At 56.6% G+C, this 57,671-nt stretch carries 50 protein-coding genes and 3 tRNA genes (2 of these 53 only partly in view); 26 read left to right on the top strand and 27 right to left on the bottom strand.

The annotated features are described in order from the left end of the window. Window positions 1-151, top strand: partial view of an alpha-amylase gene (amyA, locus tag WFN61_RS11980; protein ID WP_144817326.1) — the 3' end only. It extends 1,337 nt beyond the left edge of the window; only the last 151 of its 1,488 coding nucleotides appear in the window; its start codon lies beyond the left edge, outside the window; it ends in the stop codon at window positions 149-151. Window positions 152-192: 41 nt separating this feature from the next. On the opposite strand, the gene yedD is transcribed toward amyA, so the two are convergent. Next, window positions 193-606 (bottom strand): lipoprotein YedD, encoded by a 414-nt coding sequence (yedD, locus tag WFN61_RS11975; protein ID WP_144817325.1) that lies wholly within the window; start codon window positions 604-606, stop codon window positions 193-195. Between the two features lie 189 nt (window positions 607-795). Between yedD and yedE the strand changes: the two genes are divergently transcribed. Both yedE and yedF read left to right on the top strand, forming a co-directional pair. Next, window positions 796-2,001, top strand: coding sequence for a selenium metabolism membrane protein YedE/FdhT (gene yedE, locus WFN61_RS11970; RefSeq protein ID WP_337038714.1), 1,206 nt, complete (start codon window positions 796-798; stop codon window positions 1,999-2,001). Then, window positions 1,998-2,240 carry a sulfurtransferase-like selenium metabolism protein YedF gene (yedF, locus tag WFN61_RS11965; protein WP_144817323.1) on the top strand — a complete coding sequence of 81 codons (243 nt, stop codon included), beginning with the start codon at window positions 1,998-2,000 and terminating at the stop codon, window positions 2,238-2,240. Before yedE ends, yedF begins: the two co-directional genes overlap by 4 nt. 40 nt (window positions 2,241-2,280) lie before the next feature. On the opposite strand, the gene lysM is transcribed toward yedF, so the two are convergent. Next, a complete protein-coding gene (gene lysM, locus WFN61_RS11960; protein WP_222888220.1) occupies window positions 2,281-2,739 on the bottom strand; it encodes a peptidoglycan-binding protein LysM in 459 nt (152 codons plus the stop codon). Between the two features lie 91 nt (window positions 2,740-2,830). Further along, complete coding sequence (gene fliE, locus WFN61_RS11955) at window positions 2,831-3,145, bottom strand: flagellar hook-basal body complex protein FliE (RefSeq protein ID WP_106403916.1); 315 nt, start codon at window positions 3,143-3,145, stop codon at window positions 2,831-2,833. Between the two features lie 225 nt (window positions 3,146-3,370). On the opposite strand from fliE, the gene fliF reads away from it, so the two are divergent. The 14 genes from fliF to rcsA all read left to right on the top strand — a co-directional run bounded on the left by fliF (window position 3,371) and on the right by rcsA (window position 14,999). Further along, window positions 3,371-5,059, top strand: coding sequence for a flagellar basal-body MS-ring/collar protein FliF (gene fliF, locus WFN61_RS11950; RefSeq protein WP_337038713.1), 1,689 nt, complete (start codon window positions 3,371-3,373; stop codon window positions 5,057-5,059). Next, window positions 5,052-6,047, top strand: a complete 996-nt coding sequence (fliG, locus tag WFN61_RS11945) for a flagellar motor switch protein FliG (RefSeq protein ID WP_042391432.1) — start codon at window positions 5,052-5,054, stop codon at window positions 6,045-6,047. The genes fliF and fliG overlap by 8 nt, the downstream gene beginning before the upstream one ends. Further along, window positions 6,040-6,756, top strand: a complete 717-nt coding sequence (gene fliH, locus WFN61_RS11940; RefSeq protein WP_312174969.1) for a flagellar assembly protein FliH — start codon at window positions 6,040-6,042, stop codon at window positions 6,754-6,756. The genes fliG and fliH overlap by 8 nt, the downstream gene beginning before the upstream one ends. Then, a complete protein-coding gene (gene fliI / locus WFN61_RS11935) occupies window positions 6,756-8,126 on the top strand; it encodes a flagellar protein export ATPase FliI (protein WP_144817318.1) in 1,371 nt (456 codons plus the stop codon). Before fliH ends, fliI begins: the two co-directional genes overlap by 1 nt. A gap of 24 nt (window positions 8,127-8,150) precedes the next feature. After that, window positions 8,151-8,594: a flagellar export protein FliJ gene (fliJ, locus tag WFN61_RS11930; protein ID WP_144817317.1), complete on the top strand. Its 444-nt coding sequence runs from the start codon at window positions 8,151-8,153 to the stop codon at window positions 8,592-8,594. After that, complete coding sequence (gene fliK, locus WFN61_RS11925) at window positions 8,591-9,898, top strand: flagellar hook length control protein FliK (RefSeq protein ID WP_312174965.1); 1,308 nt, start codon at window positions 8,591-8,593, stop codon at window positions 9,896-9,898. The genes fliJ and fliK overlap by 4 nt, the downstream gene beginning before the upstream one ends. Window positions 9,899-10,003: 105 nt before the next feature. Next, window positions 10,004-10,471 (top strand): flagellar basal body-associated protein FliL, encoded by a 468-nt coding sequence (gene fliL, locus WFN61_RS11920; protein ID WP_144817315.1) that lies wholly within the window; start codon window positions 10,004-10,006, stop codon window positions 10,469-10,471. A gap of 4 nt (window positions 10,472-10,475) precedes the next feature. Continuing rightward, window positions 10,476-11,480, top strand: coding sequence for a flagellar motor switch protein FliM (fliM, locus tag WFN61_RS11915; RefSeq protein WP_103819218.1), 1,005 nt, complete (start codon window positions 10,476-10,478; stop codon window positions 11,478-11,480). Then, window positions 11,477-11,893 carry a flagellar motor switch protein FliN gene (fliN, locus tag WFN61_RS11910; protein WP_144817314.1) on the top strand — a complete coding sequence of 139 codons (417 nt, stop codon included), beginning with the start codon at window positions 11,477-11,479 and terminating at the stop codon, window positions 11,891-11,893. The genes fliM and fliN overlap by 4 nt, the downstream gene beginning before the upstream one ends. A 2-nt stretch (window positions 11,894-11,895) precedes the next feature. Continuing rightward, window positions 11,896-12,270: a flagellar biosynthetic protein FliO gene (fliO, locus tag WFN61_RS11905; protein WP_222888228.1), complete on the top strand. Its 375-nt coding sequence runs from the start codon at window positions 11,896-11,898 to the stop codon at window positions 12,268-12,270. Beyond that, window positions 12,270-13,007 carry a flagellar type III secretion system pore protein FliP gene (fliP, locus tag WFN61_RS11900; protein WP_103819216.1) on the top strand — a complete coding sequence of 246 codons (738 nt, stop codon included), beginning with the start codon at window positions 12,270-12,272 and terminating at the stop codon, window positions 13,005-13,007. Before fliO ends, fliP begins: the two co-directional genes overlap by 1 nt. Before the next feature lie 11 nt (window positions 13,008-13,018). After that, window positions 13,019-13,288 (top strand): flagellar biosynthesis protein FliQ, encoded by a 270-nt coding sequence (gene fliQ, locus WFN61_RS11895; RefSeq protein WP_042391441.1) that lies wholly within the window; start codon window positions 13,019-13,021, stop codon window positions 13,286-13,288. A 9-nt stretch (window positions 13,289-13,297) separates the two neighbouring features. Further along, complete coding sequence (fliR, locus tag WFN61_RS11890) at window positions 13,298-14,092, top strand: flagellar biosynthetic protein FliR (RefSeq protein ID WP_144817312.1); 795 nt, start codon at window positions 13,298-13,300, stop codon at window positions 14,090-14,092. Window positions 14,093-14,375: 283 nt separating this feature from the next. Continuing rightward, on the top strand, window positions 14,376-14,999 hold the full coding sequence (gene rcsA, locus WFN61_RS11885; protein ID WP_042391443.1) for a transcriptional regulator RcsA: 624 nt from the start codon (window positions 14,376-14,378) through the stop codon (window positions 14,997-14,999). 48 nt (window positions 15,000-15,047) lie between these two features. Here rcsA and dsrB read toward each other — a convergent pair whose 3' ends face one another. Further along, complete coding sequence (gene dsrB, locus WFN61_RS11880) at window positions 15,048-15,236, bottom strand: protein DsrB (RefSeq protein WP_186370557.1); 189 nt, start codon at window positions 15,234-15,236, stop codon at window positions 15,048-15,050. 121 nt (window positions 15,237-15,357) lie between these two features. Between dsrB and WFN61_RS11875 the strand changes: the two genes are divergently transcribed. Together WFN61_RS11875 and WFN61_RS11870 are read left to right on the top strand one after the other, a co-directional pair. After that, window positions 15,358-15,543, top strand: a complete 186-nt coding sequence (locus tag WFN61_RS11875; protein ID WP_257758004.1) for a hypothetical protein — start codon at window positions 15,358-15,360, stop codon at window positions 15,541-15,543. A 294-nt stretch (window positions 15,544-15,837) separates the two neighbouring features. After that, window positions 15,838-16,653, top strand: a complete 816-nt coding sequence (locus WFN61_RS11870) for a mannosyl-3-phosphoglycerate phosphatase-related protein (protein ID WP_337038712.1) — start codon at window positions 15,838-15,840, stop codon at window positions 16,651-16,653. Here WFN61_RS11870 and dgcQ read toward each other — a convergent pair. Then, complete coding sequence (dgcQ, locus tag WFN61_RS11865) at window positions 16,632-18,341, bottom strand: cellulose biosynthesis regulator diguanylate cyclase DgcQ (RefSeq protein WP_337038711.1); 1,710 nt, start codon at window positions 18,339-18,341, stop codon at window positions 16,632-16,634. The two genes, WFN61_RS11870 and dgcQ, sit on opposite strands and share 22 nt — an antisense overlap. A gap of 94 nt (window positions 18,342-18,435) precedes the next feature. Beyond that, window positions 18,436-19,356 carry a DUF808 domain-containing protein gene (locus tag WFN61_RS11860; protein ID WP_353655490.1) on the bottom strand — a complete coding sequence of 307 codons (921 nt, stop codon included), beginning with the start codon at window positions 19,354-19,356 and terminating at the stop codon, window positions 18,436-18,438. A 169-nt stretch (window positions 19,357-19,525) separates the two neighbouring features. Between WFN61_RS11860 and yedA the strand changes: the two genes are divergently transcribed. Beyond that, entirely contained in the window at window positions 19,526-20,437 is a 912-nt protein-coding gene (gene yedA, locus WFN61_RS11855; RefSeq protein ID WP_337038710.1) for a drug/metabolite exporter YedA, read from the top strand. Here the strand turns inward: yedA and WFN61_RS11850 are convergent. Beyond that, complete coding sequence (locus WFN61_RS11850; RefSeq protein WP_337038709.1) at window positions 20,412-20,909, bottom strand: very short patch repair endonuclease; 498 nt, start codon at window positions 20,907-20,909, stop codon at window positions 20,412-20,414. The two genes, yedA and WFN61_RS11850, sit on opposite strands and share 26 nt — an antisense overlap. Window positions 20,910-21,363: 454 nt before the next feature. Here WFN61_RS11850 and ompC point away from each other — a divergent pair, with 454 nt between their 5' ends. Continuing rightward, window positions 21,364-22,518 (top strand): porin OmpC, encoded by a 1,155-nt coding sequence (ompC, locus tag WFN61_RS11845; RefSeq protein ID WP_257758008.1) that lies wholly within the window; start codon window positions 21,364-21,366, stop codon window positions 22,516-22,518. 41 nt (window positions 22,519-22,559) lie between these two features. Here ompC and WFN61_RS11840 read toward each other — a convergent pair whose 3' ends face one another. Continuing rightward, window positions 22,560-23,186, bottom strand: coding sequence for a hypothetical protein (locus tag WFN61_RS11840; protein WP_337038708.1), 627 nt, complete (start codon window positions 23,184-23,186; stop codon window positions 22,560-22,562). 204 nt (window positions 23,187-23,390) lie between these two features. Further along, window positions 23,391-23,480: transfer RNA gene (locus WFN61_RS11835), tRNA-Ser, on the bottom strand. 93 nt (window positions 23,481-23,573) lie between these two features. On the opposite strand from WFN61_RS11835, the gene mtfA reads away from it, so the two are divergent. Then, window positions 23,574-24,371 (top strand): DgsA anti-repressor MtfA, encoded by a 798-nt coding sequence (gene mtfA, locus WFN61_RS11830; protein WP_257758009.1) that lies wholly within the window; start codon window positions 23,574-23,576, stop codon window positions 24,369-24,371. Window positions 24,372-24,471: 100 nt separating this feature from the next. Further along, window positions 24,472-24,547 (top strand) — tRNA-Asn (locus WFN61_RS11825). Between the two features lie 20 nt (window positions 24,548-24,567). Here WFN61_RS11825 and WFN61_RS11820 read toward each other — a convergent pair. From WFN61_RS11820 to nac, 6 genes are all read right to left on the bottom strand, one after another. Next, window positions 24,568-24,780 carry a hypothetical protein gene (locus WFN61_RS11820; protein WP_144817301.1) on the bottom strand — a complete coding sequence of 71 codons (213 nt, stop codon included), beginning with the start codon at window positions 24,778-24,780 and terminating at the stop codon, window positions 24,568-24,570. Window positions 24,781-24,792: 12 nt separating this feature from the next. After that, window positions 24,793-25,839, bottom strand: coding sequence for a fimbrial protein (locus tag WFN61_RS11815; protein ID WP_257758010.1), 1,047 nt, complete (start codon window positions 25,837-25,839; stop codon window positions 24,793-24,795). Window positions 25,840-25,922: 83 nt separating this feature from the next. Beyond that, window positions 25,923-28,595, bottom strand: a complete 2,673-nt coding sequence (locus WFN61_RS11810) for an RCC1 domain-containing protein (RefSeq protein ID WP_337038707.1) — start codon at window positions 28,593-28,595, stop codon at window positions 25,923-25,925. A 30-nt stretch (window positions 28,596-28,625) separates the two neighbouring features. After that, complete coding sequence (locus WFN61_RS11805) at window positions 28,626-29,315, bottom strand: hypothetical protein (RefSeq protein WP_312928473.1); 690 nt, start codon at window positions 29,313-29,315, stop codon at window positions 28,626-28,628. A gap of 138 nt (window positions 29,316-29,453) precedes the next feature. Next, window positions 29,454-30,404 carry an HTH-type transcriptional regulator Cbl gene (cbl, locus tag WFN61_RS11800; protein WP_144817297.1) on the bottom strand — a complete coding sequence of 317 codons (951 nt, stop codon included), beginning with the start codon at window positions 30,402-30,404 and terminating at the stop codon, window positions 29,454-29,456. Window positions 30,405-30,504: 100 nt separating this feature from the next. Continuing rightward, on the bottom strand, window positions 30,505-31,422 hold the full coding sequence (nac, locus tag WFN61_RS11795) for a nitrogen assimilation transcriptional regulator NAC (protein ID WP_144817296.1): 918 nt from the start codon (window positions 31,420-31,422) through the stop codon (window positions 30,505-30,507). 331 nt (window positions 31,423-31,753) lie between these two features. Here nac and WFN61_RS11790 point away from each other — a divergent pair. Together WFN61_RS11790 and WFN61_RS11785 are read left to right on the top strand one after the other, a co-directional pair. Further along, window positions 31,754-31,829 (top strand) — tRNA-Asn (locus WFN61_RS11790). 771 nt (window positions 31,830-32,600) lie between these two features. Further along, window positions 32,601-37,145, top strand: coding sequence for a neuraminidase-like domain-containing protein (locus WFN61_RS11785; protein WP_337038706.1), 4,545 nt, complete (start codon window positions 32,601-32,603; stop codon window positions 37,143-37,145). Window positions 37,146-37,235: 90 nt separating this feature from the next. On the opposite strand, the gene WFN61_RS11780 is transcribed toward WFN61_RS11785, so the two are convergent. The 8 genes from WFN61_RS11780 to fusA all read right to left on the bottom strand — a co-directional run bounded on the left by WFN61_RS11780 (window position 37,236) and on the right by fusA (window position 53,657). Further along, on the bottom strand, window positions 37,236-41,621 hold the full coding sequence (locus WFN61_RS11780) for a SpvB/TcaC N-terminal domain-containing protein (protein ID WP_337038705.1): 4,386 nt from the start codon (window positions 41,619-41,621) through the stop codon (window positions 37,236-37,238). 92 nt (window positions 41,622-41,713) lie between these two features. Further along, window positions 41,714-45,925 (bottom strand): Tc toxin subunit A, encoded by a 4,212-nt coding sequence (locus WFN61_RS11775; protein WP_436880894.1) that lies wholly within the window; start codon window positions 45,923-45,925, stop codon window positions 41,714-41,716. Window positions 45,926-46,353: 428 nt separating this feature from the next. Further along, window positions 46,354-47,070, bottom strand: a complete 717-nt coding sequence (locus WFN61_RS11765; protein ID WP_257758015.1) for an ABC transporter ATP-binding protein — start codon at window positions 47,068-47,070, stop codon at window positions 46,354-46,356. Beyond that, entirely contained in the window at window positions 47,067-47,942 is an 876-nt protein-coding gene (locus WFN61_RS11760; protein WP_144817290.1) for an ABC transporter ATP-binding protein, read from the bottom strand. The genes WFN61_RS11765 and WFN61_RS11760 overlap by 4 nt, the downstream gene beginning before the upstream one ends. Next, complete coding sequence (gene livM, locus WFN61_RS11755; protein WP_312282673.1) at window positions 47,939-49,225, bottom strand: high-affinity branched-chain amino acid ABC transporter permease LivM; 1,287 nt, start codon at window positions 49,223-49,225, stop codon at window positions 47,939-47,941. The genes WFN61_RS11760 and livM overlap by 4 nt, the downstream gene beginning before the upstream one ends. 11 nt (window positions 49,226-49,236) lie before the next feature. Beyond that, the gene (locus WFN61_RS11750) at window positions 49,237-50,151 is read right to left on the bottom strand and encodes an ABC transporter permease subunit (protein ID WP_222888242.1); all 915 of its coding nucleotides are present in this window, start codon (window positions 50,149-50,151) and stop codon (window positions 49,237-49,239) included. A 29-nt stretch (window positions 50,152-50,180) separates the two neighbouring features. Then, entirely contained in the window at window positions 50,181-51,290 is a 1,110-nt protein-coding gene (locus WFN61_RS11745) for a branched-chain amino acid ABC transporter substrate-binding protein (RefSeq protein ID WP_144817287.1), read from the bottom strand. Between the two features lie 261 nt (window positions 51,291-51,551). Beyond that, on the bottom strand, window positions 51,552-53,657 hold the full coding sequence (gene fusA, locus WFN61_RS11740) for an elongation factor G (RefSeq protein WP_312282674.1): 2,106 nt from the start codon (window positions 53,655-53,657) through the stop codon (window positions 51,552-51,554). A gap of 222 nt (window positions 53,658-53,879) precedes the next feature. On the opposite strand from fusA, the gene WFN61_RS11735 reads away from it, so the two are divergent. Then, complete coding sequence (locus WFN61_RS11735) at window positions 53,880-54,188, top strand: ArsR/SmtB family transcription factor (RefSeq protein WP_042389919.1); 309 nt, start codon at window positions 53,880-53,882, stop codon at window positions 54,186-54,188. A 96-nt stretch (window positions 54,189-54,284) separates the two neighbouring features. On the opposite strand, the gene WFN61_RS11730 is transcribed toward WFN61_RS11735, so the two are convergent. From WFN61_RS11730 to dacD, 4 genes are all read right to left on the bottom strand, one after another. Then, window positions 54,285-54,626 carry a DUF496 family protein gene (locus WFN61_RS11730; protein WP_042389917.1) on the bottom strand — a complete coding sequence of 114 codons (342 nt, stop codon included), beginning with the start codon at window positions 54,624-54,626 and terminating at the stop codon, window positions 54,285-54,287. 166 nt (window positions 54,627-54,792) lie between these two features. Further along, entirely contained in the window at window positions 54,793-55,851 is a 1,059-nt protein-coding gene (locus WFN61_RS11725; protein ID WP_144817285.1) for an FUSC family protein, read from the bottom strand. A 147-nt stretch (window positions 55,852-55,998) separates the two neighbouring features. Then, window positions 55,999-56,472, bottom strand: a complete 474-nt coding sequence (gene sbmC, locus WFN61_RS11720; RefSeq protein ID WP_144817284.1) for a DNA gyrase inhibitor SbmC — start codon at window positions 56,470-56,472, stop codon at window positions 55,999-56,001. Between the two features lie 120 nt (window positions 56,473-56,592). Then, window positions 56,593-57,671, bottom strand: the 3' portion of a protein-coding gene (dacD, locus tag WFN61_RS11715) for a serine-type D-Ala-D-Ala carboxypeptidase DacD (protein ID WP_144817413.1). The gene runs 91 nt beyond the window's last position; 1,079 of the gene's 1,170 nt are visible here — the last part of the coding sequence; its start codon lies off the right edge, out of view — the gene reads right to left on this strand; its stop codon occupies window positions 56,593-56,595.

Genomic DNA, 57,671 nt, shown 5'->3' with positions numbered 1-57,671 from the left:
GCTGGAGCTAGGGGAGAATTACGGCAATAAGATATGGCGCGACTACCTTGGCAACCGCGAGGAGAGCGTGAGCACTGACGAAAACGGTACGGGTACCTTTACCTGCAACGGCGGCAGCGTCAGCGTGTGGGTTCTGGAGGAAGTGCTGTAACCGAATACGCTGAGTGAGAGGCCTCACTCAGCGTTATTACTTTACGGCAGCGGCGTAGGCAGCGGGCTTTTCGCCAATACCTCAGCACACTCGGCGGTTGGGCGATCAACCCGTTTTAACGTCATGCCCGCATACTCCAGCAGGGCACCATCTCGTTCTACCGAGTACACTTCGACCTTCTGCGTCACGTTATAGAAATCGTCCCCGCGCAGCGTCAGCTTGCCAGGCAGCGCTATCACACGCTGCCACTGGCGACAGTCCAGCGTATCTCCTGCGGGGGTCACCACCAGGCTGGCTATCACCTCCGGACTGACCAGCTTGCTCTGCGGCCCGGCGGATTGCCAGTACCCGACCAGATCCGCAGGTGCCGGATGTTTGACTACCTCGTTATAGTTATCAATCTGTGCACAGCCGGTCAACGCCAGCAATGCGCTAAAAATCACTACTTTTTTCATCTAATGTCCTGCGCGCGAAGAAAAAAATTATTCTGGCACTAAAGCGCCACGCCTGCCAGCAATTACCTTAAACACTTTACTTGATCTGCACCGTATAAATGCCATTTAGCGCTGGGAAAATGCGTCGGTCCGTGTAGGATCGCGGTTCCGCTTTACCACATAAACCTTCTGAGTTCAGAGGCTATTATCATGTCCTGGCAACACTTCAAACAGCGCTGGCTGATTACTTTTTGGGCCCCCCTGCCCGCCGTTATCGCCGCCGGCATTCTCTCAACCTACTATTTTGGTATCACCGGCACCTTCTGGGCCGTTACCGGGGAATTTACCCGCTGGGGCGGTCAGCTTTTGCAGCTGATGGGCGTCCATGCGGAAACCTGGGGTTACTACAAGCTAATCCATCTGGAAGGCACGCCGCTGACCCGCATCGACGGTATGATGATCATCGGCATGTTTGGCGGCTGTTTCGCTGCCGCGCTGTGGGCCAATAACGTTAAGCTGCGCATGCCCCGCAGCCGTATCCGTATTTTTCAAGCCATTGTCGGCGGCATCATTGCCGGATTCGGCGCACGTCTGGCGATGGGCTGTAACCTGGCCGCGTTTTTCACCGGCATTCCGCAGTTTTCGCTCCACGCCTGGTTCTTTGCGCTGGCCACGGCGGTCGGCAGCTGGTTTGGCGCGCGCGTTACCCTGCTGCCGCTTTTCCGCATCCCGGTAAAAATGCAGAAGGTCTCTGCCGCCTCGCCGCTGACGCAGCAGCCTGACCGGGCGCGCCGTCGCTTTCGCCTTGGCATGCTGGTGTTTATAGGCATGCTGGGGTGGGCGCTGCTCACGGCGATGAACCAACCCAAACTCGGCCTCGCCATGCTGTTCGGCGTCGGCTTTGGTCTGCTGATTGAGCGGGCGCAGATCTGCTTCACCTCTGCCTTCCGTGATATGTGGATCACGGGCCGCACCCATATGGCAAAGGCTATCATCCTCGGGATGGCGGTCAGTGCCATCGGGATTTTCAGCTACGTTCAGCTGGGTGTCGAAGCCAAAATTATGTGGGCTGGTCCCAACGCCGTCATTGGCGGCCTGCTGTTCGGCTTTGGCATTGTGCTGGCGGGTGGGTGCGAAACGGGCTGGATGTATCGTGCCGTAGAGGGCCAGGTGCACTACTGGTGGGTGGGACTCGGGAATGTGATCGGCTCGACGCTGCTGGCTTACTTCTGGGACGATCTGGCCCCGTCGCTGGCCACCCGCTGGGATAAGGTTAATTTGCTGACCACCTTCGGGCCTCTCGGAGGGTTACTGGTCACCTACGGCCTGCTGTTAGCCGCCCTGCTACTCGTCGTGGCCTGGGAGAAACATTTCTTTAAGCGCGCCGCCACGCTGGCGGTTAAGGAAGCGGTATGAATACGCGTAAAACGCCAGTCCCGGATTACCGTCTGGATATGGTGGGCGAGCCCTGCCCCTACCCTGCCGTCGCCACGCTGGAGGCGATGCCGCAGTTAAATAAGGGTGAGATTCTGGAGGTGGTGAGCGACTGTCCGCAATCCATTAATAACATTCCGCTGGACGCGCGCAATCACGGCTATACCGTGCTGGATATTCAGCAGGATGGGCCAACGATTCGTTACTTGATCCAGAAGTAGAGGTACACGCCGGGCAGCGATGGCCCGGCGTATCGCTTGATTACTGCGGAATACGCAGCACCTGGCCCGGATAGATTTTTTCCGGGCTTTTCAGCATCGGTTTGTTGGCTTCGAAGATTTTGTTGTACTGGTTAGCGTCGCCGTACACCTGTTTAGAGATGGCGCTCAGCGTGTCACCGGATTTCACCGTGTAGAACTGGCTCTCTTTTACAGTAGTGTCTGCAGCGGGCGCAGCCTTCACGTTGTCAGCAACGCTGGCGATGCCAGAGATGTTACCGACCGCCACCAGAATCTTCTCTTTCGCTTCCTGGCTCAGGCCTTCGCCCGTGACGGTAGCCTGACCGTCGGCGACCTGCACGTTCACCTTATCCGCATCAGGAATACCGGTTTTGCTCAGATGCTCCTGCACCTTCTTCGCCTGCTCTTCCTTATCGTCATGCCCGGAAACGGCATCCCACAGTTTCTCACCTGCTTCTTTTACAAAATTGAAAAGACCCATCTTCAGCTCCTTACCGTTAAGTTAAGACTCTGAAAGTGTAGCAGAGGCCAGCGGAAGCGGCTGACGTAAGGGTGATTTAAGGAAGTTCTGACTACACCTGCATCGCCATGACATCCTGATAGGCGGACACCAGCTTGTTACGCACCTGGATCCCCATCTGTAACGACACGGATGATTTCTGCAGATCGGTCATCACGTCGTTCAGGGCAACGCCCGGCTCACCCAGCGTAAATTTCTCAGCCTGCGTACGCGCGGCGTTCTGCGTATCGCTGATGCGATCCAGCGCGGCGTGCAGCTGGCCCGCAAAGCTAACGGTGGACTCAGCGCCAACGCTCTGGTTTTTTGCCACGCCGGCCGTGGCCTGCAGCTGGCTGATGACGCCTTCAATCCCCTGGATAGACATGATTTAACCCCTACATGATTTGACTGGCGACGAGGTTACCAGTTTGTCAATAAGATGAAGGCGGTAAATAGCGACAAAAAACCAGGTTATTTGACCCATAGAAAATCGCGAATCATCAAATAATGGCAGGGCCATCAACATGGAACTTTTGTCGTGTTTGCCGACCCGGGAGTCCGTTTTGCTTCATTACACGAATAATGCCGTCCACCCTGAGTTACGAGGTGTGCAATGAGTGCGACAGCAACCGCATCACAGAATAAATCTCTCGAATGGATGAACCGCCTGCGCGCGAACCCCAGAATTCCACTGCTTGTCGCCGGTGCAGCTGCCATCGCCATCATCGTTGCTATGGTGCTGTGGGCGAAACAGCCGGACTACCGCGTCCTTTATAGCAACGTCTCCGATCAGGACGGCGGCGCGATAGTGACCCAGCTGACGCAGATGAACATCCCCTATCGCTTCACCGAAACCGGTGGCGCGATTGAAGTGCCTGCGGACAAAGTGCACGAGCTGCGCCTGCGCCTGGCCCAGCTGGGGCTGCCGAAAGGCGGCGCGGTGGGCTTTGAGCTGCTGGATCAGGAGAAGTTTGGTATCAGCCAGTTCAGCGAGCAGGTCAACTACCAGCGTGCGCTGGAGGGCGAACTGGCCCGTACCATCGAAACCCTCGGGCCGGTGAAATCAGCTCGTGTCCACCTGGCGATGCCTAAACCGTCGCTGTTCGTGCGCGAACAAAAATCTCCCTCGGCCTCCGTCACCGTGAACCTTGCACCGGGTCGCGCCATGGACGAAGGCCAGATCAGCGCCGTGGTCCATCTGGTCTCCAGCGCCGTCGCTGGCCTGCCGCCGGGGAATGTTACCCTGGTCGACCAGAGCGGTCGCCTGCTGACCCAGTCCAACACCAGCGGCCGCGATCTTAACGACGCCCAGCTGAAGTATGCCGCTGACGTTGAAGGCCGCGTGCAGCGCCGCATCGAGGCGATCCTCTCCCCTATCGTCGGCAATGGCAACGTCCATGCCCAGGTTAACGCCCAGATCGACTTTGATAATAAAGAGCAGACCGAAGAGCAGTATCACCCGAACGGCAACCCGTCCGAAGCAGTGATGCGCTCCCGTCAGCTGAACGAAAGTGAGCAGGTGGGCGGCCCCTATCCGGGCGGCGTACCGGGTGCACTCTCTAACCAGCCTGCGCCAGCGAATAACGCGCCGATTACCGCGAATGCGCCGCAGAACGGCCAGCAGAACCAGAATGCGCAGCAGACCTCGACCAGCACAACGGCAAACAGCGCCGGTCCGCGTAATACGCAGCGCAACGAAACCACCAACTACGAAGTCGACCGCACCATTCGCCACACCAAAATGAACGTCGGCGACGTGCAGCGCCTCTCCGTTGCCGTGGTGGTGAACTATCGCACCCTCACCGAGGGTAAACCGCTGCCGTTGACCGCCGACCAGCTGAAGCAGATTGAAGACCTGACCCGCGAAGCAATGGGCTTCTCCCAGCAGCGCGGCGATACCCTCAACGTGGTGAACTCCCAGTTCAATGCCACCGATGAGAGCGTAGGCGAGCTGCCGTTCTGGCAACAGCAGGCCTTTATCGATCAGCTGATGACCGCCGGTCGCTGGCTGCTGGTGCTGATTGTTGCCTGGCTCCTGTGGCGCAAAGCCGTTCGTCCGCAGCTGGTACGCCGCGAAGAGGAGCGCAAAGCGCTGCTTGAGAATGCGCACACTCGCCAGATGCCGGAAGAGGAAGCCGTGGAGGTTCGCCTCAGCAAAGATGAGCAGACCCAGCAGCGTCGGGCTAACCAGCGCCTGAGCGCCGAGGTGATGAGCCAGCGTATTCGCGAAATGTCAGATAACGATCCGCGCGTTGTTGCGCTGGTCATCCGCCAGTGGATGAGTGGTGAAGAGCATGAGTAACCTTACCGGAACCGAAAAGAGCGTCATCCTGCTGATGACCATTGGCGAAGACCGCGCGGCGGAGGTGTTCAAGCACCTCTCCCAGCGTGAGGTTCAGCACCTGAGTACCGCCATGGCCGGCGTGCGCCAGATCTCCAACAAGCAGCTGACCGACGTTCTGCAAGAGTTCGAGCAGGAAGCCGAGCAGTTCGCCGCGCTCAATATCAACGCCAACGACTACCTGCGTTCGGTGCTGGTGAAAGCGCTGGGCGAAGAGCGCGCCGCCAGCCTGCTGGAAGATATTCTTGAGACGCGCGATACCTCCAGCGGTATCGAGACCCTCAACTTTATGGAGCCGCAGACCGCAGCCGATCTTATCCGCGACGAGCATCCGCAGATTATCGCCACCATCCTTGTGCACCTTAAGCGCGGCCAGGCGGCGGATATTCTCGCCCTCTTCGATGAGCGTCTGCGTCATGACGTTATGCTGCGTATCGCCACCTTCGGCGGCGTTCAGCCAGCGGCGCTGGCGGAGCTGACCGAGGTGCTGAACAGCCTGCTCGACGGCCAGAACCTCAAGCGCAGCAAAATGGGCGGCGTAAGAACGGCGGCAGAGATCATCAACCTGATGAAGACCCAGCAGGAAGAGGCGGTTATTACCGCGGTGCGCGAATTCGACGGCGAGCTGGCACAGAAAATTATCGACGAGATGTTCCTGTTCGAAAACCTCTCCGAGGTGGACGATCGCAGCATCCAGCGCCTGCTGCAGGAAGTGGATTCCGAATCCCTGCTTATCGCGCTCAAAGGCTCCGAACAGCCGCTGCGCGAGAAGTTCCTGCGCAACATGTCCCAGCGTGCGGCAGACATTCTGCGCGACGACCTTGCCAACCGCGGTCCGGTGCGTCTCTCCCAGGTGGAGAACGAGCAGAAAGCGATCCTGCTTATCGTTCGTCGTCTGGCAGAGACCGGCGAGATGGTAATTGGCAGCGGCGAGGATACCTATGTCTAACGAGCTGCCGTGGAAAATCTGGACGCCGGAAGATCTGGCGATGCCGGTAAGCGAATTCGTTCCGGCGGTGGCGTACGACAGCGACAGCGACGACGCCCCGCAGGAGAGCGAAGAGGTCGTTTTAACCGACGAGCAGAAGCAACAGCAGCAGCTGGCGCAGCTGCAGATCCAGGCCCACGAGCAGGGATACAGCGCCGGTCTCGCCGAAGGTCGGCAGGACGGGCATAGCAAAGGCTACCAGGAGGGTCTGGCCCAGGGCCTTGAGCAGGGTCTGGCCCAGGCCCAACAGCAGCAGGCGCCGATCCATGCCCGGATGCAGCAGCTGGTTAGCGAGTTCCAGTACACGCTTGATGCGCTGGACAGCGTAATCGCCTCCCGCCTGATGCAGATGGCGCTGGAGGCGGCGCGCCAGGTGATCGGCCAGACGCCGAGCGTGGATAACACCGCGCTGATCAAACAGATCCAGCAGCTGCTTCAGCAGGAGCCGCTGTTTAACGGCAAGCCGCAGCTGCGCGTCCACCCGGACGATCTGCAGCGCGTGGAAGAGATGCTGGGGGCGACGCTGAGCCTGCACGGCTGGCGTCTGCGCGGCGATCCGACCCTCCATCCGGGAGGCTGTAAAGTCTCTGCCGACGAGGGCGATCTGGATGCCAGCGTCGCCACCCGCTGGCAGGAACTGTGCCGCCTGGCGGCGCCGGGAGCGATCTGATGACTGCACGCCTGACGCGCTGGCTGACCACGCTGGACAACTTTGAAAGCAAAATGGCGCAGCTGCCAGCGGTACGCCGCTACGGGCGGCTGACCCGCGCCACCGGTCTGGTGCTGGAGGCGACCGGCCTGCAGCTGCCGCTGGGGGCCACCTGCGTTATTGAACGTCAGGAGAACGGCGACATCCGGGAAGTAGAGAGTGAAGTCGTGGGTTTTAACGGCCAGCGCCTCTTTCTGATGCCGCTGGAAGAGGTGGAGGGCATTCTGCCCGGCGCGCGCGTCTACGCCCGCAGCGCCAGCAGCGACGGCTTGCACAGTGGCAAACAGCTGCCGTTAGGCCCGGCATTGCTGGGCCGGGTGCTGGACGGCGCGGGTAAACCGCTGGACGGTCTCCCCTCGCCCGACACCACCGAAACCGGGGCGCTGATCACCCAGCCCTTCAACCCCCTGCAGCGTACCCCCATCGAGCACGTGCTGGATACCGGCGTGCGGCCGATTAACGCCCTGTTAACAGTGGGTCGCGGCCAGCGTATGGGCCTGTTCGCCGGTTCCGGCGTCGGTAAGAGCGTGCTGCTGGGCATGATGGCGCGCTACACCCAGGCTGACGTGATCGTGGTCGGACTGATTGGCGAACGTGGCCGTGAAGTAAAAGATTTTATCGAAAACATTCTTGGCGCTGAGGGTCGCGCCCGGTCGGTGGTGATCGCCGCCCCGGCGGACGTCTCGCCGCTGCTGCGTATGCAGGGTGCGGCCTACGCCACGCGCATCGCAGAAGACTTCCGCGATCGCGGCCAGCACGTGCTGCTGATTATGGACTCCCTGACCCGCTACGCGATGGCGCAGCGTGAGATCGCTCTGGCCATCGGCGAGCCTCCGGCGACGAAAGGCTACCCGCCTTCGGTGTTTGCCAAACTGCCCGCGCTGGTGGAACGCGCCGGTAACGGCATCCACGGCGGCGGCTCCGTTACCGCCTTCTATACCGTGCTGACCGAAGGGGATGACCAGCAGGATCCCATCGCCGACTCCGCCCGCGCCATTCTTGACGGCCACATCGTGCTGTCGCGGCGACTGGCCGAGGCGGGTCACTATCCGGCGATCGATATTGAAGCCTCTATCAGCCGAGCCATGACCGCGTTAATCAGCGAACAGCACTACGCAAGGGTCAGACATTTTAAACAGCTGCTCTCCAGCTTCCAGCGCAACCGCGATCTGGTGAGCGTGGGAGCCTATGCCCGGGGCAGCGATCCGATGCTGGATAAAGCCATTGCCCTGTGGCCGCAGCTGGAAGCCTATCTCCAGCAAGGTATTTTTGAACGCGCCGGATGGGAAGAGTCCATCCAGGGCTTAGAGCTTATTTTCCCGACGGTGTAACAGAAGAGTGGGAGGGCGACGATCGTGACGCAGACTAGCGCATTAACGACGCTAAAGGATCTGGCTGAAAAAGCGGTGGATGACGCAGCAATACGCCTCGGCGAGATGCGCCGGGGATGTCAGCAGGCGGAAGAGCAGCTCAAGATGCTGATGGATTATCAGAACGAGTACCGCAATAACCTCAACACGGATATGACCCAGGGCATTGGCAGCCAGCGCTGGCAGAACTACCAGCAGTTTATCTCCACGCTGGAGAAAGCTATCGAGCAGCACCGCCAGCAGCTAATGCAGTGGACCACGAAAGTCGAACAGGCGTTGAACGCCTGGCGAGAGAAGAAACAACGCTTGCAGGCGTGGCAAACCCTACAGGATCGGCAGACCAGCGCCGCCCTGCTGGCAGAGAACCGCCTCGATCAGAAAAAAATGGATGAGTTCGCCCAGCGCGCTTCAATGAGGAAACCAGAGTGATCACTTTGCCAAAACTGCTTGTTACCGATGCCGATACCGCCAGCGGCCTGCAAACAGGTAAAACGGCGACGGGCGCAGAAGACTTTCTTGCCCTGCTGTCGGGCGCGCTTTCCGGCACCCAGGCGTCCGGTGAGGACGCCCCCCTGACCCTTAACGATCTGCGCACCGCAGGCGCGACGCTACAGCAGAGCCTGCTGAAAGGCGGCGCGGATGAGACCGACACCCGATCTCCGGCGGTACAGCTGGCCGCCCTGCTCGCCCGGACGCCAGCAGGCGCTGCGGCTGCGGCTGCAACGGCAACTGCCGCGAAAGCTGATGCTCCCGAAGAGGTAGCTCAGGCCACGACGCCGCTGCAGAGCGAAGCGCAGATTATTTTAGCCACCCTGACCGGCGGCCTGAAAGGGGTAACATCGACAGCGGCTGCCTCCCAGGCGCAGCCAGCCGCGACGACCGCTGCCGCTGATGACGACACCCGCAGCGATTTGAGCGACGAGGAGCTGGCCGGGCTGAGCGCCCTGCTGGCAATGCTGCCGCATCAGCAAACGGCGACGGCTGCCGTGGCGAAAGGCGACACCGCGGCCTCTGCCACGTCCACCCCGGTGACCGCCGCCGCTGGCCGTGGTCATGATCTTGCCTCTCTCACCCGTGAGCCAGCGTTAGCCCCGGCCGCGCAGGACGCCACCGACGGCGAGCGTTTTGCCGCGGCCGTTGACACCAACGCGCAAACCAGCCAGCTGACCGCTGCCGCGCCGCTGAAAAACGCCCCGGAAACCGCCGTGCAGGCAGTCAACACCAGCGTTAGCGTCGCCCCTGCGGTGACCACCGCCGCCCCGGCGCAGGCCAGCGCCCCGGTTGCCGCGCCGGTGATCAGCGCCCCGTTGGGCAGCAGCGAATGGCAGCAGACCATTAGCCAGAATATCACCCTGTTTACCCGGCAGGGCCAGCAGAGCGCCGAGCTGCGCCTGCATCCGGAAGATTTAGGTCAGGTGCAGATTAGCCTGAAGATTGACGACAACCAGGCCCAGCTGCAGATGGTGTCCCAGCACAGCCACGTGCGCGCCGCGCTGGAAGCTGCGCTGCCGGTGCTGCGTACCCAGCTGGCGGAAAACGGCATTCAGCTTGGTCAGAGCAGCATCAGCAGCGAAAGCTCCGCTGGACAGCAGCAGTCGTCTTCCCAGCAGCAGCAGGCCTCCCGCTCAGGCCACGGCGGCACGTTTGCCGCTGACGAAGAGGATGCATTGACCGTTCCGGCGAGCCTGCAATCGCGTGCTCTCGGCAACGGCGCGGTAGACATCTTTGCCTAAACGCAAAAGGTAGCATGATTATCCCCGTCTTTTCCGCCCTTTGACGGACGCAGGACACGGGATAATCAGTCTATAAGCAGTACCGAAACAGGAAGCACGTAACAGATGACTGACGCCGCAATTAGCAAGAAGAAGAAACGCTCAATCTGGATCCCGCTGTTGGTGTTGATCACGCTCGCCGCGTGCGCCACCGCTGGCTATAGCTACTGGCGCATGCACCAGCAGCCAGGTGAAGAGGTGAAAGCCGAAGCGCCGCCACCGCCTGCACCGGTCTTTTTCGCGCTGGATACCTTTACCGTTAACCTGGGCGAAGCCGATCGCGTCTTCTACATTGGCATTACCCTGCGCCTGAAAGACGAAGGCACGCGCGCACGCCTGAGCGAGTATCTGCCGGAGGTGCGTAGCCGCCTGCTGCTGCTCTTCTCCCGTCAGGATGCCACGCAGCTGGCAACCGACGAAGGCAAGCGCCAGCTGGTCGCCGCCATTAAAGAGACGCTCTCTCCGCCGTTAGTCCCTGGCCAGCCAAAGCAGGAAGTGACTGACGTTCTCTATACAGCTTTCATTTTGCGGTAAAGACATGGGCGATAGCATTCTTTCACAGGCCGAAATTGATGCGCTGCTGAACGGCGACAGCGAACAGAGCGATGCTCCGCAGCCCGGCAAAGGCGGCGAGAGTGATATTCGTCCTTACGATCCCAATACCCAGCGCCGCGTGGTGCGTGAACGCCTGCAGGCGCTGGAGATCATTAATGAACGTTTCGCGCGCCAGTTCCGTATGGGGCTGTTTAACCTGCTGCGCCGCAGCCCGGATATTACCGTGGGGGCGATCCGCATTCAGCCCTACCATGAGTTTGCGCGTAACCTGCCGGTGCCGACCAACCTTAACCTGATCCATCTGAAGCCGCTGCGCGGCACTGGGCTGTTTGTCTTCTCGCCAAGCCTGGTGTTCATTGCCGTGGATAACCTGTTCGGCGGCGATGGCCGTTTCCCGACCAAGGTTGAGGGACGTGAGTTTACCCATACCGAGCAGCGGGTGATCAACCGCATGCTGAAGCTGGCGCTGGAAGGCTACAGCGACGCATGGAAGGCGATTCACCCCCTGGACGTTGAGTATGTTCGTTCGGAGATGCAGGTGAAGTTTACCAACATCACGACCTCGCCGAACGATATCGTCGTCAATACCCCTTTCCACGTGGAGATCGGTAACCTGACCGGCGAGTTTAATATCTGTCTGCCCTTCAGCATGATTGAGCCGCTGCGCGAGACGCTGGTTAACCCGCCGCTGGAGAACTCCCGCAACGAGGATCAGAACTGGCGTGATAACCTGGTTCGTCAGGTGCAGCACTCCGAGCTGGAGCTGATTGCCAATTTCGGCGATGTCCCGCTGCGCCTGTCGCAGATCCTGAAGCTGCAACCCGGCGATGTACTGCCGATCGAGAAACCCGATCGCATCATCGCCCACGTAGACGGTGTCCCGGTGCTTACCAGCCAGTACGGCACCATCAACGGCCAGTATGCCCTGCGCGTTGAACATTTGATCAACCCGATTTTGAATTCGCTGAATGAGGAACAGCCCAAATGAGTGATATGAACAATCCGTCCGATGAGAACAGTATGGCAATGGACGATCTGTGGGCTGACGCGTTGAACGAACAAAAAACCACTCCCAGCAGCAAAAGCACCACCGACTCGGTGTTTCAGCAGTTTGGCGGCGGTGACGTGAGCGGCACCCTGCAGGATATCGATCTGATTATGGATATCCCGGTCAAGCTGACCGTGGAGCTTGGCCGTACCCGCATGACCATTAAAGAGCTGCTGCGCCTGACCCAGGGGTCGGTGGTGGCGCTGGACGGCCTCGCCGGTGAGCCGCTGGATATCCTGATCAATGGCTATCTGATTGCCCAGGGTGAAGTGGTGGTCGTCGCCGACAAATACGGCGTGCGTATTACCGATATCATCACGCCGTCCGAGCGTATGCGTCGTCTGAGCCGCTAAGCATGAAAACCCAGGCTACCGTTGCGCAGCCCTCTGCCGTTCACGGTTCACCGCTGGTGCAGGTGAGCGGCGCGCTGCTGGGTATTATTGCCCTGATCCTCGCGGCAGCCTGGCTGGCGAAGCGGATGGGTTTTGGCGGTAAAACCGCCAGCGCTCGTGGCCTGAAGGTCAGCGCCAGTACAACCGTTGGCCCGCGTGAGCGGGTGATTATCGTTGACGTCGACGATGCCCGACTGGTGCTGGGCGTGACGCCGTCACAAATCAGCCTGCTGCACACGCTTCCTCCGGCACCGCCTGCGAGCGAAGCCCCGAAAGAGAACACCCCGGATTTTCAGGCCGTGTTAAAGAATTTGATCAAGCGTTCCGGGAGATCCTGATGCGCCGTTTGTTACCCCTTGCGCTGGCTGGCCTGGTGCTGGTTGCGCCCAGCGCCTTTGCGCAACTTCCCGGATTAGTCAGCCAACCGCTGGCCAACGGCGGCCAGAGCTGGTCCCTGCCGGTGCAGACCCTGGTGTTTATCACCTCGCTGACCTTCCTGCCCGCTATTCTACTGATGATGACCAGCTTTACCCGCATCATCATCGTTTTTGGCCTGCTGCGTAACGCCCTGGGCACGCCCTCCGCGCCGCCTAACCAGGTGCTGCTCGGCCTCGCGCTATTCCTGACCTTTTTTATTATGTCGCCGGTGATCGATAAGATTTATACCGAGGCCTATCAGCCGTTCAGTGAAAGCAAGATCTCTATCGATGTGGCGCTAGAGAAAGGCGCGCAGCCGCTGAGAGAGTTTATGATGCGCCAGACGCGGGAAGCCGATTTAGCGCTGTTTGCCCGCCTGGCCAACAGCGGCCCGCTGCCTGGCCCGGAAGCGGTGCCGATGCGCATTCTGCTCCCGGCCTATGTGACCAGCGAGCTCAAGACCGCGTTTCAGATTGGCTTTACCATTTTTATTCCGTTCCTCATCATCGACCTTGTTATCGCCAGCGTGCTGATGGCGCTGGGGATGATGATGGTTCCGCCCGCCACCATCGCCCTGCCGTTTAAGCTGATGCTGTTCGTGCTGGTAGACGGTTGGCAGCTGCTGGTCGGCTCCCTGGCGCAGAGCTTTTACAGTTAAGGAGTGCGGAAATGACGCCAGAATCGGTGATGATGATGGGCACGGACGCGATGAAAATCGCGTTGATGGTCGCCGCGCCCCTGCTGCTGGTGGCGCTGGTCACCGGCCTGGTGATCAGTATTCTTCAGGCCGCCACGCAGATTAACGAGATGACGCTGTCGTTTATCCCGAAAATTATCGCCGTTTTCGTTGCTATTATCGTTGCCGGCCCGTGGATGCTTAACCTGCTGCTGGACTATATGCGCACCCTGTTCAGCAACATTCCCTATATTATTGGATAAGTAACCCTTATGGTGTCGGTAACCAGCGATCAGTGGCTCCACTGGCTGAGTCTCTACTTTTGGCCGCTGCTGCGCGTGCTGGCACTGATCTCGACCGCGCCGATCCTCAGCGAGCGTAGCGTGCCGAAACGCGTGAAGCTGGGGCTGGGATTTGTCATTACCATCATCATTGCGCCTTCCCTGCCCGCCACCAACGTGCCAATCTTTTCCGGGGACTCGCTGTGGCTGGCGTTGCAGCAGATCCTGATTGGCATTGCGCTGGGCTTTACCATGCAGTTCGCTTTTGCCGCTATACGCACCGCTGGCGAGCTGATTGGGCTACAGATGGGGCTCTCCTTTGCTACCTTCTTCGATCCCGGCAGCAACCTGAATATGCCCGTGCTGGCGCGCTTCATGGATATGCTGGCCCTGCTGCTATTTCTGACCTTTAACGGTCACCTGTGGCTGATCTCGATGCTGGTGGATACGTTCCATACCCTGCCCATCGGTGGCGAGCCGGTGAACAGCAATGCGTTCCTCGCCTTAACCCGTGCGGGCGGACTGATTTTTATCAACGGCCTGATGCTGGCGCTGCCGGTCATTACCCTGCTGCTAACCCTGAACCTCTCCCTGGGGCTGTTGAACCGTATGGCTCCCCAGCTCTCGATCTTCTCAATAGGTTTTCCCGTCACCCTGGGCGTCGGTATTGTGCTGATGGCGGCCCTGATGCCGCTCATTGCCCCCTTCTGCGAGCATCTGTTCAGCGAAATTTTTAATCTGCTGGCGGATATCATCAGCGAATTACCGCAGGCCTCCAATCCTTAGGTTTTGAATGGTCTTTATTGAGGATATTCCTAAAAAGGAATTTCGCTAATACCCGCCAGGATATACGGGACGCGGTTTATTTGTTTTTATGATTATCACAGTTCCGAAAGTTTACTTTACTTTAAGATGTTTCCTGGCAAATTATACCTAACTTTACGGGATAGTGTGTTCGCCTGAAAGTCCTGTCCTGCTCATAGGTTTTCAGAATATTTTCATCCTTTTACTGTTATGAGTAGCTCAGGCAGGTGGTGAATTATCGTTACGCATTGAGTGAGGGTATGCCATGTCAACGATTATTATGGATTTATGCAGCTATACCCGGTTGGGATTAACCGGTTATCTGGCAAGTCGCGGAGTAAAAAAACGAGATATCAAAGACGTATCCAGCGTCAGCGAGCTCGGCTCAGCCTGCGAGGCCTGGCGGCCCGCGGTGGTGTTTATTAATGAAGACTGCTTCATCCACGATCTCGAACAGAGTCAGCATATCAAGCAAATCATTAATCAGCATCCCAAGACGTTGTTTATTGTGTTTATGGCGATAGCAAATATCCATTTTGATGAATACCTGCTGGTGCGCAAAAACTTATTAATTAGTTCTAAATCGATTAAACCCGAGTCGCTGGATGAGTTTCTCGCCGATTATCTAAATAAAGAAGCGAAGGGGCAAAAAGGGATTAATCTCCCTACACTATCGTTAAGCCGTACTGAATCCAGTATGCTGCGAATGTGGATGTCCGGTCAGGGAACGATTCAAATCTCCGACCAGATGAATATTAAAGCCAAAACGGTATCATCACATAAGGGTAATATTAAAAGAAAAATAAAAACGCATAATAAGCAGGTTATCTACCACGTGGTACGCCTGACGGATTATGTCACCAGCGGCATCTTCGTCAATATGCGTTGAGAGGGCAAGCAGGCACTTACCCTCCAGGGCATGAGGGCAGTGATAGCGTTACGCCTGCATCTCTACGAATACCCCGTCCGGATGCCCTTTTTCATTAAAGAACCAGATGCCGAGCGGGTAATCTTCAAGCGAAACCAGATACATTGTGCCTTCATTAAACTCTTCAATAGCGAGTACGACACCCGGACGTCGCGGTCCCCCGTCCGTTTTAACTGTAACCCGATCGTTTACCTTCATTATTTTCCTCCTGTCACATTTTTGCCAGTGTAGAACAAAATGCGCGGTCTGACAGCCCTACCGTCGTGATTGCTGCTTTTCTCCACCGACTATACTTAGGGAAACGGTCTGTGGAGTCACGATGATGAATACCAGCCATGAAAAAATGTTGAACGATGCTGAAGTTGATGCGCTGCTCGCCGCTATCGATCCCAGCAGTCCGGAGAAACACCCTGTTGATCGGGTGCAAAATAGCGAAGAGTATGGGGTAGCCAATGCCTGGGAGATGGACATTCACGATGGTAGCGCGGCGGAACTGGATCGCTAAAAGAAAAAATCCCGGTCTGGGGAGACCGGGATAAAGCTTGCGTTTGCAAGAAGCACTTGAAAATTCGTTACACCAGGAAATCTGATGCGGTTATGAATGTATATGCAAATTATTTGCGGTACAAGATAATATTCATCAACCTAATTATTATTTCGTACAACTGTTTTACGACTAAAGTATGAGAAGCCAGAAGGCATCGCCTTTAGCGGGTTATTTAAATCAGGTATCTATAGTGCATGTTTATTAAATTAAGATTTTTCTTACTATCCCGTTGCGCTAGCAAAGGAGCAGACCATGCCCGACCTTAACGATACGCTGCTGGTATTTACCGATATCGACGGTACGTTACTTGATAGTCATACCCACGAATGGCAGCCGGCCGAGCCCTGGTTGACGCGTCTGCGTCAGCATGAAATACCCGTTATCCTGTGTAGCAGCATGACGGCGGCGGAAATTGTGGCGATCCAGAAGATGGTCGGGTTACAAGGGCAACCGTTTATTGCTGAGAACGGCGCGGTGATCCAGATCGATGCGCACTGGGAAGGGCATATAAACGCGCCACGCCTGCTTAACGGCGCGACCCACGATCAGATTATGACCGTTCTGACGCCGCTGCGGGAAAATGAGGGGTATAAATTCACACCCTTTAGCGATCTTGAGGTCGCTGCCCTGGTTGAGCTAACCGGTTATACGCCCGCTCAGGCGAGCCTGGCCCGGCTGCATGAAGCCTCCGAGACGCTGATCTGGCGCGATAGCGATGAGCGAATGGCAAAATTTGACGCTGACCTGACCCGCTTTGGCCTGCGTCTTGTCCAGGGCGCACGCTACTGGCATGTTATCGACCAGCGCGATGGTAAGGATCAGGCCGTAAACTGGCTGACGCGCCAGTACTGCCAGCATGAGGGCAAGCAGTACACGACCCTTGGCCTTGGCGATGGCCCTAATGATGCCCCTATGTTGGACAATGTCGATTTTGCCATTGTGGTGAAAGGGTTTAACCGCGACGGCGTTATGCTCTGCGACGATGATCCCTCCCGGGTCTATCGCACCACCCAGACCGGCCCCGCAGGCTGGCATGAAGGGCTGGATCACGTGTTCGGCGCATCCTGAATGGGGTCAACAGCACAGACGCGGTTGCGCCCGCCCCATTTGGCCAGATAGAGCCGCTTGTCTGCCACCATCTGCAAATATTCAAAGACGTAGCTCTCGCTCGGCTCAGCGCTGCTGACGCCCAGCGAGGCGCTGATGCGGATGGTCTGGCTATTGTGGACCAGGATCTCTTTGCGGCTGATACGCTCACGTACCCGCTCTGCAACGCGCTGCGCCTGGAGCAGGGTGCTCCCCGGAAGAACGATGCAGAACTCCTCCCCACCGACGCGCCCGGCAAGGTCTTCTCCCTGTATACAGCCTCCAATCAGCCGTGCGGCCTGGGTCAGGACTAAATCTCCTGCCTGGTGACCATAGTGGTCGTTAACGTTTTTGAAGTGATCGAGATCGAGCTGGATCACCGAGAACGGTCTGTGCTGCTGCTGACACAGCTCCGCCAGCGCCTTTGCCCGTTCAAAAAGCGCGCCGCGGTTGAGCAGCCGCGTCAGCGGATCGTGCCACGCCTGCCACTGCAGCGAGTGTTGCATGGCGTACATATTGCTGACCATACGGCGAATGACTACCCAGGAGGATAATACCATCGCGGTAAACAGCAGCCACAGCAGCGCCAGCACAATGCTGATGGTACCAAAATCCCCCTGCAAGCCTTCCCGTAGGGTCTGGATGCGCAGCAGCATCCCGTCAAAGTGGTCAAGTTTCTGCCAGACAACGAAGTTTGGCCCAAGACGCAGGCTGCCGCTATTGCTCAGCGTTATTGCCTGGGTCAGCATCTCGCGCTGCGCCTGGGTAAAGTTACGCGGCTGCACACCAGCAGGCAAAGAGGTGACCACACGTTCAAGGTTATTATTATAAAGCTGGTACTCTCCCTGCTCTTCATCCCTGAGCGCCTCCGCCAGCAGCTGTTTTACCGACGAATAGGCGTAGTCAATCGCCAGCACACCGTACCAGTACTGGGCATAGTCCAGCGGTACGCTAACCGTGACTATTGGCTCCTGCAGACCAGCAGGGTGCTGAGAGGTAAACCAGCGAATGCCGCGAAAACGGTTGTCATGGATGGATTGCCCGGTAAACCAGGGCTGCGCCAGTAGACTTTCATAGCGCGTAATGCTCTCTGCCGACACGGCTGTCGGCCGGGAAGAGAGATAGAAACCAGCGCGTGAAACATACCAGGCGTGCTTAGGCATCGCGGGTATTGCCGTGGCGAGACGCATGATGTAACCAACCTCCAGGGCGGCGGTCATCTCATTATGCATCTGGGGATCGTCGCGGCTAAGCAGCGGATGCCGGGCAACAAAGGCGTCGGAGACGCCGGTAATCGGCAGCGTGCGTCGCTGATCGACGCTGATACGCCAGACAGGCAGCTGACGCTGCTGGGCAAACTCAGCCTGCACATTCTTCAACACATCTGAGGCCAGCGGTGTCTGCACCGCTGCCCTCATGGCATTGCGAAAGAAGAGCAGCGCGTTAACCCCGATCTCCATCTGCCGGTCCAGCGTGCTGGAGACCTTATCGAGGGTATTGCGCTGGCTGGCAACATACGCATCCTCCAGTACCGCAACCTCGCGCCAGGTCAGCAGCGTTGAGCTGACCAACACAATCAAAAAACAGAGATTAACGACGCGAGCAGGCACCAGATACGTGCGAATGCGATTTAGCCGTGACGAGCCTGTGGCAGCGGTAGAGGGTGGCACGACGTCTCCATAGTTTTTGCTGAAGTTATCCAGTCACTACAATCCCTATTATCGGCACGCCGCTGCCAGACTTCATATCGGGTCAGGCAGATCGCTAGTGGGCGGCTCCGCGTAGACGCGAGATGCCCTTTACCAGTCCGACAACAATCAGGCCAATAATAAACCCGAGCACCAGGTTTGCCAGCGTTGGCAACGTCGCGGCCAGTACCGCGCCCTGCTCTGCGGCAAAATGCTCAATGGCATGATGCAGAGGTGCAATGCCATGAACCACGATGCCGCCCCCCACCAGAAACATCGCCAGTGTGCCAACGATCGACAGCACTTTCATCAGCCAGGGCGCAACCACCAGCAATCCTTTACCCACGGTTTTTGCCAGTGCGCCTGGGCGCTCAACCAGCCAGTAGCCCATGTCGTCCAGCTTAACGATGATCCCCACCAGACCATAAACACCAAGCGTAACCAGCACGGCGATACCTGACAGCACCAGCACCTGATTAAGCAGAGGCGCATCGGCCACGATCCCCAGCGTAATCGCGACAATCTCTGCCGACAGGATAAAGTCGGTACGAATCGCCCCTTTTACCTTATCTCGCTCGTACTGCTTTGGATCCTGCTTAGCAATGGCGTTTAGCCGCTCCTGCGCCTGCTGAGGGTCCTCTTTATGCTTGCGGGCGTGCAGGCTATGCAGCACCTTCTCTACCCCCTCAAAACAGAGAAACGCCCCGCCGACCATCAGCAGCGGCGTGATGGCCCAGGGAATAAAGGCGCTGATCAGCAGCGCCAGCGGCACCAGGATCACCTTGTTTAACAGGGAGCCTTTGGCCACGCTCCAGACCACCGGCAGTTCGCGGTTGGCCCGCACGCCAGAAACCTGCTGGGCGTTGAGAGAGAGATCGTCACCCAATACCCCTGCGGTCTTTTTAGCCGCCAGCTTGCCCATCAGTGAAATGTCGTCGAGCAACGTGGCAATATCGTCCAGTAAGGTTAATAAACTACTTCCTGCCAAAATAAACATCCTTCTCTAACTACTGATAATAGGAAGATTATGGAGCATAAAAGCCCATTGCGTAAATTAATCCTTAACGTCAACAAATCTTTAACATTACAAGCACGATTAATTGCTCGCCAGTCTGATTGTTTTGGCGTTTACTCTATGCGTCATTTCAATTTTGTCGTGAGGGAGTATGCGTTTCAGGCAGCTTTTACCGCTTATTGGTGCGCTTTTTGCGCTCTACATTATTTGGGGTTCCACCTACTTTGCGATTCGTATCGGCGTCGAGAGCTGGCCGCCGTTGATGATGGCCGGGGTACGCTTTTTCTCTGCCGGTCTTCTGCTGATCGCCTTTTTGCTCATTACCGGCCACCGTTTACCCTCCCTGCGCCCGCTGCTTAACGCGGCGCTGATTGGGGTTCTGCTGCTGGCGGTGGGCAACGGCATGGTGACGCTGGCCGAACATCAAAATGTCCCATCCGGGATTGCCGCCGTAGTCGTGGCGACCGTTCCGCTCTTTACCCTCTGCTTTAGCCACTTTTTCGGCATCGCTACGCGCAAGCTAGAGTGGTTCGGCATTGCTATCGGCCTGTCGGGCATTGTTCTGCTTAACAGCGGCGGCAACCTGAGCGGTAATCCATGGGGAGCAGGCATGATCCTCATCGGATCCCTGAGCTGGGCTTTTGGCTCTGTTCTGGGTTCGCGCATCGAGCTGCCCACTGGCATGATGGCCGGCGCGATTGAGATGCTCGCCGCAGGCGTTGTACTGCTGGCCGCCTCGGGGCTAACCGGTGAACGGCTGACGGCGATGCCAACGGTGTCTGGACTGCTGGCCGTGAGCTACCTGGCGATTTTTGGTTCGATTATTGCCATCAACGCCTATATGTTCCTGATCCGCACGACTTCCCCTGCGGTAGCGACCAGCTATGCCTACGTTAATCCGGTCGTCGCTGTGCTGCTGGGGACAGGGTTTGCCGGTGAAAGCCTCTCGCCCGTCGAGTGGCTGGCGTTGGGAATTATCATTCTGGCGGTAGTGCTGGTGACGCTGGGTAAGTACCTGCTGCCTGCCCGTCCGACGGTTACGCCGTGTGGGGTGGAGAAGTAACCAGGTCGCAGGCCTGAATGCCCCGGGTGTCGATCTGCGCGGCCGCCCCGCCGCCGCAGATCCACTCTTCAAGCCGCTCGCTAAGGGCTACATCGCTCAGCTTTGCCCGCCCTCGGATCGCACACTCCCAGACAATCAGAACCCGCCACCCCTCTGCCAGCAGCTGGGCACAGTCGCGCCGGTCGCGTTCGACGTTTTTACCAATCTTCTCCAGCCAGAATTCAGTGCGCGTGGCCGGGACCTTAAACAGATAGCAGTCATGATGGTGCCAGAAGCAGCCGTGGGTAAAAATAACGCAGCGGTAGTCATCGACAACAAAATCCGGCCTGCCGGGCAGCGCCGCATCCTGAACACGAAACGCCAGCCCGCAATCGGTAAGCAGCGCGGCAAGCCGTTTCTCAATGGCCGTATCCCGCGTACCGATAGCACGCATATTTTTGCTCCGCGTGGCTTTATCATGAACGTCTGCCATGCTCTCCTCTTTATGCGGTTATTCTGACCAGTAATAGCGTAATAATCTTAGCATCAGGGGCAGATATGGACTGATTTTTTTAATGGGTTATGTAATTATTCTCGTCGTTATTAATCCCAATACCTTTAGATTTCACCCTCGCTCTTCTTGACAGTGCTTGGCTCAGCGTTATTACGCTGAGCTTTTTTTTGCGCCATATCTGGACATTTAAAAAACAAATACAACAACACAAAACGATACAGTAAAAATATGATAGTTATTTCTCAAATTAATATATAAACAACAAAACATTCACCACAAAAATAACAAACCAAAATGAAACATCCAGAAATAAATAATACTATTTACTTACACGTTTCCTTTAAAAATAAATGAACTTAATCGCTAGTATCAGAATTGCAGTTCGGGTAGTTCAATAATCATTTACATTATCAATGATTCAAGGAAATGAATAATGAAAAGAAAAGTATTGGCAATTATTGTCCCGGCACTATTAGCCGCAGGCACAGCACATGCAGCAGAAGTCTATAACCAGAACGGCAATAAGCTCGACCTCTACGGTAAAGTGGACGGCCTGCACTACTTCTCTGATAACAGCAGCGCTGATGGCGATCAGACCTATATCCGTATGGGATTCAAAGGCGAAACCCAAATCTCTGACCAGCTGGTGGGTTATGGCCAGTGGGAGTATAACGTTCAGGCCAATAATACTGAAGACAGCGGCAACCAGAGCTGGACCCGTCTGGCCTTCGCTGGCCTGAAGGCAGGCGACTACGGTTCATTTGACTATGGGCGTAACTACGGCGTGCTGTATGACGTAGAAGCCTGGACCGATATGCTACCGGAGTTCGGCGGCGACAGCTATTCTAAAGCCGATAACTTTATGACTAACCGCGCCAACGGGGTGGCAACCTACCGCAACAACAATATGTTCGGCCTGGTCGACGGCCTCAGCTTTGCCGTGCAGTATCAGGGCAACAACGAGAACACCGGTAACGGTAATGAAGGCACAGCCAGCCGTAATGGAGATGCCGACGCACGTTACGAGAACGGCGACGGCTGGGGCCTCTCCTCTACCTATGACTTTGGCAGCGGCTTTAGCGTGGGTGCGGCGTACGCCTCATCTGACCGAACCGCAGATCAGACCAATCGCGGCAATGCTGCAGACAGCACCTATGCTGGCGGCGATAAAGCGGACGCCTGGACTACCGGCCTGAAGTATGACGCGAATAATGTCTACCTGGCGGCGATGTATTCCGAAACCCGAAATATGACCCCGTACGGCAGCACTGATAACGCCGATATTGGCGGTATTGCCAATAAAACGCAGAACTTCGAAGTTACCGCACAGTACCAGTTCGACTTTGGCCTGCGCCCGGCGGTCTCTTTCCTGATGTCTAAAGGTAAGGATCTTAACTACAACGGCGTTAACACCGATGAAGATCTGGTTAAATACGCTGACGTAGGCGCGACCTACTACTTCAATAAAAACATGTCGACCTATGTCGACTATAAAATTAACCTGCTGGATGAGGACGAGCAGTTCTACAAAGACGCCGGCATCGCCACCGACGATATTGTCGCGCTGGGTCTGGTTTATCAGTTCTAAACGCGTTTTAAAAACAAAGCCCGCTCGCTGCGGGCTTTTTATTATCTGGCGGTGGCTAACTGCATATCGCCCACTTTATCACGCTGCATCATGCCAAAGGCAATAATAAATAGCCCCAGCATAAAGGGAATTTCGTACAGCTCCTCCAGCAGATCCTGATCGCGCGCGTCATGCAACACCAGCGAGCCCAGCAGACGATGGTGCTCTACCGCATCGGAAAACAAAAAGGTTATTACCACTAGCGCCACGGTCCACAGCGGGAAGGTTTCATGACGAAAACGCAGCGCTATCTCCTTACGCAGCGTAGCGGAAAGGATCACCGGTAGCGCCAACGCAGCGATCAGAATCACGGAAATAATACGAAATATCAGCCTTGGCTCATCCGGAAAGTAGACCCGGCCCCAGCTGGTACTGCGCCCTAACAGCACCACCCACCAGGCAACGGACCAGAGCCAGAAGGCTTTCTGACCGGGCGTCAGCGTCCAGGATTTGATCCAGAAGAGAGTAAACAACGCGCCGAAAAGCAGCCATAAGGCCTGCCCGTTCTCAATCCAGTTGACCACTCTCGCTTCGCTAACGGGCAACGGGATCTCAGGAAAGATGGGAAAAAGAATAGATAAAATAAAAAGCAGTGCCGTAACAAATGGCAGCTGTGCGTCCAGTTTCATGATTGTTATTACCTGGATGAATATTAGCTCCCTAGCTTATCTGGGTATGTTGCTGGCTGCTTGGCGATGTGTGCCAAATAGTTCATCTAAATTAGGATAATGATGATTCACGGTATGAATGGAAGAGAACTACCTTTGAGATACATCTAAGCAGTGAGTTGTGATGAACGTCGTTGAAAGCGATACGGGTAAGTGCTTGAATAGTGGCGGAGAGAGGGGGATTTGAACCCCCGGTAGAGTTGCCCCTACTCCGGTTTTCGAGACCGGTCCGTTCAGCCGCTCCGGCATCTCTCCGTTTTGATGACTGATATCATGCCAGGATATTGTGCATTTTAACAGTCCTCATCCAGTCAATTGAGTTCAAGTGACGAGTTTGCGAGCAAAGCGATGATAAAATGGCCCTGGAAAGCGAATGAAGCATCACGGATGATCCATTATCCCTGGCAAGAGGCGCTTGCCATTCCGGTTCTGGCAAATCTGACACAGGAAGAGCAGCAGCGTCTTGTCCAGCTTGCCGAACGTTTTTTACAGCAGAAGCGCCTGGCCCCGCTACAGGGGTTCGATCTTGACGCCCTCAAGAGCTGCCGTATCGCCCTGCTCTTTTGCCTGCCGGTGCTCGAGCTGGGCCTTGAGTGGCTAGATGGGTTTCATGAAGTGCTCATCTATCCCGCCCCCTTTGTTGTCGATGACGAGTGGGAAGACGATATTGGCCTGGTGCATAACCAGCGGGTGGTGCACGCCGGGCAGAGCTGGCAGCAGGGGCCAATCGTCCTTAACTGGCTGGACATTCAGGACTCGTTTGATGCCTCAGGTTATAACCTGATTATTCATGAAGTCGCGCATAAGCTGGATACCCGCAACGGCGACCGGGCCAGCGGCGTACCGATGATCACCCTGCGAGAGGTGGCTGGCTGGGAGCACGATCTCCACGCCGCCATGAACAATATTCAGGATGAGATCGATCTGGTAGGCGAAAGTACGGCCAGCATTGATGCCTATGCCGCCACCGATCCCGCCGAGTGCTTCGCCGTCCTCTCCGAATACTTTTTTAGCGCGCCGGAACTGTTTGCCCCACGCTTCCCTTCGCTGTGGCAGCGTTTCTGCCAGTTTTATCGTCAGGATCCGCTTGTCCGTTTACGCGCCAATACTCCGGCTTCAGCCGCCGGGCGCTATCGCGTTCAGTAAAAGCACAGTTTGTACTTTAATTAGGCATTCAAATCAGGATGTTAATTTTCGTATTGACACTAAAAAACGGGGCCAGTAATATGCGCCCCGTTCACACGATTCCTCTGTAGTTCAGTCGGTAGAACGGCGGACTGTTAATCCGTATGTCACTGGTTCGAGTCCAGTCAGAGGAGCCACTCTTTCAGCAATCGCTGCCCTATTTTGTCTTCGCCTGTGCCTCACTTTTCTTCGTCTCTGCATCGCTGCCCGTTTTGTTATCAGCCGACGCTTGAACGCTATTGCCGGCGGGAACAATGGTGCCCGTAAAGGTTAGCGTGGCGTCAGCCGCCTGAACAGACCAGGCTGATGCGATCATGAGTAAAACGGTACCTGACAGTAAAACCTGAACTAATTTATGTGACTTATTCATTGCGGTTTCCTCTTATTGATAGGAGAGCGTTACGGTGGCTGATGCATTGGCATGGCCTGGCAGAATGGCTTTATGCGTCTGGTAGTAACGTGCCTCAAACTGCAGGGTTTGCGCACCGCCAGCGGAATAGTAGATAAACTGGTCTTTACCAAAGGTTACCGGCACATCAGCTTTACCACCGGCACTGACCCAGTAGAGCTGAACGCCGACGCCTGAGGCACTCTCATTGCCAGGCGCAAGCTGAATGACCGATTCGGCACCGGACGGATCCGCGACAGCATCAACGCGAGCGGTTATTTGCGCACCACGTTCACAAATTAAGGGAATATTGAGTCTACTAAACGACGTAGTCGATCCCGGACCGCTGAACTCGTCGGGAGAGTGCGTCCCCAGGAAAGCCGATCCTGATGCGGTATCCACCTTACAGCTCGGAACATGTGGCGGTGTCGCATTGATGGTGCCGGCGAGGTTGACGGTGTAGGTTGTTGACTTGGCCGACCCTGAAACGACAAGATGGTTAGCCTTGCCTGAAAGTGTACCGCTCTCTATATCATCGGAAATTTTCACTAGCTTAAACATCGGACCAAAGTTTACGTTAATAATTGGCGACGTGAAGAAACGCAGCTGCTGCGAGAAGAACTGCTGCTGTGTGTTACCGTTGGCGATCCATCCTGAATAATCTTTCGTCGCGCCAGTCCACAGATGAAATTTCCCCCCCATCTGGATCCCTACTCCCGGCACGTTGGTTTTAAAGGTGCTGCGACCGCCATAGACCGCATCCGCTGGCAGGTCAGAGTAGAGCGTGGTATAAAAATTCCCGCTCCCTTCACACTGGGCCATATGATTTTGAGGATAGGAGAGTTCGCCGGTAATATCGCCGCCGACGGGAAGATCCGTGGGTACCGTAATATTACCTAAATCAATTGTAATTGACGTTGCGTTACGAGCATTACAATATACCCCAGAGGCCTCTGATAAACTGGCCCAGCAGAGAGTGAGTATTAAAAGAGCATAGGAGATCACACTCTTTCTTTTAGAAGTGCGTTTCAAGGATTGCATATTTTTATCTCCAGCCGAGGAATAAAATAGCTATTCAACGGCTCGTTAGGGTTTTATAAGGTTATTTTGATAACGTTCTATATCTACGCAGATTCAGATGAAAAATAAGATACCGCGCCCTGTAGCTCAGTCGGGATCGCTCCCGTACTTCCCCCGTCTGCGCTATTGCCCCACGCGACAAGGGTGCTGTCGTCTTTAATCGCTATAAATACCGATCCGCCTGAGTAGACGCCTTTAACGCCGGAAGCCAGGGCGGAGATCGCCGCAGCGCTATCGCCTCCCGCCGCACTGTCGCCCCAGCTATTAACCGCACCGTTTTTTCTCAGGACAGCGAACGCTGTTGCCGTGGCGCTTAACGCGACAACGTCCGTTAGCTGGGCAATCTCTGCCGGTAATGCTCCCCCGGCCGCGCTATCTCCCCACGCATACACAGAGCCGCTGCTCTGCAGGGCGCAGAAGGCATACTCGGTACCCTGAACGTGTACGACGTTACTGAGCGCTGGCGCAGGGGCGATAGCTGGCGAGCCCCATGACACCACCGTCCCGGAGGTTTGCAATGCGCAGAAGCCGCTATAGCACCCGTAAACGCTGGCGATATTGGTAAGCGAAGCGATATGGGCGGGCACGTTGCCTCCATAGCTCCCCTGCCCCCAGGCAACAACCGCACCGTTGCGTCTGCGTGCACAAAATGCGGAGGCGCTGGCGCTGATTTCAACGATGTCCGTAAGCTGCGCAATGTGTGAGGGTACGTTTCCGCCGTAGTTTTCGCTTCCCCAGCCGTAGACCTGGCCGCGGGCATTGAGCACTGCGCAGGCGTAATCATTGCACTGGATCTGGACAACGTCGCCCAGGGTGCTCACCGCTAAGGGAACATTGAGTTGACCATAGGTATTGTCTCCCCATGCGGCGATATAGGGCGAATTGACGTTACGCGCCACGAACATGCCACCTGAAGCCGCCAGCATATTCCAGCCGCTACGGTTGGCTAGCATAGACGGCAGGCTGCCCCCCTTGCTGGGCTCGCCCCAGGCAAAGAGTTCACCGCTCTGGTTGCAGGCAGCAAATGCATGAAGGGTGGCGCTGATTGCCGTTACGCGAGTATTGAAGGTAGAGGCCGGTGATGAACCGCCCGACGCGCTTTGGCCCCATGCGCTTACCGTGCCGCTATCACTCCTGGCGACAACGGCCCCGGTATTCCCCAGAACGTTGCTTTCGTTCAGCACGGTCGACGCGCCAGCGAGTGAAACAGTCAGCTTTTTCTGCGGCTCGGTATCAATAAAATAGCGCGTGCTCTGGAAGGTACTCTCCCCTTCATACTGCCACTCTGCGGTAACCACACTCTGCCCGTTACTCTCTAAAGCCACCAGGCAGCGTTTTTCTGAGTAGAGCCAGTCGGCCCCACGGCTGGAGCGCGCGCCCATCACCGAGAGAGAGGCCTCGGCGGCATCCGTTAGCGTGACCAGCCAGCGGCCATCGCTCTGTTTTTCCGCCAGGCTAAAGTTCCAGCTAGCGGGGAGATCCCCCCCTGGCGTCACGACGGGTATGGCACCGTTATAGCGGGCCGTCAGCGTACCAGCGCCAGCGGCAACAAACTGCCCGCTGCCGTTAAGCGCCCCGTAGCTTACCTGTACCGTTTGCAACGCGCCGCTCGACGGCACAATCGCCAGCACGCCTTCATGAGCAGTATCAGCAAAGGTACTGAAACCGAGCGGATAGCGTTGGGTCATCACCAGCGCGCTGTCGCTGCTGCCGGTCGTCCGTAGCTGAACGTCTATCTGTACATCACCGTTATCCAGCGACAGCAGCTGGGCAGGCAGCGCGCCTGTGCCAAACGCACTGCTAAAATCCGAGGTATTGTCGATCAAGCGCAGCATTTGATAGTGGGTAAAACGATAGGCGCTGTCGATGGGGTTAAAGGCGGACAGGAGCAGCACGGGCATGGCATTGAGCTTAACGGATTGCCAGATCCAGCCGGTTCCGCTATTAACAGAGATAAGCTGATGGGGATAGAGGGCCTCAGCGCTGCCCCCATAGTTAGGCTGGCTATATAAAATGCCGCTGTCTATCGCCGGGCCATTACCCAACTGGACGAGCCAGCTGCCGTCTGGTTGCATCACCGGCGCGCTGAAGCTCCAGCCAGAGGGGAATCCTGTGATATCGGTTAAAGAGACAAGCGAGCCATCCCAGGCGATCGTCAGCGAGCCGCTGCCCGTCCACTGTACCTCACCCGTAGCAGCATCGAAAATGCCATACAGCGCGCTGACTTGAGTGTGACTCCCGGGCACGGTCCCGACAAAGCCCAGCGCACCGGGGAGATTAGGCAGCGAGAGCGTAGTCTGCTGCGACATACTTTCCGGCAGTAACCAGGTAGCGGCCAGCGTATCAGGCTGGTCGCTGGTTGCAGAATAATCCAGCTCCAGCCTGACCAGCGTAGCCAGATCGCTATCAACGCCAATAAACCCCAGCGTATATTGGGGTAAGGGGAAGGCCTGTTGTAGAGAGCTGATGCTGGCGGTTACCATCTTTTCGACATGGTTAAAATAACTTTTCGCCATCATGCCGGTTTCAACGCTGCTGCTAATATAAGCGTGTAAATTGTCGGTTCCTAAAATAGAGACCGATTTTTCTCGCCAGCTATTGGCTGAGGTGGCAATCATTCCCAGTGAACCATGTTTCACCTGAATAGGCACGCCCGCCATATTAGGTTCAGAATAGAACACCAGGGTACTGGTATCGGCCATAACGTTTTCATTCATAATAAACTCCTGGGTATCGCACGCGATGGTTTAGCGTAAATTTTCTAGCGGAGGGAAGGTTACAAAGACACAGCTGTCGATTACCGTTGAGCCAGAGGCCTGAGGTAAACTTATTGTTAGGGTGACGCTTTCAGCGACAGAATTAATCAGATCAATGCTGGCGGTGCCGTCGTCGTACAGCAGAACGTTCGCGGTTTGCGGAAGCTGGGTCCCAACGAAACGCGCCGTAGTGGAGTTGGTGATCTGAAAACGGGCATAGTCCACCCCGGGGGTGATATCCGTAGTGATATAGACGCTGTTACGCATAGTGCCATCGGCTGCGGCGCTGGTAACAATGGCATAATGCGTTAATACATTAGCCCCCGCCGTATAATTGTTGAACGTCATGCTGCCGCTAGCGCTTATGGCTGGGTTATTGGTGACATAGGCGCTTAGCGAAACAAGCCCTGTTTGCAGGCTGAATACCTGAAGTTCAAGCGCGCCGCTTCGATCAAGATTGCCGCTCCAGGTTTTATAACCGTTAATGTTAAAAACACCGCTGCCATCCAGCGAAACCGTTACTGGCGCGCCGGGCGTACCCGCAAGCTTAACCGTATTAAAGGGTTTCATCGCCGCACTGGTATTCGCCCATGCAGGCGCTCCCGTAGAGCAGTCAATATAGAGCGCGTCAGCTGCAGCCATTACTAATGAGGAGAGAGTGGGATAAGAAATATGATTCATCGTTTTTCGCCTTGTTGATTTTATAAGGCGAATAGTAAGAAATTAATGCAGAAGAAGTGGGTCAATAAGAGGAGTTTGAACTGCAATATTTAGTCATTTAAAATAGCAAGCCCGTAATTAACCGGGCTTAACATATAATTAAATCTGATAATCCAACGCTATTTCGTCCGGCTCCATGACCTGACGCTTAATATCCTCGACGGAGAGTCCCGCGTTGCACAGCTCAATAAAACGCCAGACATAGTTACGCTGCAGCTGTCCGCGCTTAAGCCCCAGCCAGACGGTATTGGCGTCAAAGAGATGGCGGGTATCGAGACGGATCAGCGTTCCGGTCTCCTGCTCGCTGCTCGACTGTTCAGCAACGATGCCGACCCCCAGCCCCAGCTCAACGTAGGTTTTGATCACGTCCGAATCCTGGGCGCTCAGCACCACGTCCGGGATCAGCTCCTTGCGGCCAAAGGCCTCATCAATGCGTGAGCGGCCGGTAATACCCTGTCGGTAGGTAATCAGCGGCCAGCGGCTAATCTCCTCCAGGGTGAGCGGCGAGGCGTGAGCGAGCGGATGATCCTCTGGAATGAGCAGGCTGTGATGCCAGCGGAACCACGGGAAGGCCACCAGGGCAGGATCGTTACTCAGGCGCTCGCTGGCAATACCGATATCCGCCCCGCCGTTGTGCAGCAGAGACTCAATCTCCTGCGGCGTGCCCTGAATAAGTTCGAGTCGAACCTCGGGAAAGAGCGCGCGAAAGGCTTTGATCACCGGTGGCAGGCTGTAACGTGCCTGGGTATGTGTTGTGGCAACGGTTAAGACGCCCGAGGTATCGTTGGTAAAGAGATCGGCAAGGCGACGGACGTTGCTTGCTTCGTTGAGGATCCGTTCGGCGATCGCCAGCAGTGCTTTGCCCGGTTCGGTCATACCCAGCAGGCGTTTTCCTCGGCGGATGAAGATCTCAATTCCCAGCTCCTCTTCCAGCTCGCGAATATGGCGGCTAACGCCGGACTGCGACGTGTAGAGCATATTGGCGACTTCCGTCAGGTTGAAGTCCCGACGCGCCGCTTCACGGATAATTTTTAGTTGCTGGAAATTCATCCTGCCCTCCAGAGCCATCAGACATGTCGCTATTGTTAAAGTCTGAGGCCTGGCAGGACAAATAATAAAAACCCGTATCTTATTCTTTTATAGAATAAAGCTAGCTTACCAGCAGCAGCTCGCGGTTCTCCAGAGTAGGCCGACTGACCAGGGACATCAGAATGTCTTTTACCGCCTGCGCCTGGGGTGAGAGTGGCCCGTGCGCAGAGGTGTTGAGCGACAGCGGCAGGCTCATCGAGGGGGCCGTAATCCGTGCCATCCAGCCGTTTGCAGCACTGCACAACGAGCGAGCAGCAGATTCCGGCAGGACCGTTACCCCCATGCCGCTGGCAATCGCTGCGGTTAAGGTGGTAATCGACTCAATTTCGCCAATGATTTTAGCGGTCAGGCGACGCAGGGAGAACGCCTCGTCCACCCGCAGGCGCACCGCGCTGTAGTCGCGCGGCAGGAAGAGGTTCATCTCTGCCACGGCGGTGAGATCGACGCTCTGCCCCGGGCAATCTCGGGTTCCAACCAGGTAGAGATCCTCTTTTAGCAGCGCCTGGCTGGCTATCCCCTCCGCTGGTGCACGCTCATAGAGCACCGCCATATCGAGCTGGCCGCCGATCAGCTTGTCGTTAAGATCGGTACCGCTGTTTTCATGCAGATAAACGATAACATCCGGCAGCGCGTTGCGTACCGCCTGTAACAAAGGCATGGTAATGGACGATGCCGCAGTGCCGGGTGCAAGGCCAATAGCCACCTGCCCGCGCAGGGTCTGGCCGACGTTGTTCACTGCCAGCTGGGCTTGTTCGCACTGACGCAGGATGGTGCGCGCGTGAGTATAGAGAATTTTTCCGGCTTCGGTTGGCGTTACGCCACGCTTGGTACGGATTAACAGCTGCTGATCCATCTCTCCCTCAAGCGTTGCCACCTGCTGACTCAGTGCGGGCTGGGCGATATGTAACACCTCAGCGGCCTGGGTCAGGCTACCGATATCAACGATTTTCACGAAATACTTGAGTCGTCTGAAGTTCATTTTGCCTCCGGTACAAAAAGCGTAAGTTGATGCATACACATGTCTTATCGGAGGATTTGCAAGATGCTTGCCAATTTTTAAAAAGTCGTTTTGATTCTGTCTAACAGGCTGGATAATAAGAGTTTCTGATTACCTGCACGTTAGCATTAGTAAGAACAGGCTGGCTACACTGCCCCATAAGGGGTAGATTTGCACCGCGCTGGTGCACAGCCATCGTTTTTGCTGATGAATACGCCAGATTGCTGTAATTCTCAGCAAACGAATACCGAATTGCAATCCACCCTTTGACAAGCCGATCCGCCGCCGCTAGTATTCACCCCGTTCACACGATTCCTCTGTAGTTCAGTCGGTAGAACGGCGGACTGTTAATCCGTATGTCACTGGTTCGAGTCCAGTCAGAGGAGCCAAATTCGTGTTTCTATGCCACTCATCCTGTCTTATTTAGAGTCACTGCAGTTCAATTGCAGAGCGACTGCTCTATATCCTTCATCAGTTCCCCATCCGTAATATAAAAAATTCCTTCATTACAGCCATAAACATAGTTAACATCATTACTACCCATCATTTCTACCGCCTGTAAAAACATCCCCCTCCGTTAATAAATACCTGCTTTATATCAATATCATAACGATGCCTGCCAAAAAACATTCCCCAGAGGAGTACTCGACCTGTGCTCTTTGCACGCATTACTGCTCATTTTTTTGCACAACGCTTACCTCATTTCTTTTTTTATACTTTCCCAAAAATCACTTCACATAAACGCATGAAAATCAGCATTAGGGCGACGATATTGCCAATATCCATTTTGGCATGACGCTGTCTGTTTCACGCACCCGCAACTGCGGTCTATGAACCATTTAAATCAACCCAGTCTGTTAATTAACAGGAGCAGTCATGACAAATCAGACAGCCAGCCCTGCGCTTCAGCAGATAGAAGCCGCTCTTCAGGTCGCCTCCGGCACGTTTGAAAAAAAAATTACCGCTCTGTTTTTGACATCACCCGCCTCTCCCGCAAACAGTTTATTACCGACAATATCGACTGGCTGGGCTCCCGCGGCGGCAGAGCCGGTGAGTCGCTGGTGGCCACCCTGTCCGGAAAGTAACAGTAGCTCTACCCCGTGTTATGCGGCACAGCACGCCGTGCCGCGACAATTTATTTCACAATAAGGTGAGACACTATGAGTATTGATATTGCAGCTTCCCTGAACGAACGCCAGCGCGACGCGCTGCTCTCCTACTATCTGGGACAGTATGTTCCGGCCAGTGGTAATAGCGACCTGACCAACCTGGTACAGACCCCGGAAGACGTCTACGAGTACCTGCTGATTGACCCACTGGTCAGCAACGCCGTCCCCACCGCCCGGGTGGCGCAGGCGATGTCCAGCATCCAGCAGTATATCAACGGCATCACCATGAACATGGAGCCAGGCTACCATACCCAGAACCTGGACCAGACCAGCATCAGTAACTGGAAGGGGGGACTGAGTCAGTACGACGTCTGGGCCGGTGAAGTCGAGCTGGATACCTATCCGGAGAACTATATTGATCCGACCCTGCGCCAGAGCCAGACCGCCTACTTTAAGGATCTGATCACCGATCTGAACCAGAACACCATCAACAGCGATACGGCGCAGCAGGCGGTGATGAACTACCTGAATAAGTTTGAGCAGGTAGCAAACCTGACGATTGTGAGTGGCTATCTGGACAGTGCCGATCAGACGAACGGTATCTATTATCTCCTTGGCAAGTCCACTACTTCACCGGTGCAGTACTACTGGCGTTCGTTTGATATGAGCCAAAACGTGGATAACGTAGTATCGACCAGCGCCTGGTCGGAGTGGTATCCGATGAATACCGCGATTGATGAGGAGGCATTACAAGGTATACCCAGGTTAACCTATTTTAACAATCGACTCTATCTTTTCTGGTTTGAACGGGCAAAAGCCGGGAATGTAGGTAATAGTGCCGAAGGTGAGACTTACGACGCGATTTCCGCCTACTCCTCCTATAGCGACTTTAGTAATAACTGGTCTTCGCCTTATAAATTACAATCGGTAGATAATAATAGTTCTGGCAATCATGATGCTTACTGTGATTCTCTGTTTAACACCTCAACTCTCTGCACGGCCAGTTTGTACAATCAGACAGATAATATTTTGACAGTCTCCCTGTATGATGGTATCAACGGGAGTCTTATCGCGGGCTACAATGACTTTTCAATCAGTATTGATTATTGGTTCAATATTGAAAAAATTGAATCTAAAAGCACGGAAAAAGATAGTGAAGGAAATGATATTCCAACGTTGCTTGCGACCTACTTACAATACTACTCTCCTGTCAGCGGTGATAGCGATGCACAACAATATGTACAGGCGAAATTTACTAGCTTATTTTCTGTAGAAAATGTTATCCTGGAAACTGAGGAGAGTATTAGTGATTTCGCCGGATACATAACCCTGCCTGCGCTGACGAAAGATAATTTCAACGTGAGTTACAATAGTAAAAATACATTTACCCTTGAAGGGAAAATCCCCCAGTCTGTGAATACAGCCACTGCCGATATTTATTCTACCACTCTTGATCTATTAACGGGTAACGGTAGTTCAACCATCTGTGGAAGCGTTAATTTTAAAGTTGCCCCTGCGAAAGGGGAATTTTATGATATGATCCTTTACACTACGTTAACTGAAAAAATAGATATCCTTGCCTTATACAATCCTGATGACAGGTCTGTAGGTTGGCATACAGCCCCCCTATCTAAAATTTACTATGCGGATCACGGCACTTATGATCTTTCTAACGAAAAAATTAATTTCAACGTAGACATTGAAAATAAAGAGTGGCAAATCACTTATGGAATCGGTGACAACCAGAGTATTACCCCCAGCTATTACTCCGCACCATTCACTGGTTTAATGACAACTCCCTGGCGTTTTCAAACGTTCAGCAACACCTCAACTGATGCATGGGGTGCTAGCAGTAGCTTGTTACTATTAAATATATCGCAAAATGATTTTCCAGCTTCACAAGACAGCTGGACTTATAATATTTCAGACTTTACAGATGCAGAGCTAAATAATACAAAAATTGTGCGCTATATTGCTTTTGGGTATACCAATAATTTGGGGAAGACCGTCCATCAAGAATATGAGATTACCTTAAGCAAGCCAGAGGATATTGTAGTTACGCCTCATGTTTCATCCAGAACCGATCCTAATTTAGGGATGGTCCTATTTCTGGATTTTAAGGGTAATTTTGATAGCGGGAAGGCGATTAATCCGATTCGCCTCAACACCCTCTTTGCCAAAGAGTTAATCAATAAAGCCAGCGCCAGCATCAAGGCATTACTTAACTGGGATACCCAACTCACCCTGGAACCCGGTATGACTAACTCGACGGCCGTACCCATGGACTTCAGCGGCGCCAACGGCATCTACTTCTGGGAGCTGTTCTTCTATATGCCGTACCTGGTTGCCTGGCGACTCAATCAGGAGCAACAGTACGGGGATTCGCTGAGCTGGTACAGCTATATCTTCGATCCGTCGGCCCGCGGCCGTGACAACAGCAGCGATATCCGTAAACAGTATCCGGAACCGGATTACTGGAGCGTGCGCCCGCTGGTAGAAACCGCATCGTCCGCCGCCCAGGCCACCGCGGTCTGGCTGACCACCGACCCGGATGCGCTGGCCTCTGCCAGCCCGGTACACTACCAGAAATCGGTGTTTATGGCCTACGTCAGTAGCCTGATGGCCGCTGCGGATGCCAGCTATCGCCTGCTGACTAATGATGGCCTGAGCCTGGCCCGCCTGCAGTATGGTCAGGTGAAGGTTCTGCTCGGCCTCCGTCCGGATACGGTCATTGTTAATAACTGGGAGCCAGAGACACTGACTGAACTCGCCGACAACAACGCCAATAGCGCAGCCCTGGCTGGCTACGAACAGCAAGTAACGGCGCTGCCTGCTTTCGTCGGGCAGTACAGCGTTGCTGCAGATGTTGCCACCGGCGACAGCTTTATGGCGCCGGTCAACTCCCAGCTGCTGGGCTACTGGAACACGCTGGATTCTCGTCTGTATAACCTGCGTCATCAGCTGACCATCGACGGCCTGCCGATGACCGTGCCGCTGTATGCCCCGCCGGTAAACCCGACGATCCTGATGGAACAAAGCGTACAGGGCGGATCGCTGATCGCCGCCTCATCCGGCCTGGCGGTCGCCATTCCACCGTACCGTTTTACCACTATGCTGCAAAGCACCCGCGCGGCCGTCTCAACCCTGAGCCAGTTCGGTCAGACCCTGCTCAGCTACTATGAGCGTCAGGATGCCACCGGCCTGCAGGAGCTGGACACCCAGTTGGCGCTGAACCTCTCCGCCTACACCCTGGACCTGCAGCAAAACGCCATTGATGCCCTGGACCAGGACAAAACGGCGCTGGAAGCCAGCCGGACCACGGCGCAGCAGCGGTACGACCACTATTTTGCGCTCTACAGCAATGGCGTTTCCGCCGGGGAAGCCAGCGCCATGGCCCTGCGCGACAGCGCCAGCGCCTCGATAACCGCCGCCTCGCCGCTGCTCACCGCCGGTATGGCATTGAAGACCATTCCAAATATCTTTGGTTTCTCAGTCGGTGGGGCGGACGTTGGCGCGCCAACCCTTGCCGCAGGTATTGTGCTGCAGATGACCGGGGATATTATCAACCTCGCCGCCCAGCAGACGGAGATGTCGGAGAACTACCGCCGCCGCAGCGAGGAGTGGCAAATCCAGTATCAGCAGGCGCAGTGCGAAGTGGATACCATCAACGCCCAGCTGGATGCGCTGGCGGTACGTCGCCAGGGTGCGGTGACGGCGCTCCAGCTGGCCCAGGCCCAGCAGGATAACCTGAAGTCTACCCTGAGCTTCCTGACCACCCGCTTCACCCAGTCGTCACTGTATAACTGGTTAACCGGGCAGCTTTCCGCCCTCTATTACCAGGCCTATGATGCGGTGCTCTCTCTGTGCCTGAGCACCCAGGCCTGCTGGCAGTATGAAATGGGGGATATCACCAGCACCTTTATCCAGACCAGCGCCTGGAACGACAGCTACCACGGCCTGCTGGTGGGCGAAACGCTGACCCTGAACCTGCAGCAGATGGAGTCCGCCTGGCTGTCGCGCAACCAGCGTCGCCTGGAGTTGACCAAAACCCTCTCCCTGAAGCAACTGCTCGGTGACGACGGTTTCGCGCCGCTCCTTACCGATGGCACGGTCAGCTTCAGCCTCGCCGAGTCCCTGTTTGATAACGACTATCCGGGTCACTATCTGCGGCAGATCAAATGCGTCACGGTATCCCTGCCCACGCTGGTCGGCCCGTATCAGGACGTGCGCGCCACCCTCACCCAGACCGGCAGCCGCACCCTGCTGAAAGCGGATATCAACGGCGTGAACTATCTCAATGACAGCACCAAGGGCAGCGCCGCTAACGTGGTCACCAACCTGCGTGCCAGTCAGCAGATTGCGGTATCGGCCGGGCTCAATGACAGCGGGCTGTTCCAGCTCAACTTCGGCGATGAGCGCTACCTGCCGTTTGAAGGCACCGGTGCCGTCTCCAACTGGCAGTTTAGCTTCCCGCGCTACCAGAGCGATGAGCAGCAGGTCATCCTGCAGAATCTGAGCGACGTCATTGTACAGGTGCACTATACCGCGGTGTACGGCGGCAGCACCTTTGAACAGGCCGTAGAGCAGACGCTGTAGGCGCCCCCCCCTGGCCACCTGACGACGGCCAGGGGGCCACATGAAAAAGCCCGCTTTTTAGCGGGCTTTTGCTTTCCAGACATTGACGGTTTACGCTAACCCCGCCGTATCGTTCTCATCCTCTGCGACCGTAAACCACGAATACCATGTATTACGCCGCAGATAGCCTTTCGCAGTGACCGTGCGGATATTACGGCCCAGCGCGTCGTAGTAGAGGGTGTCGCTATACCCCTGGGTTCGCATTGAATCATCGGTGACATAGAGCCAGCTATCAAGGAACCAGGGTTGATAGCTACGTACTACCTGGCCCTTATTATCATACTCGGCTCGGCCAGAGATTGCCCAACGCGGCGCGGCATCAACCTCGGTCGTATCGACTTCGCCATCCTCTTGCCGATGCCAGGCCTGGCCATCCGGCACCAGAGCGCACTGCTGCAGAGCACGGCCAAAGCCGTCGCTATAGCTCACGACGATAGCCGTCTGCTGGAGCAGCTGGGTAGCGTCGTCAGGATCGACAGTATCAGGATAGTTATCCGCAGTCAGTATCGCACTGTGTACGGGTACCCGGTCACTCTCTGCCAGCAGCTTCGCCAGCGGAGCGTCAGGATTTTTTGCGGCCCATTGATGCCCCGCGCAGCGGATATGCCCGTCAGAGGCGATAAAGCGATTTTCCAGAAGAGAGACCCAGCCGCCATCCGCTGCCGCGTTTGCCTCGCTCTCCGTCACGCTCCCCATCCAGCTGAACATATCGCTGACGCTGACCGAAGCCAGCTGCTGTACATAGCCTTCCGCAGTGGCGTCGTCGATGGCATCCTGAACGCTCATAGAGGCATCAACCGGATAGTCAGAAACCAGACCAAACCCGACTTTTTGTCCACCATTTTCAGTCCCGTAGACGCTACCGCCCATAGCCTGCCCCAGCGCATTCAGCTGTACTTCCTGCGTATTGGCGTTGATATCCATCGTCCGCCACGGGGTCAGGAACCGGTAGTCCCAGACGGTGGTCGTACTGTTGCGACTGTCGCTCTGCCCGGTGATGCAGAGCATGTAGCTATCATACTGTAAGGTAATAGCAGAGATGAGTTTCGTTGCCTGGGTGCTGCGCACGGCATAAAAAGGCAGATATTCGCCCTGGTCATCAGCGTAATAGGCAAAATCGTGCTCCGTTCCCCAGAGCGGGCTATCGGCATCGTCGGACATCGAGACGTAGCCGAGCTTATCCCAGGCATACTCTGATGGAATATCAACCCCGTCATAGGCCTGCAGCGCAGTACTGTCCAGCACGGCGGTTCGCTGATGATCCACCAGCGCTCGCAGATCCGGCGGCGTAGTCAGGTAGATAACCTCACTCTGAGCGGCAAGATAGCGCGTTTGCGTATCGGCCAGTAATCCGTTCGGATCGCTCAGCGTTTCATAGCTGATACCCCCTGCGGGCACGCTGCTGTATACCAGCTGATTGCTACAGCGCGTATCCGGCAGCCCCAACCGCCAGCCTTGCGGATCCGTAAGATGAATAACCGACCCAAGTTCCTCCGTCAGACGCAGCATCTGCTGCTGTTCGTCATAGGTATTGTCCCAGGCATCGGCAGGCAGGTTGGCCGGGTACGGCGATAGCGGATGAGATGCCCGGCGAGGGTAGGCCACGCTAACCTGCTGCAGCGGCACGCCATAGCCGTCATACACCAGGGTTACCTTCTGGACAACCACAGGATCGTCTGCCTTCTGTTCATAGCCGCTGGCGACCTGCTCCAGCCCCAGAGCAAGGGCAACAGGCATATCGCCCGCCTGAACCAGCCGGACCTGCATACGCTGGTGGGAGCAGAGGTACGGCGCTTCACTATCTCCCTGCGCCCATGTTTCACTCCGCAGCGTTGCACCTTTCAGTGCCCGGTAGAGCCACCAGCGGGTCGTCTCATCCGGCGCATTCAGCACCTTGTCCTGGCCATCCTGGTAGGTTGTGAACAGGGTGGGATTGAGGATTATCGCCTCGCTGTCTCCCTGCCAGGGACTACCGTAGAGGCGGGTTTCATCCTCCTCTCGTCCGCAGTGGTACCAGGTTTTAATCAGCTGCGTGGCGGCAAGGGGGGTGTCATCTCCTACCGGCAGCGCATCGTCACTGGTATCTTCAGTCTCAACATAGCCAAACCCGCGAAACTCCCGTTCGCGCCCGTCATAGACACCCTGGTAGTAGCGGCACACCTGACTAAGCTGGTTACCGGTGATCTCGTCCAGCGTCAGGGTCTTCACCAGCAGCTGCATAGCGAAAGGCAGCGCGGGCACCGCCTGCGGGTTGGCCTGTTTTTCATCCAGCCATGACTGGGCAGAGCTACGATAGCAGAGGGTATGAGCGGCACCCAGGTTGTTATTGATGCCGTTGAGCAGGTAAGGCTTGGCGCTGTTAAACGGGAAGCGCCAGTGGGTCGGGGTCATGTAAGGCACAGAGAGCACCAGCTCTGCCATGCCGGTTCCCTGCACGTCGGCTGCGGTCACCTGGCACAGGCGATCGAAAAACACGCCCTCAGGCAGCAGGATCGGCTCGCCGAGGATAAAGCTATTTCCGCCCTGGTTAAGCCACACCTGCACCCGGTCATGCTGCATATAGATGATGTCAGGTGCCCCTGAGCCGTCGGTATCCGCAAGCAGCACGTTCTCCGGGTTAAACGTGCTCTCATCAAGACCCTCAATCGCTGGCAGCGGCAGGCTTATCGGCTGACCAAAATGACCACGGCCCAGGTTGGGCCAGCAGGTCAGCTCATTGTAGCGGATGCGGCACAGATGGGACTGGCCAGAGCCGAGCATATCGGCAAACACCACCAGCTCACGCGCGTTGCGCCAGGGGATCGGCAGCTGAATGCTCTCTTCCTGTTCGACGTCGAGGCCTACGCTAAAGCTCTCGCCCTGGTTGGCATAGAGGCGCACCGACGACGGCCCGATCAGCACCAGATCGGCCAGGCCGCTGCCTACCAGCTCAGCAAACTGCGCCTGCGGATGGAAGAACTCCGTGGGCAGGGCGCTGAAGGGAGTAAAGCCGCTCCAGCTCTTATCAGGTCTCTGGGTAAAGAAGCCCGCCATGCCCGGCTGGGCCACGACCCAATCCAGCTGGCCATCACCGTTGATATCCATCAGCCGTGCGGTATCGCGCTGCATCGCCGGCATGGTGGGTAACAGCTGCCAGTCAGCATAGTCGACGCTGTCGCCGCCCTCCTCTCCCCGCTGCGGCGCACGGTAGCGCCATGCGTTGCCGGTGCGGCAGAGCACGCCAGGCAGCCCCTCGCCATAGAGATCCACCAGCGCGTAAGGCCAGCTATCCAGGCCCGGCATGGCGGGCATCTGCTGCCAGCTGGCACCGCCGTTAGCGGCGGGCTGGCTGTACTGCAACTCCAGCGGTGGGAGCGACTGCACGTAGCCATCGGACTCATACGCCAGTGACTGGGCAGCGGTGAGCTGAGTCAGCACTGGGCTCTCGTCATACTCCAGCAGCAGGCGCGAGACCAGCGTATTTGCCTCCCCCAGCTCGTCGGAAAAGTGGTGAAACATCAGGATCTGACGGCACAGGCGATAGACGCGGATCTCAAACCCGTAGTCGTAACGGGAGAAAGGATCCTGCCGGGCAGGCCACGCCGCCTCCGTGGAAAAGAGGGGTGGCGTCTGGGGGTTCACACCGCGTTCACCGTAGTCAAATACCAGCGTAAACAGCCAGTCGGCGGTGGGGGTATCGCTACGCCAGAGATAGAGATCCGCTGCCGGCGCTTTATTACCATACTGCACCTGGCTCAGATAGCGCATGGCGCTCTCATCGCGGCCGTGGTCGCTCACGCCACTGCTATTTTCCGCGAGATAAGTGTAGTAAATGTGCTCTCCCCGCGGATTAAGCGACTCTTCCAGCAGCCACTGTGCCGTGTGCGTGGCGGCCTGCGGGTCGCTGATACGCGCCAGGGCGGTTTTACCAAACAGATGCAGCGTGCCGTCGCTGCCATGCAGCAGCCAAAAGTCATCGCCTTTGTCATCCCCTAACCAGTACTCCAGACGGTTGAAGCTTCCCTCAATGCGGGGCTGGTAGCGGGTCACGGAGTAGGTTTGCGTAAGCGTCACGTCGCCATAGGCGGAACAGGTGGCTGGGTTGGGGTCGCTGGCGGTACCGTCCACTTTTACCAGAACCTCATCATCCGGACCCTGGAACTCATCATCTTCGTCATACTGCGGTAGGCCGTGGCTGGTTCGCCGCGTAATACGCATCGTTTCGCAGAACCAGCCTACGCCAAACACGCTATTTCCGCTGCCGCTGCCGTAGGTAAGCGATAGCTCTGGCGCAAATCCTCGTCCGGCGGTGATGGGCAGCGGCAAGGACATGCCGGCCAGCCCGGTGGGACCAGCCTGTCCCAAGGACTCCCCCATTCCCGTTAGCGCACCGCCGCCTTTCGGTAGCGAGGGCGGGGTGACCGAGACCGCTGAAGAAAAAGTATTTTGCTGCTGCATAAAACCTCCTGAAACGGGCCGCCAGCAGGCGGCCGACACGGTTCTTTTACTGCCCCCCCGCAGGGCGTTGCGCCGCAGGTGAAAGGTTTGATCTATTGCTGTCCGGACTGGGCGGCCACCAGCGACTCACCGGCCGACTGCCAGGCACTCCAGGTGTCAGTGATGCTGCCGGGTACCAGCGCCCCGACGGCCAGCAGTGGCGTGACCGACAGGCCGCTCTCTGCCGACAGCGACTTCAGGCGCATCACGTAATCCACGTCGGCCACGGTTTTCGCCATGCCACCGGGCAACCCGGCGACGGCGGCGCTGACCTCATCGCTGTCCCAGTCCAGCAGGGCGGCAAGGGCTTTAGCGGCATCGGTCTGGTCAGGCGCGGCGGCGGCATTCACCCACGCCAGATAGCCCAGCACTGCATCTTCACGCCCCGCCAGCGTCAGACAGTCAAGATAGCGGCTGAACCGGTAGAGCAGGGTCAGCGACAGGGTGGTGTCGCTGAGGCCAAACCAGTCAGGGTCAGCCAGGAAGGCGTGAAGGGTGGCCGGGGTGAGGCTGAAGGCGGCGGTGATACCGGCCCGCTGGCCAAGGGCGTACAGGTCCGCCAGGTAGGCGACCGTTACCTGCGCCGGGTCAGTGAGGTTTTCGCCGCTGTTCATGGTCAACGAATCGGATAACAGGCGATACTCGCTGTCGTTTGCCCACTGCAGCAGGAAGGCCGGCAGCGACTGTGCGGTGCTGAACATCTGCGCCAGGGCGCTGTCGGCAATGTCGTTCTGGGTCAGCCGGGCCTGGCTGATGATACCGGAGAGGGTATCGACCGCCTGCTGCCGGTCGGCATCGGAGTCAAAAACGATACCGGCGGCGTCAATATCGGCGCTGACCATGTCGGTGATGGTGGCGTAGTCGGTGGCGGCAGGCAGCACCAGGCCGTTGCTGTCAATCAGGTCGCATAGCATGCCGGTCCGCAGTTCCAGTGTCGCAACCACGGTCTGCGTGGCCGGTTTACCGGAGGATACGATGGTCGCGATATTATCTGTAGTCAGCACGCTGTCCCACAGGGTGATATCGTCGTAACTCATCGTGGCATGGGTGCTGGTATTATTCAGCAACCCATTCTGACTGAGCGCCCAGACATTGCTTTCCGGCATCAGAATAGAACCAGCATACTTCAGTGCTGCGGAAGAGGTGATTGTCCCGTCTGCAGAATACGCATATACGGTGAGCGTCTGACTGGCTGAATCATTGGCCACGCCCAGCCAGAACCATTTATCAGCCTGCCAGGTGGTGCTGGCGGTATCGGTGACGACCGGGGTCGTACCGTCATCAGAGACGGTGCTGATTTCAAGGTGGTAGCTGCTCCCGAGCCCAATAAAAATACCGGAGCTGGTTTTCTGGTTATAGGCAGCGGCGTTTGCCAGTACAGGAAAACCGACCGAAGCACCGCTTTTCACTTTCACCCACATACCCAGGGTGTAGCTGTTACTGCCGTTTGCCAGCGTATTGGCGGCTTCAGGGAAGGCGGCATACTGCCCCTGAGTGGAGTTGAACAGGATGCCGTGCCAGTTGCCCAGGGGACTGTCAACTGCGGTGTATCCACCTGGTACTGACAGCATATTGTTCGGTTCAGACAGCGTAACTCCGGTAAAGCTCTGTTCGGTGAGCAGTGCGGCAGGAAGCTGCTGCTTAATCCCGTTAACAAAGTTCACCGTGGCAGCGGTGGCGACCAGGTCATTCGACTCCGGCTGCAGCGCCAGCCAGTTTTTCACCCACGACAGGCTGTGCTCTTTGGCCCATTGCGCGGCGGCCTCCAGCGCCATCAGGATGTCCAGAATATCGCCCTCTCCGGAGTCAGTAGCAGACAACAGTGGTTCGCCCGCCAGGGTGGTCCAGACGCTGTCATCCTGCCCCAGCAGGCTGCAGAGCGCCACGCCGTCGGCAAACGACAGCCCCAGCCAGCGGGGGAGCATCACCAGCCGGTAGAGGGCCGAGACGGTAGCCAGCGTCAGCGGGAAGGTGCGGGCGCTGGCATCACCCAGCTGGGCAGCAACTTTATCAGCCAGCACGCGGAACTGGGCCTGGGTGATGTCCAGCCCGGCACATATCTGGCGCACGGTACGGGCACTGTCGCCGGTGGTGTCGGTGTAGCTGACGGTGGCACCGGTAATGGCAAACGGCTCATCAAACAGCGACGGCGAGTTAAATACCTGGTCGAGGAACGGCACCGCCGGCGAGATGGCGTAGGGCGTAATCTGGCTCAGGACGGCAGCAAACTGGAAGGCGCTAACGTGATATTTCTGCTGCCAGTGGCGGAATGCGCCGAGCATCCGCAGGGTATCGGCGTTCAGTGAGTAGCCGGGGTTGTCTGCACCCTGGGCGCGGATACAGGCGCTGAGCAGCAGGTCGGTCTCCTCATAAGATAAGCCCAGCCAGCGCTGCAGGCGCACCATGCGGTTGATGCGGTCCATACGGGCGTCGGAGAGGTTGTTCAGCCCCTGGTCCAGACTGTTGTTCCAGATACAGTCCGCTGAGAAGCCGGAGATATCGGTCTTCGCAAGGGGCTTGCCGGAGGTGGCGAGCGTATTTATCTCCTCAGTAGTCAGAGCACCGTCAAATACAACGATGTCGTCATAGATAAAATCCGGAGTATCATCAGTCGCTTTACTATTGCGTGTTAAATCCCCACGAGTATTAAAGGCCCAGGTAAAACCTTGAGCGGTAGTGATATCGCCAAGACTGGAAGCATTCAACGTAATAGTAGCATCAGATACAGTCGAGCCATCGTTTAGCGTATATAAATAAGCATTCCGGGTTTCGGCATCCCAGCAGAGCGCAATATAGTACCAGCTGTTACAATTTAAAGTGTGTTTCCAGGAGTTATAGATTTGCTTATCTTTATCATCATTGATGACAAAAGCAATATTACTATTATTCTCATCTGTTGATAAATAAAACCCTGAAGAGTATGCCGTACTATTGGCATCTCCGGCATTACTGAAAATGAGATTTCGCTCTGTGGTATAGTTATTCCTGTATAACCAGAAGCCCAGCGTAAAGGATTTGTCCCCTTTCATCGTCTGGGCGACCTCCCCTTCAGGATTGAAATAAAAATAGCTGTCGTCAGTACTGCGGGTCTGAATCCCCTGACCAAATTTTCCTTCAACATAAGAGGTATTCGATAAATGTAACTCACCCAGTTCAGGAGCACCCAGTACTATCACTGGTTGATCATTAACATTAATAAATGTCGCACCGTAATGGTCCGGTGAGGCAATATACTCGGTTTTATCCACATTATCTGACACCACCACGCTGCTGCCCCCGGCAGTCCCCGCAATCAGCTTCTCCACCTGCGGCACGGTGATGCCCAGCTGGCGGGTGAAAGTGCTCAGGTCAGTAAACGGCGTGTAACCAGCGGTGTTCAGCCCGAGGTTGGTTTTATAGAAGCCGGTCAGGTCGGAGGCGGTGCTGTTATCCGGCTCGGTCAGCAGGGTCTGCTGCTCCGGGGCCAGGGCGCTGGCCAGCTCCATGGCACTGTTACTGCTCTCCCCGGTCAGGGCGTCACTGAGGAACCACGGCCAGTCGGTGCTGGTCTGGCTGATAATCGCCTCAAGCGGCACGCCGGCACTGAGCAGGGAGAGCTCCACCTGGTCGTGGGGGAAGTGGTATGGCAGCAGGGTCGGGTAGCGGGTCTCTGCCAGGGTTTCGTCCACGGACTGCCCTGAGGGCAGGCTGCCGGCAATGCTGTTTTCCAGAATTTCATTCACCAGCTGCAGGGCGGGTATTTGCTGGTTAATGGCATCATTATCCACCACCATGCTGCCCAGGTCCGGACGGCGCTCGGACAGCGGGATGATATCGCCGTCGCCGGTCATCTCCTGTTCAAACCGCATCGCCTGGTTATAGAGCCAGGTGAGGTAGCTGACCGGGGAGTTCACGGCCTCCGGAGCGCCGGACTGACAGTAGGCCTGCCAGCTTTCGGCAAACTGGCTCTGCCAGTCCGGCCCGTCCTGTACCAGCCCCTGAATGCCGCCGACCCCGGCGCTGCCCTGCCGCAGGGCACCCCGCACCCGGCCGGTCAGCTGATTCTCGCGGAACAGGTGGCGGATATACTGAGCCTGGCCCGTCGCCAGGTCCCAGGCTCTGCCGCCGCGGGAGCCCAGCCAGTCGATATTGTCGGTAATAAACTGTTTGCGGGAGAGGCGGGTGATGTCAAAAACAGAGCGGTAATTTTTTTTTTCAAACGTGCCGGAAGTGACCTGAAGAGCGGCTTCTATCTGCTGAAGCGCAGGGCTGGCTGAGAGAGTCATAATATAGCTCCAGTGTGTGTGCTTTGTATAAGCTGAAAACGGAATAGATCTTTCAGATAAGATGGGACTATTAATTCAAGGCTTTTTATTACTAACAACGAGGCCTGCAAGTAAAGGCATTACCGTAAGTATTCACCAAACGTATAAAAGCACAACATAAAAACAAAGCACCCAATACCTTTTCTATTAAAATCAACAAAATGAAAAACAAACAATTTCCACATCACGATGTCTAAAAATAGGTTTACCGCAAGAAAACATCTAAAAGCATTAAAATAGTAGAGCACTAGAAATTTAAATTGCATACCCCGTACCTAAAACGCACGTTGCCGCATTAATTTAATACGGTTAACGCTTAATACACCTTATCTAACGGGAGATTCACGCCCAACTATTAGCAATATAATCGACAGGCAGGAATGCGAGGATTAAACCCCGCCGAGGTAGGCTTTTCTCACGTCGGGGTCCGCCAGCAGCTCTGCGCCGCTGCCGCTGAGGCGGATCTCGCCGTTGACCATCACATAGGCGCGGTCAGAGAGCCTCAGGGCGTGGTTGGCGTTCTGCTCCACCAGAAACAGCGTCATTCCTTTTTGGGTAAGCTCACGCAGCACCTGGAAAATCTGCTTCACCACCAGCGGAGCCAGGCCAAGGCTGGGCTCATCCAGCAGCAGCAGCCTTGGGCGGCTCATCAGCGCCCGAGCGATGGCCAGCATCTGCTGCTCGCCGCCGGAAAGGGTCATTGCCCGCTGGCTACGCCGCTCTTCCAGCAACGGAAAGATGTCGTACATCCGCGCCCTGTCCTCTTTCTGGTAGCGATCGCCAATCGGGATGGTCCCCATCAACAGGTTCTCCTCTACCGTCATGTCGGGAAAGATGCGCCGTCCCTCCGGAGCCTGGGCGATGCCGTTGCTGGCGATAAAGTGGGTGGATTTATGGCTGATATCCTCCCCACGATAGCGTATCTCCCCGCTGGCGATGCGCGGCTGACCAAAGACCGACATCAGCAGCGTCGACTTGCCCGCGCCGTTGGCACCAATCAGCGAAACGGTTTCGCCTTCGTTTACCGTCAAAGAGACGCTCTTCAACGCCTGAATTGGGCCGTAGAAAACATCGACCCGGTGAAACTCAAGCAGCGGCTGGCTCATCGATCTATCGCCTCCTCGTCAGTCCCCAGATAGGCAGCAATGACGCTGGCATTGGTCTGGATCGCCTCTGGCGTCCCGCGCGCGATAACGTTGCCGTGGTCGAGAACGATCACCCAGTCGGCAATCGACATCACCATGCCCATGTCGTGCTCAATCAGCAGCACCGTGACCCCATGCTGTTGGCGCAGGGTCCGCACAATTTGGCTCAGGGCATGGGTCTCGACGGGGTTCAGCCCCGCCGCAGGCTCATCCAGGCAGATCATCTCCGGCCCGGTGCACATGGCGCGAGCGATCTCCAGCCGACGCTGCTGTCCATAGGAGAGCGTCCCGGCCAGCCGGTTGGCGCACTCCACCATCTCGACCACTTCCAGCCAATAGAAGGCCCGATCCAGAGCCTGATTCTCGGCCCGGCGGTAGCCAGGCGTATTGAGGATCCCGGCGATAAGATTGCGGTTAGCCTGCATGTGCTGGGCCACCAGCAGGTTCTCTACCACCGACATCTCGCGAAACAGGCGGATATTCTGGAAGGTGCGCGCCAGTCCGGCGCGGTTCACCAGATGAGTGCCGCCAAACATCTTGTAGCCAATCCGGGACAGCAACCGGCGCGGATGAAGAAAATCACCTGCCCGCAGCGTCTGGCCCAGCACCTGCACGATGTCGGTGGTGCGCGACCGCGTCTCCAGCAGGATCGATCCACCGGAAGCCTGATAAAAGCCGGTCAGGCAGTTGAATACCGTGGTTTTCCCCGCGCCGTTGGGGCCAATGAGGGCGGTGATCGAGCCGCGCTCAACCTCCAGGCTGACGTTGTTGAGGGCTTTGATCCCACCGAAGTGCATCATCAGGTTGTCCACGCGTAAGATGGCGTCGCTCATGGCGCAACGCCTTTACGCACGGCGAATCCGGCCCGGCTGGTACGCACCAGACCGCGCGGCCGCCAGATCATCATCAGCACCATCAGCACGCCAAACAGCAGCACCCGGTACTCGGCGAAATCCCGCAGCAGCTCCGGGGCGACGGTGAGGATAAACGCCGCCAGCACTACGCCGAGCGTGGAGCCCATCCCGCCCAGCACCACAATAGCGAGGATCAGCGCCGACTCAAAAAAGGTAAACGAGGTGGGGTTAACAAAGCCCTGGTAGGTGGCAAAGAAGACACCGGCGATCCCGGCGGTGGAAGCGCCGAGCATAAACGCCGACAGCTTGACCAGAACGTGGTTTAGACCCAACGAGCGGCAGGCGACCTCATCCTCACGCAGCGCCTCCCAGGCGCGGCCGATAGGCATGGTGGTTAGGCGGTGTTTAATAAACAGCACTACTACGACAACCAGAATCAGCACCGCGTAAATAAAGATAAACTTGAGGTTGGGATTATAGGTAATACCAAAAAATTCATGAAAGGGAACGCCGCCATCTCGCGCCCGACGGCTAAACTCCAGGCCTAAAAAGGTTGGCGCGGGTGCGGAGATGCCGTTTGGCCCGCCGGTAAAGCTCACCCAGTTGTTGAGCACCAGGCGAATGATCTCCCCGAAGCCGAGGGTGACAATCGCCAGGTAGTCGCCGTGCATCCGCAACACCGGAAAACCCAGCAGCGCCCCGGCCAGCGCCGCAATAATCGCCCCCAGGGGCAGCATCACCCAAAACCCCAGGCCAAGATACTGATACCCCAGCGCCAGACCATAGGCACCGATGGCATAAAACGCGACGTAGCCGAGGTCCAGCAGCCCGGCCAGGCCCACCACGATGTTGAGCCCCAGCCCGAGCAGAACATAGATTAGCCCGAGGATCGCGACGGTCAGAAGGTATTTACTGGCAACAAAGGGAAACAGCATTGCCAGCATCAGCAGCAGCGGACCCATCCAACGTAGGTGGGAGATATGATCCGGAGAACGAACAAAGACCCCATCGTTGGCGCTTTCAAAGCGGCGGGTAAATTGTCGCCCGCGCGTCGTTTGCAGCGCCAGGCTCAGCAGAAAGCGTCCGACCATGACGATCGCTACCAGCATTGCGACGCGTCCCGGGGCCAGATTAAAGCTGTAACCTTTGAGCACCACACCAACAATCGGCCCGAACACTACCAGCGCGCACAGCCCGGCCAGGAGGGTATCCCGCAGGCACTGCATCATATCCAGCCGGGATTTTATCGCCGCATCCGTCATGCTCGTGCCCCTCATACCTTCGCCACCACCGGGCGGCCCAGCAGCCCCTGCGGGCGGAAAATCAGAATGGCAACCAGCAGCGCAAAGGAGAAGACGTCCTTATAGTCAGAGTTGACCAGCCCCGCGAACTGCGCTTCGGCCACCCCCAGCAGCAGGCCACCCAGCATCGCGCCGGGCAGGGAGCCGATCCCGCCCAGCACGGCGGCGGTAAAAGCTTTGATGCCAATGATAAAGCCGATATAGAAATCAAAGGTGCCGTAGTTCATGGTGACCAGCACCCCGGCCAGCCCCGCCATCGCCGCTCCCATCACAAACACCAGCGAGATAACCCTATCGGTATTGATACCAAGGATCGACGCCATCCGCCGATCCTGCTGCGTGGCCCGGCAGATGCGCCCCAGCCGGGTAAACTGAATTATCCAGGTAAGCAGCAGCATCCCCGCCAGCGCCGCCAGCAGAATGAATATTTTGGTCCAGGTGATCTGCACGATGCCATCCCCGACGTCCAGGCGCAGCACGCCGGTCAGCAGGGTTGGGATCCCCTGCTGATTGGGTCCCTGAGCGATCTGGACATAGTTTTGCAGGATCAGCGACATGCCAATCGCCGAGATCAGCGGCGCGAGGCGCGTGGAGTTGCGCAGCGGCCGGTAGGCGATACGCTCAATGGTCCAGCCGTAGACGCCGGTAACCACCACGGTGAAGATAAGGGTGCCGAAGATCAGCAGTGGGAACGAGTGCAGACCAAACCACGACAGCAGCCCGAGACCGATGGCGCAGAGGTAGGCCGAGATCATATAGACCTCGCCGTGGGCAAAGTTGATCATGCCGATGATGCCGTAGACCATGGTGTAACCGATGGCGATTAGGCCATACACCGCGCCCAGCGTCAGGCCGTTGATAAGCTGCTGCAAGAAGAATGCATCCATGGTGAACGCCCTCGCCCCGGTAGATGGGATTACAGCTGATGATATTTACCTTTGTCGTCCCACTGATAGACAACGTAGTCAGAGACTTTAAGATCGCCCTTTCCGTCCCAGGCTTTCGGCCCCATCACCGTATCGACGCTGTTGGATTTCAGCCAGGCGCTAGCCTTCTCGTTGTCTTTGCCGACGGCGTTATAGGCGGCGGCGATAGCCTGAATGGAGGCGTAGGCATAGAGGGTGTAGCCTTCTGGCTCAAAGCCTGCACCGCGGAACTTCTCAATGACCGCTTTTCCCGCCGGGATGGTGCGGGGATCTTTACCGAAGGTCATCAGCACGCCGTTGGTGAACTGCGCCCCGCCTGCCGCCGTGACCAGCTCTTCAGTGACTACGCAGTCACCGGAGAAAAATTTCGCCTCTACGCCCTGCTCGCGCATCTGGCGTATCAGCGGCCCGGCCTCGGGATGGCAGCCGCCAAAGTAGACCACGTCAGGCTTTAGCGCGCCCACTTTGGTGACCAGCGCGTTGAAATCTTTTTCGCCCCGGGAGAGGCCTTCATACAGCACCTCTTTGGTGCCGCGTTTCGCCAGCGCGGCACGCATCGCGTCCGCCAGTCCCTGACCGTAGGTATCTTTGTCGTGGATCACGGCAACTTTTTTTGCCTTCAGCACGTCGAGAATATAGTTTGCCGCTACCACGCCCTGCTGATCGTCGCGGCCACACATGCGAAACATGTTCTGCATGCCCCGCTCGGTAATCTGTGGGTTGGTGGAGCCAGGGGTAATGGTCAGAACGCCCGCTTCGTCATAGACCTCGGACGAGGGCATCGTGGAGGAGGAGCAGAAGTGGCCGACCACGGCGGAGACCTTCTCTTCGTCTACCAGCCGGTTGGCCACCGCCACCGCCTGCTTGGGTTCGCAGGCGTCATCTCCCTGCACCAGCACGATCTTCTCGCCCTTGATGCCGCCTGCGGCGTTGATATCCGCCGCCGCCTGGGTTGCGCCCTTCCAGTACTGCGCCCCATAGGTGGCGTTAGGGCCGGTAAATGGCCCGGCAACGCCGATGGTAATATCCGCCTGCGCATAAAACGCAGCACCCAGGCCGCTCAGCAGAGCAAGCGGTAACGTAAGCGTTTTGATAGACATGTGTTAATCCTCAGCACGGTTCAGAACCCGCCGCCAGCAGCGGCGTGGAAGAGGTCGCCATCACATGGCTGGCTGGGCTACGCGGTGTCCGGACCGTCCAGAATCTTAAACATAGCTGTGGGAAAGTGAGGCTGCGCACCCCGCTTGTACAAATTTGCAGCGGAGATCACTGAGTTGAGCGATTTTACCGCTACGCAAAAGACGCGCGCCCCGGCAGGGTTAGCCATACCGGGGCGCGTTTAGCGAGGATCGGTCAGTGAATCAGGCGGTTTTAGCCCGGCTGGCGATAATGCTCTCCGCCACGTTTCGCGGCGCTTCCGCGTAGTGGTGGAACTCCATGCTGTAGGTGGCGCGTCCCTGGGACATTGAGCGCAGCGTCGTCGAGTAACCGAACATCTCCGCCAGCGGTACGTCGGCGCGGATGATCTGGCTCCCAAACCGCTCATCCATTCCCTGTACCATGCCGCGACGGGACGAGAGATCCCCCATCACGTTGCCGGCATACTCCTCCGGGGTCTCTACCTCAACGTGCATAATCGGCTCCAGGATCGCCGGATCGGCGCGTTTTGCCCCCTCTTTGAAGCCGAATATCGCTGCCATTCTAAAGGCCAGCTCCGAGGAGTCGACGTCATGGTAAGAGCCAAAGGTCAGGGTCGCCTTGATATCCACTACCGGATAGCCCGCCAGCACGCCGCTGTTGATCGCCTCCCGCAGGCCCTTCTCCACCGAAGGGATAAACTCCCGCGGTACAACCCCGCCCTTGGTGGCATCCTCGAAGATAAACCCTTTGCCTCCCTCCAGCGGCTCCAGCGTCAGCACGACATGGCCGTACTGCCCTTTACCGCCGGACTGGCGGACAAATTTGCCTTCGATATCCTTAACCGTTTTGCGGATCGTCTCCCGGTAGGTTACCTGCGGACGACCAATGTTCGCCTCCACGCCAAACTCTCGGCGCATGCGGTCGACGATGATCTCCAGATGCAGCTCACCCATGCCGGAGATAATGGTCTGACCCGACTCCTCGTCGGTATGCAGATGGAACGAGGGATCCTCCGCTGCCAGCCGCTGCAGGGCGATGCCCATCTTCTCCTGATCCGCCTTGGTTTTTGGCTCAATTGCCAGGGAGATCACCGGATCGGGAAACTCCATGCGTTCAAGGGTGATCACCGCATCCGGGGCGCACAGGGTATCGCCGGTGGTGACATCCTTCAGTCCGACGCAGGCGGCGATATCCCCGGCCCGCAGCTCGTCCACCTCGTGGCGATCGTTGGCGTGCATCAGCACAATGCGCCCGATGCGCTCCTTCTTGCCCTTAATCGGGTTCCACACCGCATCGCCTTTTTTCAGCACGCCGGAGTAGACACGGATAAAGGTGAGCTGGCCCACGTAGGGATCGGTCATCAGCTTGAAGGCCAGGGCGGAGAACGGCTCGCGATCGTCCGGATGGCGCTCGGCGGTTGCCCCCTTCTCATCGACGCCTTTAATAGCCGGAATATCAAGTGGGGATGGCATCAGCTCCACCACGGCGTCAAGCACGCGCTGTACCCCTTTGTTTTTAAATGCGCTGCCGCAGAGTACGGGCTGGATCTCACCGGCCACGGTGCGGGCGCGCAGGCCGCTGATAATCTCCGCCTCCTCCAGATCGCCGTTTTCCAGATACTTATCCATTAACTCGTCATTGGCTTCCGCCGCTGCGGAGACCATTTTTTCACGCCACGCTTTCGCCGTGGCCAGCAGCTCGTCCGGCACCGGCGCATAGCTGAACGCCATCCCCTGGGTGGCGTCGTCCCAAATGATTTCCCGCATCTTGATGAGATCGATTACGCCAGTGAAGTGCTCTTCCGCCCCGATGGGGATCACAATCGGTACCGGATTTGCCTTCAGGCGGTCGATCATCATCTGCACCACGCGGAAGAAGTCCGCGCCGGGCCGGTCCATCTTGTTGACGAACGCCAGCCGGGGGACATGATACTTATTGGCCTGCCGCCAGACGGTCTCCGACTGGGGCTGCACGCCGCCCACGGAGTCGTAGACCATCACCGCGCCGTCCAGCACGCGCATGGAGCGCTCAACCTCAATGGTGAAGTCGACGTGGCCGGGGGTGTCGATGATATTGATCCGGTGCGGCTCAAAGCCCCGATCCATACCGGGCCAGAAGCAGCTTACGGCCGCAGAGGTAATGGTAATTCCGCGCTCCTGCTCCTGCGCCATCCAGTCTGTCGTCGCTGCGCCATCGTGAACTTCACCCAGCTTATGGCTCATGCCGGTGTAAAACAGGATCCGTTCAGTGGTGGTGGTTTTGCCGGCATCAATATGGGCAGAAATACCAATGTTGCGATAGCGTTCGAGGGGGATGGGTCGGGGCATGATGCGTCCTTAGTCAGTTTGACTGTTAGCGGCCAGTACGGCCATTCGGGTTTAACGTCCTCATCATAGTCCAACTGTACGAGTATATTCGAACTATTTTAGCTATAGTTATGGATGATAATCTCGCCGCCGCTGCCGCATGGCACTCGCCGTTGGGTTTAGGTATAGTATGCGTTAGCCAGCTCGCTGGTCACTATTTGTGCTTATTGACTCAGGAACACTATGATTGCCAGCCATCCCGATCGGGCAAAAATCCGCCTCGAAAATGTACTGTTCGCGCTGGGAAATCCGCTGCGCCTGGAGATCGTCAGAACACTGGCAGATGAAGGAGAGCAGGCCTGCGGGTCGCTGCGCAAGGACGTGGCCAAATCGACCATGACCCACCACTGGCGCGTGCTGCGCGATAGCGGCGTGATCTGGCAGCGCCCGCAAGGCCGGGAAAATCTGATCTCGCTGCGCCGTGACGATCTTGACGCCCGTTTTCCAGGGCTAATGGATATCCTGCTCAATGCCATTCATGCCGAGCAGTAGTTAACGAGCAGTAGTTAAACGGTTTGCGAGGTAAGTCAGGAACGCGGAAGGGGTAAAACGCCGGGTGGCAGCGTTGCCAGACCCGGCTTAAAAACGTTACTCGTCTTTCGCTTCAACCGCGGCGTGTTTCAGTTCGCCCATCGTTTTCAGCTTTTTAGAGATTTCACGGCGCTCTTTCGAGATCTCAGCGTTTTTGATGATGTAGTCATCTACGCGGTCCTCGTAGTCGGTCTTCATGCTGGCGATGATGCCCTGGATCGCTTCAACGCTCATGCCCGGCTTGATGTAATCGCTCAGGTTATCCAGCAGCAGAACGCGTTTCTGGTTATCGCGGATTTTTTTCTCAACGTCCTGAATTTCACGCTGAAGTTTGTTCTTACGGCGGAACAGACGTACAAACTCCAGAACGTCCTGGAATGAAGGCTTAGTAGTTTCCATTTTTACACCCCTGCTAATATCAGATTCGGATTCGTTAAAGCAACCGCTGTAGGGTAAACATACTTTTAGGCGTTGCTGATGACAATGATTTTATCCCTCTAAATATCATAACGCTAAATCAGGCTGAATCGAAACAACCTGCTGCTGATTCACTTACGGATGCAGCTTATTTGCGCAGCGCCCGGCAGATAAGATGCGAAAGCAGCTCCAGCTGCCGCGCCAGCTCCATGCTTAACCACACGTAGCTGTGCATCGGAGTTTCCGCTAATGGCTCATCTTTATGCTGTTGGATCAGCTCTCGCAGCTCCACCACTATCTCGTTAAGCCGCTCGCTGTTGGCAAGAATCGGCTGCGGATTACCTTCGTAGAGCGCATGGGCGATGGTCAGCAGCGTTTGCTGCGTCATGGTCTGGGTCTCGCGGATCGTCCGGGCGTTAAGCATCACGAAGTGGCTGGCCCGCGACGCCCAGTGAGCGTTGATCTGCAGCTCAAGCATACACACCATGTTGCGGCTTACGGTCTGAATAGCTTCGAAAATCGCTTTCTGAATGTGCGTCTCTTTGCTGGCAGGCACAATCAGGCCGCGCATCTTTACGACATCATTGAGAATGTTTTGCAGATGCTTCTCCAGCCGCGGGCGCTCCACCAGGTTCGGTGAGAAGCCCGCCTGGTAGACACGGTTGAAGTTGGTGACGTAGTTCGCCATCTGGATACGCCAGTGCAGAAACGCCCGCTGCGGCCAGATACCGGTAAACAGCATTGCCAGCAGCGAGCCTAAAATAACGTCTCCGCCTCGCCACAGCGCAATTTGCATATCTCCCGCCGGTGCACCCACCACAACCGCAAGCGTAATACCGATCAGCAGCGCCTGGTAGGGCTTCTTGCCCAGCGCCAGCCAGCCACAGAGAAACATCGCGGCGGCGCACCAGAGCAGCATCAGCGGCAGAGAGACCACTTCCAGCTTCAGGGCTATCAGCCCCAGCGCCGAACCGAAGATAGTGCCACCGATACGTTCGAAGGCACGCGGCACGACGTTACCCCAAAAGGAGATAGGCCCCATAATCACCACCAGGGTGATCAGCGGCCAGGTGCCCTCAGGAATGTTTAGCAGGCGCACCAGCAGAAAGGTGAGAATAAACGCCAGCGCTATTCTGGCCCCATGCACAAGGCGATAGTGGCGGTATAAGCGTATTTCAAAAGGGCTGAGTGATTTGTCGGTGCGCACCACGCTCTCCGGCTAAGACGTCCAAAGGCGCAATTGTAGCGAATTTTCGCGCCGGGGCCCTGGCGTTGTGACCGAAAGCCCCGTAAAAACTGCTTTTAATGATTAAAATCAGTAAACAGGCTGACAGGATCAACGGTAAGCGGACGCTTAAAGTGACTTCGGCTCAACGGGAATGTGCATCTCAACGTCCCAGTAGCCGCTACTGCTGTCTGCATTCAGGTAGCGCTCAAAGCAGGGCCGGGCCGCTATCTGGTAGTAGGCATCCGGGAGCAGGCTGTCAAAAAAGAGATCCCAGGTTTTTTCAAACTCTTCGTTATAGACCCGCGCCCGGGCCACAGCATACTGACCGCCGGGCAGCTCGCTCAGGATCACTCCCTCGCTGTTTTCCGGAACGGTGAACCCCTCGGGCACTGAAATAACCGTGTCGGCACGCAGTTTCTCCGGCGGGACTTCGTCGGGGTTATCGTAGTAGACGGCGATCCACTCCTGCGGCTGGAGATGATTACTTTGCACCCACAGGGTAAGCTGTGCAAAACCCTGCTTAACGGTCTTTTCCCACGGACCCACCAGATGAAACCCGGCAATGGTGCGCTTATCGAGCTGTTTGATACTGTAGTCCATGCTGCCTCCGCGATGATTGCTGTATGGATATACACTCTCTCTTTTTAAGGGCTTGCTGTCACCCCTGAACTGTTCAGTATGCGAGCAGACTCGCAGAGTTGCCAGCCTGCCCGCTCTCTCTTACAGCACGTGGTGCAGATAGTCGCTCATACGCGAGAAAACGCCGCCTTTCTCAATCGCTTCCAGAGTGACCAGCGGTGAGCGGGCAACCAGCTTGCCATTATCATACAGCTCCACCTCGCCCACCTGCTGGTTCGCGGGCATCGGCGCTTCCAGCTCTTTACCGTTCAGCACGTACTTGGCTTTGATGTGGTCCAAATCGGCCTTGGGCAGTGCCAGCCAGAAGTCGCGGTCCGTACCCAGCGCCACCTTCTCTTTATCGCCGTACCAGACGCGCTCGCTTCCTACCTGTTTCCCTTTATGCAGGATCTGTACGGTATCAAAGTTATCATCGCCCCAGTGCAGCAGCTTACGTGCCTGCTCCTCACGACCTTTCGGGCTTTCACCGCCCATCACGACCGCGATCAGCCGCCGCTGGCCGTTAACGCTGGAAGCAATAAGGTTAAAGCCCGCCCCGGAGGTGTGGCCGGTTTTTAGACCGTCGACGTTGAGCGACTTGTCCCACAGCAGGCCATTACGGTTCTGCTGGGTGATACCGTTCCAGGTGAGGCTCTTCTCGCTATACATGTGGTAGAACTCGGGCTCACCGTGAATGATGGCTCGGGAAAGTACGGCCAGATCGTAGGCCGAGCTGTGCTGGCCCGGTGCATCCAGACCGTGGACGGTCTCAAAGTGGGTATCGCGCAGGTTGAGCTTCTGCGCGTAGCTGTTCATCATCTTCACAAACTGCGGCTGGCCGCCAGCAACATAGTCCGCCAGCGCCACGCAGGCGTCGTTGCCGGAGTCAACGATCAGGCCACGGCTCAGATCGCGCACCGTGATGCGATCCCCCGGCTTGATAAACATCAGCGAGGAGCCATCAAATACCGGATTTCCCTTTGCCCAGGCGTCTTTACCAACGGTAACAATATCGTCCGGCGTGATGCGCTTGCTATCGATAGCGCGGTCAACCACGTAGCCGGTCATCAGCTTAGTGAGGCTAGCCGGGTTACGCTGCTGGTGTTCATTGCCTGCGGTCAATATCTGCCCCGTGGTGTAGTCCATTAATACCCAGGCACCGGCCTGGATCTGCGGAGGCT

The organism is Pseudescherichia sp. AS216 (genome assembly GCF_037152055.1).
Lineage (GTDB): Bacteria > Pseudomonadota > Gammaproteobacteria > Enterobacterales > Enterobacteriaceae > Pseudescherichia.
The sequence above is the reverse complement of the archived record's forward strand: the minus strand, read 5'-3'. Positions and strand labels throughout refer to the sequence as shown.

What these genes read in the sequence shown, in the direction of transcription:
- yedF (WP_144817323.1), top strand. Translation starts at nt 1,998, where the DNA reads ATGAATACGCGTAAAACGCCAGTCCCGGATTACCGTCTGGATATGGTG.
- nac (WP_144817296.1), bottom strand. Translation starts at nt 31,422, where the DNA reads ATGAACTTCAGACGACTCAAGTATTTCGTGAAAATCGTTGATATCGGT.
- fliF (WP_337038713.1), top strand. Translation starts at nt 3,371, where the DNA reads ATGAGTGCGACAGCAACCGCATCACAGAATAAATCTCTCGAATGGATG.
- WFN61_RS11750 (WP_222888242.1), bottom strand. Translation starts at nt 50,151, where the DNA reads ATGGATGCATTCTTCTTGCAGCAGCTTATCAACGGCCTGACGCTGGGC.
- fliQ (WP_042391441.1), top strand. Translation starts at nt 13,019, where the DNA reads ATGACGCCAGAATCGGTGATGATGATGGGCACGGACGCGATGAAAATC.
- WFN61_RS11785 (WP_337038706.1), top strand. Translation starts at nt 32,601, where the DNA reads ATGAGTATTGATATTGCAGCTTCCCTGAACGAACGCCAGCGCGACGCG.
- yedA (WP_337038710.1), top strand. Translation starts at nt 19,526, where the DNA reads ATGCGTTTCAGGCAGCTTTTACCGCTTATTGGTGCGCTTTTTGCGCTC.
- WFN61_RS11815 (WP_257758010.1), bottom strand. Translation starts at nt 25,839, where the DNA reads ATGCAATCCTTGAAACGCACTTCTAAAAGAAAGAGTGTGATCTCCTAT.
- fliR (WP_144817312.1), top strand. Translation starts at nt 13,298, where the DNA reads ATGGTGTCGGTAACCAGCGATCAGTGGCTCCACTGGCTGAGTCTCTAC.
- WFN61_RS11805 (WP_312928473.1), bottom strand. Translation starts at nt 29,315, where the DNA reads ATGAATCATATTTCTTATCCCACTCTCTCCTCATTAGTAATGGCTGCA.
- livM (WP_312282673.1), bottom strand. Translation starts at nt 49,225, where the DNA reads ATGACGGATGCGGCGATAAAATCCCGGCTGGATATGATGCAGTGCCTG.
- WFN61_RS11810 (WP_337038707.1), bottom strand. Translation starts at nt 28,595, where the DNA reads ATGAATGAAAACGTTATGGCCGATACCAGTACCCTGGTGTTCTATTCT.
- WFN61_RS11780 (WP_337038705.1), bottom strand. Translation starts at nt 41,621, where the DNA reads ATGCAGCAGCAAAATACTTTTTCTTCAGCGGTCTCGGTCACCCCGCCC.
- WFN61_RS11870 (WP_337038712.1), top strand. Translation starts at nt 15,838, where the DNA reads ATGCCCGACCTTAACGATACGCTGCTGGTATTTACCGATATCGACGGT.
- fliI (WP_144817318.1), top strand. Translation starts at nt 6,756, where the DNA reads ATGACTGCACGCCTGACGCGCTGGCTGACCACGCTGGACAACTTTGAA.
- fliM (WP_103819218.1), top strand. Translation starts at nt 10,476, where the DNA reads ATGGGCGATAGCATTCTTTCACAGGCCGAAATTGATGCGCTGCTGAAC.
- WFN61_RS11840 (WP_337038708.1), bottom strand. Translation starts at nt 23,186, where the DNA reads ATGAAACTGGACGCACAGCTGCCATTTGTTACGGCACTGCTTTTTATT.
- fliH (WP_312174969.1), top strand. Translation starts at nt 6,040, where the DNA reads ATGTCTAACGAGCTGCCGTGGAAAATCTGGACGCCGGAAGATCTGGCG.
- WFN61_RS11730 (WP_042389917.1), bottom strand. Translation starts at nt 54,626, where the DNA reads ATGGAAACTACTAAGCCTTCATTCCAGGACGTTCTGGAGTTTGTACGT.
- WFN61_RS11775 (WP_436880894.1), bottom strand. Translation starts at nt 45,925, where the DNA reads ATGACTCTCTCAGCCAGCCCTGCGCTTCAGCAGATAGAAGCCGCTCTT.
- lysM (WP_222888220.1), bottom strand. Translation starts at nt 2,739, where the DNA reads ATGGGTCTTTTCAATTTTGTAAAAGAAGCAGGTGAGAAACTGTGGGAT.
- fliL (WP_144817315.1), top strand. Translation starts at nt 10,004, where the DNA reads ATGACTGACGCCGCAATTAGCAAGAAGAAGAAACGCTCAATCTGGATC.
- fliP (WP_103819216.1), top strand. Translation starts at nt 12,270, where the DNA reads ATGCGCCGTTTGTTACCCCTTGCGCTGGCTGGCCTGGTGCTGGTTGCG.
- fliN (WP_144817314.1), top strand. Translation starts at nt 11,477, where the DNA reads ATGAGTGATATGAACAATCCGTCCGATGAGAACAGTATGGCAATGGAC.
- fusA (WP_312282674.1), bottom strand. Translation starts at nt 53,657, where the DNA reads ATGCCCCGACCCATCCCCCTCGAACGCTATCGCAACATTGGTATTTCT.
- ompC (WP_257758008.1), top strand. Translation starts at nt 21,364, where the DNA reads ATGAAAAGAAAAGTATTGGCAATTATTGTCCCGGCACTATTAGCCGCA.
- fliG (WP_042391432.1), top strand. Translation starts at nt 5,052, where the DNA reads ATGAGTAACCTTACCGGAACCGAAAAGAGCGTCATCCTGCTGATGACC.
- WFN61_RS11760 (WP_144817290.1), bottom strand. Translation starts at nt 47,942, where the DNA reads ATGAGCGACGCCATCTTACGCGTGGACAACCTGATGATGCACTTCGGT.
- WFN61_RS11820 (WP_144817301.1), bottom strand. Translation starts at nt 24,780, where the DNA reads ATGAATAAGTCACATAAATTAGTTCAGGTTTTACTGTCAGGTACCGTT.
- WFN61_RS11745 (WP_144817287.1), bottom strand. Translation starts at nt 51,290, where the DNA reads ATGTCTATCAAAACGCTTACGTTACCGCTTGCTCTGCTGAGCGGCCTG.
- WFN61_RS11850 (WP_337038709.1), bottom strand. Translation starts at nt 20,909, where the DNA reads ATGGCAGACGTTCATGATAAAGCCACGCGGAGCAAAAATATGCGTGCT.
- cbl (WP_144817297.1), bottom strand. Translation starts at nt 30,404, where the DNA reads ATGAATTTCCAGCAACTAAAAATTATCCGTGAAGCGGCGCGTCGGGAC.
- rcsA (WP_042391443.1), top strand. Translation starts at nt 14,376, where the DNA reads ATGTCAACGATTATTATGGATTTATGCAGCTATACCCGGTTGGGATTA.
- WFN61_RS11765 (WP_257758015.1), bottom strand. Translation starts at nt 47,070, where the DNA reads ATGAGCCAGCCGCTGCTTGAGTTTCACCGGGTCGATGTTTTCTACGGC.
- WFN61_RS11735 (WP_042389919.1), top strand. Translation starts at nt 53,880, where the DNA reads ATGATTGCCAGCCATCCCGATCGGGCAAAAATCCGCCTCGAAAATGTA.
- yedD (WP_144817325.1), bottom strand. Translation starts at nt 606, where the DNA reads ATGAAAAAAGTAGTGATTTTTAGCGCATTGCTGGCGTTGACCGGCTGT.
- mtfA (WP_257758009.1), top strand. Translation starts at nt 23,574, where the DNA reads ATGATAAAATGGCCCTGGAAAGCGAATGAAGCATCACGGATGATCCAT.
- yedE (WP_337038714.1), top strand. Translation starts at nt 796, where the DNA reads ATGTCCTGGCAACACTTCAAACAGCGCTGGCTGATTACTTTTTGGGCC.
- WFN61_RS11860 (WP_353655490.1), bottom strand. Translation starts at nt 19,356, where the DNA reads ATGTTTATTTTGGCAGGAAGTAGTTTATTAACCTTACTGGACGATATT.
- fliO (WP_222888228.1), top strand. Translation starts at nt 11,896, where the DNA reads ATGAAAACCCAGGCTACCGTTGCGCAGCCCTCTGCCGTTCACGGTTCA.
- dsrB (WP_186370557.1), bottom strand. Translation starts at nt 15,236, where the DNA reads ATGAAGGTAAACGATCGGGTTACAGTTAAAACGGACGGGGGACCGCGA.
- sbmC (WP_144817284.1), bottom strand. Translation starts at nt 56,472, where the DNA reads ATGGACTACAGTATCAAACAGCTCGATAAGCGCACCATTGCCGGGTTT.
- WFN61_RS11875 (WP_257758004.1), top strand. Translation starts at nt 15,358, where the DNA reads ATGATGAATACCAGCCATGAAAAAATGTTGAACGATGCTGAAGTTGAT.